Consider the following 54,776-nt stretch of genomic DNA (forward strand, 5'->3'; position numbering starts at 1 on the left):
TCGTTCTGTTAAAGAGCAGTTGCGGCTGACTGGCTTCGTTTCGCTGTGTCAGCAGCAGAGGAGGCGAACTATACCGAGCCGCCCTGCCTCCGTCAACACCTTTTCCGAAAAAACTTCACATTTCCGACCGTTTTGAAAATACCAACAGATAAGCCGCTGTTTTACAAATAACTATCCATTAAGGGTAATAAATCAGTCATACCCAGAGCGGCGTTACCCTGCCGGAACGCCCGCCTGCCCGGGCACCAACGACCCCGTCCACGCGCCAAGCGTGGCTTGGCCTAGCCTATTCTGTACTTGGAACCCTGCCCACCTTGGCCTGCTGCACGCCGTGATGAGGAAACCGCATGTTGATCAATTGCGCCGCCTATCAGGACGGAAAGAAGTTGGCGGACATTTCGCAGACGGACATCAGTGACTATGTGATCCGCCCCGACTGCTTCGTCTGGGTCGCGCTGAAGGACCCCGAGCCGAGCGAACTGGAGGAGATGCGCGAAGAATTCGGCTTGCACGAACTGGCGGTGGAAGACGCCAGGAGCGGCCACCAGTTGGCGAAGATCGAGGAATACGGCGACATGCTGTTCGTGGTGCTGCACCTGTTGGAGCTCGACGAGTCCGGCCAGGTGCGCATCGGCGAGGTGGACGTGTTCGTCGGCGCCAACTATGTACTGTCGATCCGCAGCCGCACCAATCTCGGTTTCCTGAACGTGCGCGCCCGCTGCGAACGCGAACCGCACCTGTTGAAGTTCGGTTCGGGTTTCGTGCTGTACGCGCTGATGGACGCGGTGGTCGACCGCTACTTCCCGGTGATCCGTGCACTGGAAGAGGAGCTGGAGCGGATCGAGGAGCGGATGTTCACCAAGGGCAGCTCGGCACGCGACAACATCGAGGCGTTGTACGAGTTGAAGCGCAAGCTGATGCTGGTCCAGCACAGTACCTCGCCGCTGGAGGAGGCGGTCGGCAAGCTGTTCGGCGGGCGGGTGCCGCAGGTGTGCGTCGGCATGCACGAGTACTACCGCGACATTTACGACCACCTCGAGCGGATCGTGAAACATGTGGAGGCGATCCGCGACATGCTGAACACCGCGATCCAGGTGAATCTGTCGCTGGTTTCGCTCGAAGATTCGGCGATCACCAAGAAGTTCGCCGCCTACGGCGCGCTGTTCGCGATGCCGACGCTGATCGCCGGCGTGTACGGGATGAACTTCAAGGACATGCCCGAGCTGCAGCTGGACTACGGCTACCCAGTGGCGGTGATCGTGATGGTCGCTCTGGATATCGCGCTGTGGTGGCGCTTCAAGCGCGTCGGCTGGATGTGACGCCACAAACAAAACAGGCCGGGCAATGCCCGGCCTGTTTCTCTATGTGCGCGATCAGACTCAACTACGGTAGTCGGCGTTGATCTTCACATAGTCGTAGGAGAAGTCGCAGGTCCAGACGGTGGCGCTGGCGGCGCCACGATTGAGTACCGCGCGCACGGTGATCTCGGCCTGGTTCATCACGCGCTGGCCGTCCTCTTCCTTATAGGCGGGGTTGCGGCCGCCATCGACGGCGACCAGCACGTCGTCGAGATACAGTTCGAGCCGGTCGACGTCCAGGTCGTTGACGCCGGCGTAGCCGATCGCGCACAGCAGCCGGCCGAGGTTCGGGTCGGAGGCGAAGAAGGCGGTCTTCACCAGCGGCGACTTGGCGATGGCGTAGGCGACCGCCTTGCATTCGGCGACCGAGCGGCCGCCGTCGACCTTGACGGTGATGAACTTGGTGGCGCCCTCGCCGTCGCGGATGATCGCCTGCGCGAGCTCGGTGGCGATGTCGATCAGCGCGGCCTTGAGCTGGGCATAGGCCGGCAGGTTGGCCGAATCGACCAGCGGCAGCGTGCTCTTGCCGGTGGAAATCAGGATGAAGCTGTCGTTGGTCGAGGTGTCGCCGTCGACGGTGATGCTGTTGAACGACGGATCGGCGACCTCCTTGACCAGCTGCTCGAGCAGCGGGCGGATGATCGCCGCGTCGGTGGCGACGAAGCCGAGCATGGTCGCCATGTTCGGGTGGATCATCCCCGAGCCCTTGGCGATGCCAGTCAGGGTGACCTTATGGCCGTCGATGTCGAGCACGCGGGTGGCGGCCTTCGGCAGCGTGTCGGTAGTCATGATCGCTTCGGCGGCTTCGGCCCAGTTGCTGGCACGGCGCTTGGGCAAGGCGGCGGCGATCTTGTCGACCGGCAGCGGCTCGAGGATCACGCCGGTGGAGAACGGCAGAACTTGGTTGGCCTCGCAACCGAGCTCGGCGGCGACGGCAGCACAGACGGCGCGGGCGCGTTCGCGGCCCTGTTCGCCGGTGCCTGCGTTGGCGTTGCCGGTGTTGATGACTAGCGCGCGGATCTGCGCGTTGTTGGCGAGATATTCCTTGCACAGCTGCACCGGCGCGGCGCAGAAGCGGTTCTGGGTAAACACGCCGGCGACGGTGTTGCCCTTGTCGAGGCGGATCACCAGCACGTCCTTGTGACCGGCGGTCTTGATGCCGGCTTCGGCGACGAACAGTTCGACCCCGCCGACCGGGGCCAGTTGTTCGGCGGATTTGACGCTGAGATTGACTGCCATTAGAGCTTCTCCTCGGGAGCTTGAAATTATCGCCATCGATTGTAGCGGGAATCGGCCGGCCAAGAACGGTCGATCTGCCGGTGAAAACCCCACTCTATATAGAGATGCAAAGGGCCGAGTCCGGAATCCGTTCAGCCGTCGACTGCGGCGAACAGCTCGAGCAGCGCCGCGCCGTAGCGCGCCAGCTTCAGCTCGCCGACACCGTGCACCTTGCCCAGCTCGGCGAGACTGCCCGGGCGCTTCTCGATCAGGTCGCGCAGCGTGCGGTCGGAGAACACCGCGTAGGCCGGCACGTTGTGCTCGTCGGCGCGTTCCTTGCGCCAGCGGCGCAGCGCCTGCCACAGCCGCTCCTCGCGCTCGGTGCGCAGCCAGCGGTCGGTGCTGGCGACGCGCGGTGCCTTGTCGTCCGCGAGCGGGCGCAGATAGACCTTCTGTTCGCCCTTGAGCACCGGCCGGCTGGTATCGGTCAGCACCAGCGACTGGCCGCGGGTCAGGTCGACGTCGAGCAGCTTCTGCGCGACCAGCTGGCGCACCATCGCGCGCCAGGCGCGCTCGCTGTGGTCCTTGCCGATGCCGAAGGTCGACAGCTTGGTATGACCGCACTGTTCGGCCAGGCTCGACTCCTTGCCGCGCAGCACGTCGATCACGTGGCTGGCGGCGAAACGCTGGCCGACCCGGTAGATGCACGACAGCAGCTTCTGCACCGGCAAGGTCGCGTCGAAGGTGATCGGCGGCGCCAGGCAGTTGTCACAGTGGCCGCAGGGTTTGATGGTCTCGCCGAAGTGCGACAGGATCTGCTGGCGGCGGCAGCTGGCGGTTTCGCAGAATGCCAGCATCGCGTCGAGCTTGCCGATCTCGACCTGCTTCTGCAGCTCGGCCATCTCGCCGGCGACGATCATCTGTTTCAGCAGCACCAGGTCGTTCAGGCCGTAGCACAGCCAGCTGCTGGCCGGCAGGCCGTCGCGGCCGGCGCGGCCCGATTCCTGGTAGAAGTTTTCCGGGCTCTTGGGCATGTCCAGGTGCGCGACGAAGCGCACGTCCGGCTTGTCGATTCCCATGCCGAATGCGACGGTGGCGCACATCACCACGCCGTCCTCGCGCAGGAACTGACGCTGGTTGGCGTCGCGCGCCTGGTGGCTCATGCCGGCATGGTAGGCGAGCGCGTTGATGCCGTTGTCGACCAGCCAGGCGGCGGTGTCTTCGACGCGCTTGCGCGACAGACAGTAGACGATGCCCGACGAGCCGGCGTGTTCGTTCTGGATATAGCCGAGCAGCTGCTTCTTGGCGTTGTGCTTCTCCACCACCTGATAGAACAGATTGGGGCGGTCGAAGCTGGTGATGAACTGCTGCGCGTCCTGCAATTTCAGGAAGTGCAGCATGTCCTCGCGGGTCTGCGCGTCGGCGGTGGCGGTCAGCGCAATGCGCGGCACGTTCGGCCAACGTTCGGCCAACAGGCCGAGCTGCTGGTATTCGGGGCGGAAGTCGTGGCCCCACTGGGACACGCAGTGCGCCTCGTCGATCGCGAACAGCGAGATCGGCACGTCGTCGAGAAAGTCGAGGAAGCGCGGCGTGAGCAGCCGCTCCGGCGCGACGTAGAGCAGGTCGAGCTCGCCCGTGCGGGCACGGCGGGCGATGTCGCGCGCGTCGTCCGGCGCGGTGGCGGAATTCAGGCACGCCGCGGCGACGCCCAGCTCGGTAAGCGTGGCGACCTGGTCCTGCATCAGCGCGATCAGCGGCGACACGACGATGGCGACGCCGTCGCGCAACAGCGCCGGAATCTGGAAGCACAGCGACTTGCCGCCGCCGGTCGGCATCAGCACCAGCGCGTGGCCGCCGCCGGCGACCCGGTCGACGATCTCGGCCTGACGGCCGCGAAACGCCGGGTAACCGAATACGGTATTGAGAAGAGTAAGCGCGTCCTGCATCGAAACCATTCCGCAAAGAGGCCGCCATTGTACGGCATGGGGCGGCGCTTGCCGTCCTGGCATGCGGCCGCTGGCGGCGGCGAGGCACCGAGGCTGGCCGAAACGGCCGGTGGGCGCGGCTTCAGCCGTCGGGCATGGCTGTGGTGAAACTGCCGAAGCCGGCGGCGGTTTGCGCCGCGTGCGCGCTGTGCGACACTGGGCGCGATTGATCAGGAGGTTTTCATGTTCCAGCGTTTCCTGGCCCTGGCCCTCGTCGCCGGCGTGCTCGCCGGCTGCGCCAGTGCCCCGTCCACCAAGACCCCGACCGCGACCCGCCCCGCCAAGGCGCCGGTCGACGCCAACGCCGACTGGCAGAACCTCGGCGTGTCGCCCAACGGCAACATCCTCAACGAGATCGACAAGCTGTCGATCAAGCGCGAGGGCCCGCTGGTAAGCTTCCGCGACAAGAAGACCATCTTCAACCCGAAGAAGGAAAACTTCCTGTCGACCCCGGTGCACAAGTACTCGATCAACCAGTGGCAGATCGACTGCCAGAGCCGTACCTTCCGCCTCGCCTCGATGGCGCTGTACGACGAATCGAACCGGCAGATCGCCAGCTTCACTTATAATGCCGACCAGATAAAACCGATGCCGGTGGTACAGAACTCGGCGAGCTACCAGCAGATGCAGTTCGTCTGTAACAACCAGGGCAGCTAAGCCGCGCCGGCTTGCCGGCCTCTTCGACAGCAAGGGGACCTTATGTACGCGATCCGTCGTGTGGTATTCAACCAAAAGGGCGGGGTCGGCAAGACCACCATCACCGTCAACCTCGCCGCGGTGGCCGCGCGTCAGGGCAAGCGCGTGCTGCTGCTCGACCTCGACCCGCAGGGCAACAGCAGCCACTACCTGTTAGGCAATGCCACGCCGGCCGTGCACGCCGTCGGGCTGTTCAACGAGATGCTGGCGATCAGCCTGTACGGCCAGCCGCCGCAGGCCTTCGTCACCGAGACGCCGTTTGCCGGCCTGCACCTGATCGCCTCGCACCCGGAGTTGGCCGAACTGATGGTCAAGCTCGAGTCGCGCTACAAGATGTTCAAGCTGCGCGAGGCGCTCGACACCTTGGCCGCCGACTACGACGAGATCTGGATCGACACCCCGCCGGCGCTGAACTTCTACACCCGCTCAGCGCTGATCGCCGCCAACCGCTGCCTGATCCCGTTCGACTGCGACGCGTTCTCGCGCCAGGCCTTGTACGGCCTGATCGACAGCGTCGACGAAATCCGCACCGACCACAACCCGGCACTGCAGGTGGAAGGCATCGTGGTCAACCAGTTCCAGCCGCGCGCCAGCCTGCCGGTGCGGCTGGTCGCCGAGCTGAAGGCCGACGGCCTGCCGGTGCTCGACGCGCCGCTGTCGAGCTCGGTGCGGATCCGCGAATCGCACGAGGCGGCCAGCCCCTTGCCGTGGTTCGACCCGCGCCACAAGCTGACGCTGGAGTTCGAGGCGCTGTATCGCCAGTTGGGCGCCGGCCACGCCTGACTAGGCAAGATCACGCCTAAACGACGGCGGCCTGTGGCCGCCGTTTTAGCTTACCGCCCCGATACTCACTCCCCATCTTCACCCAAACGACCGTCCGAGCCCGGCCGGCGCCGCCAGAACCGCGGCGACTGCTCGCGCCAGCCGCTGATCGCCACCGTATCACCCACCTCTAGCGTCAGCTCGCCCTGCCAGTCGCTACGCCATGCCACAGCGCCACTGTCGGCGACCCGCGCCAGCGTGTCCGGGTGCGGGTGGTGGTAACGGTTGCGGTAGCCGGCGCTGAGCAGCACGTGGCGCGGCGCCACCGTCGCCAGCCAGTCGGCACCCGACGAGTAACGACTGCCGTGGTGCGACGCGACCAGGACCGTGCTCTGCAACGCGGAGCCGTAGCGTTCGGCCAACGCCTGCTCCTGGCGCCCCGGCAGGTCGCCGGGCAGCAGCAGCGCCTGGCGCGCTGTGGCGATGCGCAGCACGCAGCTGGCGGCGTTGTCCTCAGCAATGACATCGCCTTCGCGCGGCGCCAGCACGTCGAAGCGCACACCGTCCCACGCCCAGCTCTGATTGGCCTGGCAGGCCTGCGCGGCCGGGTGCGCGTCGGGCAGGCTTTCCGGCTGGCCGGCGAGCAGGGTGTCGACCGGCATGGCGGCCAACAGGCTCGCGGCGCCGCCGTCGTGGTCGTTGTCGTGGTGCGACAGCAGCAGTACGTCGAGCCGTTTCACCCCCAAGCCAGTCAGCTGCGGCAGCACGATGCGGCCGGCATCTCCCGCTCCGGTGTCATAGAGCAGCGTATGGCTGCTGGTTTCGACCAGCATCGACAGGCCCTGGCCGACGTCGATCAGCGTCGCGCGCAGCTGGCCCGGCGCCGGTGGTGGCGGCCGATACAGCAGCAAGGGCAGCACCAGCAGCGCCCCGCCCAGCCGCCCGGGCACGCCGCGCGGCGCGATCAGCCACAAGGAGCCCACGAACGCCAGTACCGCCACCGGCCACGGCACCCCCGGCTGCGCCCAGAGCGGTGCGTACGGCAGCGACAGGTCGACCGCCCAGTAGAAACCGTCGGCGAGCCAACCGGCCAGCCGCAGCGGCCCGTCCCACGGGATGAACACCGCCACCAGCGCCAGCGGGGTGAGCAGCGACGATACATACGGGATCGCCAGCGCGTTGGCGAGCGGCGACACCAGCGGCACGCCGTTGAAGAACAGCGCCAGCGGCAGCAGCGACATCACCAGCGCCGCCCACTGGCCGCGAAACGCCTCCTGCCAGCGTCCGGCGCGACGGCGCCGGCCGACGCTGACCGCCATCAGCGCCGCGACCAGGCCGAACGACAACCACACCCCCGGCGCCAGCACCGCGAACGGGTCGGCCAGCAACACCAGCGCCAGCGCGCTCCACCAGATCCGGAACGGGCCGAGCGCGCGGCGCAGCAGCAGCATCGAGACCGCGGCGGCCAGCATATAGAAGGTGCGCTGGGTCGGCACCGACCAGCCGGCCAACAGCGCGTAGCCGAGCGCCGCCGCGAGCCCCGCCAGCGCGATCACCAGCCGCGGAGCAATCCGGCGCGGCGGCCGCAGCCGCAACACCAGCCGCAGCAGGCCGGCCACCAGGCTGGCGATGTGAAAAACATCAGTAATTGCTAGTCTGTACAAAGCAACTTGCTGATGGAGAATTTATGAAGCGCCCTTCTAGCACTCGGAAATGGCTGCCCCCACTGGGCAGCATGGATACAGAGCATCCGGTCCGTCAGGAACGCATGAGTCCGGTTAAAAATCTGGGGCACTTCCCCACCAGCAAGTCATCAGTAAGCCAGCCCTTCGAATCCCTCCTTGAACGGGACTTCATGACGCTTCAGGAGTTTGATCAACGCGTCAAAAGTTACGCAGCTCAGCCTATAACGATTCGCTGGGACACCTCAAATGGTACGGAGCGGCGCTACACACCAGACATAGTAGTTAGGTATCAACCGTGGCTTGTCATCCAAGATCCAACCTTGGTACCCACCCTCTTTGAGGTGAAGCCACGCAACCTCTTAAAGCTAGATTGGGCGGATCTCAAGCCGCGTTTCAAAGCTGCGATCGCCTGGACCCGAATGATGGGATATCGCTTCCGGATTGTGACCGAACAAGAAATCCAGACTCCATACCTCGAGAATGCTCGGTTCCTGTTGCGCTTCAGTTCTGCCATGCCATTAACAGCAGAGTCGCAGAATCACCAGAATATCCTAAAGGATGCGCTGTACCAATTACGCAAGACCACGCCTCGCGACATTTTGGCCAAGATTTCTTCCCATCCTGATGAACAAGCAGAACTTTTGCCTTGGATTTGGTTTTTGGTTAATCAATGTGCCATTGGTGTCGACCTGTCTCGTCCACTTACCATGAACTCGCCCATTTGGATCCCAGAGTCTGAAGGAGATAGGCGTTGAGTGTTGATAAAAGTAATACGGTACAGTTTCAGCCCCTAATTCATAGAGAAATCGGCCCAGGCTGCGTAGTGGAAGCTAAAGGTATCCGCCATGTTATTCGGCGCCTCATCAGCCTCGATTCGGTATTGGCGTTGAACTTGAATAGCCGACAAGAGGTCGTTCTAGCTTTGGAGGACATTGTTCCACTCTATCCCACGGATCAGGCACCGGACTTAGCAACGCTTTCGGAAGAATCATGGGATGAGGCCATTCGACGCTATGAAGCAGTCCACGAGCTCCTAACCACCAAAAATAAAACCACCGAGATCTCCCAAACGATTGCACTTAAACACGACACAACACTGTCTACCCTCTACCGATGGGCTAAACGATTCCGCGAGACCTGGACCGTTTCCGCACTAATCCGCCCCCCTCGTAGTGACTCAGGCATCCGCAAGCTTGATGAGCGCCAAGAACAGCTAATCGAGCATGTCATCGTGAAGCACTACTTGAAACGCGAGAACACGTCCATTCGCAAGTGTTACCGTGTTCTTAGGGGTATATGCCGGCGCCTAGATATCGAATGCCCACATCTCAATACGTTCCGTAATCGAGTCAATCAGTTTGCTCCCGAGGTTCGTGCTTATCGACGGCATGGTACCGAGGCCGCTCGCGCCTTTCAGCCCATCGAAGGAAACTTCCCTGAAGGGAAAACACCCTACGATGTAATCCAAATCGACCATACCTTGATTGATCTCATCTTGGTTGATGACATACATCGCATCGCAATCGGACGCCCATGGATCACACTAGCCATCGACACCTTCAGTCGCATGGTGGTTGGTTGGTATGTTTCCTTCAACACCCCAGGAACACTCGGCACAGGCATCTGCATAACCAATGCAGTTCTATCGAAAAAATCATTGCTGCATCAGTTAAATATATCTCATCCATGGCCCTGCATGGGGCGCCCCAGAGTCATCCATCTCGATAATGCTAAAGAATTCCATGGGAAGTCCCTTCTTCAGGCCTGCCAGGAACACTTGATAACGCTTCAATTTCGAAAATTGCGCAAGCCACAGTATGGCGCACACATTGAGAGACTGATGGGAACACTGGCACAAGAAATTCATGGACTGGAGGGAACAACCTTTTCAAACACGAAAGACAGGGGAGATTACGACTCCAGTGGCAAGGCAACCATGACTTTGTCCGAATTTGAGACATGGCTAGCCAACCTGATCCTTGGTGTATATCACCATGGAAAGCATGAAGGAATTGGCATGCCTCCCATCGTGAAGTTCAGAAAAGGAGTATTAGGCGATGAGACCCAACCCGGGATTGGCTACCTGCAGGTCATCTCTGATATGGAGAAATTTCGCCTCGACTTCCTCCCCCTACTGGAACGCACGGTCCAGCCTTACGGGATCCAAGCCGACAACATAAATTACTATTCGGATGTTTTACAATGCTGGATTGGCGCACGAGAGAATGGGGCAAAAAGCAGAAAGCGCAAGTTTCTTTTTCGGCGTGACCCACGTGATATCAGCACTATCTACTTCTTCGACCCCAAGCTAAAACGTTATTTTCCTATCCCCTATCGTAACCCTAGCAACCCGGCAATCACGCTTTGGGAACTGCAGGCAGTCGAAAAATACTTGGCTCGCCAGGGCAAGGCTGCGGAAGACGAAAACGTCATTTTTAGTGCCCTTGAAGAAATGCGCCGAATTGAGGATATCGCCTCAAATTTGACCCAACGTAAGAAAAAGGAGCAACAACGCCTTAAACGTTTAGGCGTCACACTGATACCAGCTGCGACAGCTCCAACGGTGCGCACGACCTCTACCAATCAGCCCGCCAGCCCCGCAGAACCACTCAATGCTCCCAGCCGTGCCTCGCTACCATCAACGGATGAGCTAGCTCCATTTGATGACGTGGAAGACTTATGAACGATAGGGCGGATATGAGCTTGGATAACGACGCACGGATTCGCGCACTCTACAATTTGAAATGGATTGGCTATACCCGTGCTATCAATATTCGGCAGCAGCTCGAATCGCTGCTAAACCACCCACAGACTCATCGAATGCCCAACTTAGCTATTATTGGTGATTCAAACAATGGCAAATCAACTCTATTAAACCACTTTTTTAAGAATCATCTACCAAGTTCTGATCCAAACTCGGAAAAGGCCTCGGTTCCCACACTATTAGTTCAAACGCCACCAGAGCCCAATGAAGGGCGCCTCTACCGAGCAATCCTCCAAGAACTAGCGGTAGATGGTCCTGCGCGTGAGCACCCCGACTCCATGCTTAGGCGGATAAAAATCCTGTTTCGCTCTTTAGAAACAAAGATGCTACTACTGGATGACTTTCACAACATCCTGGCCGGCAATATTTCTAAGCAACAGCGCGTTTTGAACGCCATTCGTTACCTAGGCAATGAGCTCAGAATTCCAATCGTAGTAGCTGGCACCATTGAAGCTCAGCGTGCGCTTAGCTCCGACCCCCAGTTAGCCAACCGCTTCGAGCCAGTCTATCTACATCGCTGGGAATTGAACGTCGAGTTTTTAAGATTATTGAAGACATTTGAGCCCTTACTCGGACTGAAAGAAGAATCACACCTTTGCGACAAAGATATACCTGACCGTCTACTCCTTGCAGGCGAAGGTCTAATTGGCGACATGCTTACGCTACTGCGACGCCTTGCAGAGCGCGCAATTCGTTCCGGCACTGAGCAAATTTTGGGAGATTGGCTCACAAGACCTGCTCTTGACGAGTTTGGTTGGGTCGCGCCATCTGACCGGAGACGCCGTGTTGGTTAATCACCTTTCTCATGACGTACTACTTGTCAGATTCAAACCATTACCTGATGAATTGTTGTCTTCATGGTTTGTTCGCCTTGCATGGGGAAATGGTCAGCACCTAACTAGGTTTAGGTTGCAGCAACTTGGGATGAAACGGAACCCGTGGCATCTTGACTTAGATCGCGGAGGTAGTGAGGAGCTCATAAGCTCTTTAGCTAAAAAAACCATAACTCCCATTGATAGGGTATTGGAGACGACCTTCCGTAGTTACGAAGGAGTGCTCTTTGAGAAGTGTCAACTGTTAGGAAGCTGGAAGTGGATTCTTCCAATCGGAAGCAGAGGGCAAACTTGGAAATTGCACGGGCAACAATATTGCGCACTCTGTTTGGCTGAAGATGCAATGCCCTATTTTCGCCGTCAATGGCGTCTATCATTTGTTGTTGCCTGCATAAAACATCGGACATATTTGAGAGATGCCTGCCCTCAATGTCATGGTCCCGTGACGTTTCATGAGGCCGACTTCACAGCGAGAATACTGCCTGAGACCCTCCCAACTGTAACTTGCCCACGCTGCGCAGGCGATTATCGGAAGAGAGATCGACATAGCCCCTTGCGTATAGCATCAGCGTCGCTACTCAGCTTTCAACAGTCCCTACAAGATGTCATGATTAATAATAAGCCGCTCCTGGGGAATACTCATCCAGCTTATCCTATCCTTTTTTTCAATGGCCTACATCCAATTCTTCGCACTCTTTCCTCCAATAGAGGGGGACATCGACTTCGTGACGCGATACTTAAATCTCTAAAAAGCACTAATTTCTCCCCAAAACATAGAAGCAGCTTAAAACCGCGATTTGAAGAGTTACGACACAATGACCGGTATCGTCTTCTAGAATTAGTTCACGAACTATTAAATAATTGGCCAGAACATTTCATCGAACATTGTCACACGGCCAACCTTCGCCTAATCGATCTTGCTGACGCTCATGAGAGCTACCCATATTGGTTTACACAAGCAGCGCACTCAATCACAACCCGTTGCAAACAAAAATAATATCAATAACATCTATTCAGGCAATAAGTTAACCATGAAAAGTGAAACTACATCTTCAGCAACAAGCAGAAGAAAAACAACTAAAAATCTACTTCGATTACTTGTTAAGAATTTAAAGAGGAAATGGACAACGAAAACTTCAGAGCTCTTAGACTGGGATCACCGGGATGCCGCTCGTAGATTCCATACAGAAACCGGATGCGCTCTAGAGTCTGCCATTCGTTACTTCCACAGAATAGAGGATCTTGAGGAATGGAAAGCCATCCTTGGCCGAGACCCAGCGACCAAGGATAGACCCTATATTGGAACATACACAATCAAGCTACCACATCCGACTATAAATGAGGGTGGCGCACTACAAACGTCACAGTCTAGCGGAGCGAGCGCCGAAGAACTTGCGCTGCGCCCTTATCTCTAATCGCATCGACAAACCAGAAAACACGCCTCTTGCCACGCGTTATTCCTACATAGGCCAATCTCATTGCCTCATCAGTCTGCGCTTGATCATAGTCATATCCTTTCTTAAAAAGGCCTGTTGCTGCATATACCCTATTTCTTAATTTATGCGTTTTATCATACCCGCAATCCTCTATCATGACAGCCACCTCGCCCTGCAGCCCCTTAGATCGATGATAAGTATAGAATACTATCCCTGGCACATCGCCAATTAACTCCTCAACCTTATCAATTACATCATTAGACCTACTCATGACTATCACTTTGTTTTTGTGTGGCTTTTCTAACCCACATGCAAATTTATACTGTTCCATGACCGTATCAGCAATTTTCTGCAATCGTTGATCCGAATAATCCTCACACTCATTTAGTATCACACCATGATCACCGTCATGGGTCTTACGCGTAATAACAGAATTTTTTTGGGTTTTGTTCTTCACTGGACCCAAAACTATCTCCCCATGAGTAACCACCTCGCCAATGGATCTAAAATTCTCCATCATTAAGCATTTTTCTGCCTTCTTAATTTCGGAATGAACAGGGAAATGGTCATCAAATTCTATAAAAAAGTCTGGAGCACTACCTCGCCATCCATAGATAGATTGCCAATCGTCACCTATCGCCATGATACTGACCAGCTTACCTTTCTCTTCTTTCTCAACGATCGAACGTTGACAGCTAATCAACCAATTGACAATTTGCGGCGATATATCTTGAAATTCATCTATAAGAAGATGTCGGAATGGTTCCAGAAGAGCAACGTCTGGCGCTTTAGCTTTTTCTCCGCATCCATTAGATAACAATAAAAAGGCACGATTGAATGTCATTATCTTCATGCCATCAAGATAGGCGTTAAAATACTTCCAATACCGAGTAATGGCATGGCAAAAGTAATACTCCAAGCATTTGCTACGAAAAGCATCTATTTTCTCAATTGCTTCTGAGACTTCCATTCCCATATTTTCGATAAATCCAGCCTGGGAAAACAGTGCTTCGAAGATTGATGAGGGGCTCACTTCACCATCTAAAAATACGTCAAAAACTGGAGCCTCCGGCAAAACTCCATTTACCATCTTATCTAGGTATTTTGACCGCCAATCAAGCCGACCAATAGCAGCCCTGCTATTGATATAAATACTCCTACCACCCATATATCTTTCTACGATGTTCTTCTTCATTTTCAAGCACTGATACACCCCAAATGCATCCCCGCCATCTTCATTAAAAACCTCTTCCTCTTTATTAAATAAACTATCCTCACCAGCAAAGCCGCCAATGAATATTGGCATCCCAGAATTTTTTACCCGGCCATTCGCAAAAAATACAACTCCATCAACTCGAAAAGCTTCTACTGGGCCCTCAATTATATCTTCTTTTGGCCAAAGCCCATTCTCCTTCAGCGCATCGTTAATTTTTTTAACTAATTGGAAATCTCTCTTCCCCGCACGGGTCATAGCAAACTGCTTATAATCTAATTCCGGGTTATTTTCCGCCAAATTACGAGCGCACTCCAGCTCTAGCATTGCCGTGACATGCTGGCGAAAAACTGGGTCTTTCCCAAAGAGATCAATATAAGCATCTTTTACGTGACTAAGCTGTTCTCCGTTCAGTTTAACTGAAGAAAATATATTCTCTACTTCTTCGTCATCATCCTCTTCATTATTTCCGCCTGCCACTAACACATTCTTCTTTTTCCGTCCTACGTTTTCAAAAAATACTGCCCCTGGAAAAACTCTTTTAGCCACACGATACAACGCTGAGTGAAATGTCCTAACTAATGCTTTGGCATCATTGTCTGACAACTTGATGCGCCAATGAGCCAATACCGAAATAAGAGAATGCCGTAACTCTTCACACGACGCAGTAGTAAACGATACGACTGTAATTTCCTCACGTGTAACGTTCAAATGAGCCAACATAAATGCAACTCGCAAAACCAACGTAGTTGATTTGCCAGACCCAGCTCCCGCAATCACGCATGTGGCTGGATTATCAGCAAAGATCATTTTCCATTGCGCATCTGTCGGTGGCTCAACGAGCTTATTCTCTACTGCTAATGCAACCTGATGGCGCATAGCAGCTTTCATTTCATCTGTAATTTCAAACCGCCCTGGCCCATATATAGACTGATCTATCCCTTTTGGAGCACCAGGTTTTCGACGATCCTCAATTACCCAAACATTTTTACCCTCTTCTAACCCTCTCTCAAATCCTGCTAGACTCCCTTTTATTTCACCTGCTGACTCACCTTTCTCATATCCATCGCTGTAACCGTCCTCCTTACCTTTCTTCTCCCCCTTCTTATTCCCGGCATCATAACCATTCTGATATCCACGACCCCAAACTTCCTCTAGATAACCCGGGATTAACTTTGCAATTAATGGTGGCACCTTTTCTACGAGTTGCTTGATTTTCTTATATGAATCAATAGTGCCCATTTCATACTCTTTACATTGAATGATTAATAGATGCCCAGCCGACTTATATCGGTTAAACAGGCTTGAAATATTGAAATCCGATGGCCTAACAAAGACTAGGCTCTATAGAAATGCCCCAAGACCACAGAGCGATTTGACTATTGAACATGAGGAGCGCTTATTGGCAGGCATTTCCCTCAAACTGACATCAAAAGCACTGATATAGATATCATGGCCCCTTCTCCATTCTCATGTAGCAATGTTCAATCATTTTTCTACAATTCCAAGCCGTTGACAATCATTCTGAGAGCATGAAAACGGCGGCTCCAAGACATATTCCACAAATGTCCTGTAGGCGTCCTCCGGGCGTCTCGTAGACCTCTCTTCAAAATTGCTTAAAAAAGAAATTAGAAAGTATTTAAGTTGATGTTGTTAATATACCGAAATTAATAAAGCTATGTTTACGTGCGTCATTGGTAGATCTGCCTGAAGTGGCAAGAAGCGTTGCCCCGTGAAAAATGGTGGAGAACAAAGCGTTACAGGTATGTGATGCCCACTAAGCAACAAGCCAAGATCAAGCAAAACCTTGAGCCAAAATCCGATGAAGCCCAGTGGAAGTAGTGGTGATGCTCTCATTGCTTTGCTCGCCAGCCACTGAGGGCAGCCCTACCACACGTGCGATGAACATCCCCGTCCCGACACTTGCTACTTAGTAAACTGGATTGCACCAGTGGCGCCAGGTCATTAAGCTTGAACCTGCACCCGGTCGGTAGGACATCACCGAGTCGCTGATACCAAAGCCGCAAACGACTGATCATTGACAGTGATCAACCAGAACGCGAAGAAAAATCGGATCGGTCCGGAGAAACGATGTATCTGAAGACATTGACGCTCAACAATTTCCGCTCGTTCGAGCAAATTGACATCCCCCTATGTAGCGATCTCACCATCTTCGTTGGAGAGAATAACGGCGGTAAGAGCAACGCGATCGACGCCATTCGGCTTTTGACAATGCCTCTGAGTGGTCGGCGCGAACTTTATTGCGAGACGACAGACATTCGATTTGGCAGCGTCAAGCGCCAGTTTGAACTTATCGCCCGCTTCGACGATCTGAGCCCCCGCAGCAAGGACGCTTAATCTCGGCAGCGACCGATCACGCGATCACGGGCTGCATCTTCGGGCTACGCTATGACGAAAGCAGCGGACGCTTTCCAGTGCGGCCGGTCTTATGGGGAGGCCAGCAGCAAGGCTCTCCTGAACCGGGCTGTCATGACATGGTTCGGCACGTCTACCTACCACCTCTCCGCGACGCTAAGCGCGCGCTAGCCTCAGGCAATCCAACCCGCATTTATGCACTCTTGAATCACTTCCTCGACGGCGAGGATCCGGAGACTCTAGCGCAGGCACTGAGACGCGATGACTCAACGGAAATCCTTGGAAAGGTTGGAGGCGCCGTTGAGGTCGGCCTCAGCGCACTCACCTCCGGCGTGCGCCGACAGGCCGCGTCACTGGGCTTTGCCAATGATGAGAAGCTGATTGATATCGCGCGTGACCTGCGATTCAAGCTCGCAGACCATGGCATAGAACCCGAGGATCTGCGCTACTCAGGGCATGGTTATGCCAACTTGCTATACATGGCGACGATCGCGGTCGAGCTGGAAAAGGTCAATGATGCCGATCTGACCATTTTTCTGGTCGAGGAGCCCGAGGCGCATCTCCATCCACAACTCCAGGCCGCCGTGCTCAACTTTCTCGAGGAACAGGCAGAGAAGTCACGGCAACCAAAGCCGGGCCATAAAGGGCCCGCAGGTCAGTTGCAGATCATCGTCGCTACCCATTCGCCCAACCTTTCGGCATGGGTAGAAAGCAAGAAACTGGTGTTCTTCCGGTCCTTCCTGCCGGAGGAGACCGCACCTGTCGAGCCCGCTGGGGCCATCAAGGTCGATGTGGCTGCAGCCGAGTCCCGACCGCGGCGTGAGACACGGTGTATTCCACTGGCTTCGCTCGCGCTCGATCCGATCGAGCGCCGAAAGATTGACCGCTATCTCGATGTCACCAAGTCCGCTTTCTTGTTCGGCGGGCGCGTGCTCTTGGCCGAGGGTATTGCGGAAGCGCTACTCCTGCCCGTCATAGCCAAGAAGCTCGTGCTCAAAGATGAGCCTGAGAAGCTGCGGCTATTCCGCTCTGCTGTCTTCGTACCGATCGATGGCGTTGACTTCGAGCCTTATGCGAAGCTACTCCTGACCCCTTTCAACGAGGTTCGCATTGCTGATCGCATGGTGGTGCTCACTGACGGCGATAGCGGCAACCTAGCCGAGGGAAAGGCCCTCCCAGGCGCGCAGCGCAAGACGAAACTGGAAACTATCGCAGCCAAAATCGGCGCAGCAGGACTACTCGAGGTGGTGATCAATCAATATTCGCTGGAGACCGAGCTTGTCCGCGCAGGTAACGAGGCCTTGCTGAAGACCGTCTATCTTCAACTTCACCCACATTCCGAAGCCAAATGGAACGCGGCCGTCGCCGAGATCGGCGACGCCCAAGCACGTGCGATACAGAAGCTGTTTGAGTCGACCCGCAAAGGTGACTTCGCCCAGCTTCTTGCTGACGCGATCAATGATGGCCAGCCATTCATCGTGCCCGCTTACCTCAAGCGCGCGATCGATGCACTAGTTGAATGAACGCCAAACTCTTCGCACCAACGAACGAGCAGGCCCGCATCATCGGCCATGTCGGTCCTGCTTTTGTCTCTGCCTGCCCCGGTGCTGGTAAGACTCGCGTGCTGGTGGAGCGGGCACGAAAACTCTTAGCCGATTGCTCGACGGGGCGCGGCATTGCCTTCCTATCTTTCACGCGAGCCGCCGTATCCGAGCTGGAAGCGCGGTTGCGCCGGGAAGGGGTGCTCGAAACGCCGGCCTTTCCCCACTTCATCGGAACATTTGATAGCTTCCTTTGGCAGTTCCTGATCGCACCATTCGGCGCGCCTGGCTGCACGACACGGCCCCGCCTGATTCAAGACAAGGGGGATCGCACTATCCAGCCTTATGCTGCGGCTCAAGCACTTCCACTTAAATGCTTCGATCGCACGACGGGTGACGCGATTCCTGCGGCACTCCAGCGACTAGGCTTTCAGGGCCGCGTTAACGCATACGAAACCATCGCACGCAACATCCGTACTCGCTTCTTGGAACAGGGCGAGCTGGACTTCGATGACGCCCGTGAGATTGCACTCGCCAGACTGTGTGACCCTGTCTCCTCGCCTGTATTGGCACGCGCGTTCGCAGCCCGCTTCCAGGAGCTGATCGTAGACGAGGCACAGGACTGCAATCCGACAGACCTTGAAATCATCAACTGGTTTCGCGCCGCCCATATTCCGGTGAAAGTAATCTGCGACCCTCACCAATCGATCTATGGCTTTCGCGGAGGCGTGACTGAACAGCTCTTCGCCTTCGGCCAGAGCTTCACACGAGATGAGCAATTGCCAATGACCGGCAATTTTCGGTCGAGCCGGCATATCACCAAGGCGATCGTGGCACTGCGTGCACCTGACCTGCGCACGATCACCGACGAGGCGCTTGGAGATTATCGTGACGAGCCAATTCCTGTTTATATCTTGGCCTACCCAGGCAACAGCGTACCCGCCAGCGTCGGGGTAAAGTTCCACGAGCTGACTGAAGCACTCAGACTTGATCCCCGCGAATGCCCGGTCGTGGCCGCGACGCGTCTCGGTAGTGCTAACGCACTAGGCCATCCCGCTGGCAACGGCATTAAGAATCTGAGCTACCGGCTGGCGGTCGCGATTAGTAACTATCATTTTTCGTTCGAGCTCGCAGGCAGGAAGGAAGCGCTCGAAGCGGTCCACAAAATCATGCTTGAGCTCGAAGGCCACATTGACGACAAGACATATCATCAGCATATCTTGGACGCAGACATCGAGCCGAACTCATGGCGGCCGCAGGCGCTCGGTTTGGTCGACGCGCTTCGCTACGACCCCATGCGTTTCGCAACGGCCGACGCTTGGCTTGACCATGCGCGCAGCCTGCTCGCCCCGTTCCTACCAGGCGACGGCCGTTCTATTAATCAGCTGCTCCGCCGCAACGCTGACCTGGCGAAGGCACTCTCCTTCGCCCCGCCAAGCGGGCATTGCGCCCGCACCATTCATAGCGTGAAGGGCAAGGAATTTCCGGCGGTATGCGTGGTGATGTCGTCACGCACGGCGAAGGGAATCCTCGACTATCTGAGCACCGGCAGCCCCGCCGACAACAGCGAGGAGGCGCGCAAGATCTATGTCGGAGCCTCGCGCGCCCAGCGGCTGCTAGTGATCGCCGCTCCCAAGTCGCAGTCAGGACGCTTGGCGAGCCTCTTACGGGCATCGGGTGCGTCTGTATCATCGGTCGCACTGTAACAGCCGTGATGAACAGCAGGGCCAATGATATTGCCATTCCGGTTCGGCCAGCCTTTGGTAACTTTCCAGCTAGCACTGGCTTTCTTTTACTCCGTCACGTACACCTGACTCGCGCGCCCACATCTAGGCATCAAGGATGCGTTCCGGCGGGGTGACAATCCGGCACCTCTTCCCCCTCAACAATCTCCTCTTGAACTCTTACCCCTTCGCCATAATCTAGAAAAATTATGGGGGGTAAAAAATGACACCACACGAATATGCAATTATCGGCCATAAGCGCTCAGCAATAGGACGCTGGCTCGGTGCTGCGGCCGTTATCCTCGCCCCCCTGGTTACGCACGGCATTTCTTTGCTAAGTCAAACTCCCTACCTGACAACATCGATCCAGGGCGCACTTGCCACCTTTACCCTGTCAACAGGGCTCGCCTACCTTGTACTTTATTGGGGCTTCAACAGCTACGGTTGGCGCCTACTGGATCGAGTGCTCCACATTCCAAACCTCAGTGGCCGCTGGAAAATCCAAGGTGCCACATTAAACGAGGATGGTTCCACGCGCTTCGATTGGCAAGGAGAGTTGATAATTTCTCAAAAATGGGACCGCATAGCTGTCGAGCTTAAAACTGCTCAATCGGGTTCCTCCAGTGAAACAGCCTCCCTTCTGCTAACACATGATGGCGGAAGTAAACTTTCCTATAGCTATCAAAATCATCCGCGAGCAGGTCAGGTAGAGCTACAAAAGCACCAAGGTTTTTGTGAGCTAATCTTTGATGCCTCACGCGAAAGTGCAGAGGGTCATTATTTCAATTCAATGGGCCGCTATACGTTTGGCCATATGGTACTGACTAAAATTGCTCAGGGGGCAAAATGAACTATTCAGAAAAAATTCAGCGCCTGCGTGATCGTCGCCAGGGCCTCTATACAAAAAGTGGTGCATTCGATTCAATAACTGCATCCACTACACTTCGTAAATCAGAGAGATTTACTTCAATCCAGCAACCGGAAGCGGTTAAATATGCACTCGGCGCGATGCAACGTGTCGATGACGAGTACACTCAGAACACCTATGCAGAAGGAAACCGAGTTCGGGACCGCCTTTCAGAAGGTTTAATCGCGGCCAATATTCCTGCCATCTTTGAGTATCAAGGCTCAGTGCCACTTGATGTGCATGTTCGTGGCAATAGTGATATTGACCTCCTTGTACTACACGATGGATTTATAACCGTTGATGCTGAGGCAAGCAGACAATACTCCTATTCTGACTACAAGGGAAAGTCTGCAACGGAAGAACTTCAAGATTTACGAAAGGAATCCATCAACATTTTGGAGCGCCGCTACTATGCCGCCAAAGTTGATTCATCCGGAAGTAAATCAATTACCCTTTCAGGTGGCTCTCTTTCACGAATGGTTGATGTTGTTCCATCACATTGGCACGATACCGTGGCCTGGAAACAAACCAATGACAAACGCTATCGTGAAATTTATGTTCTAGATAGCCATGCAGGAACGCGGTTGAACAACCGGCCGTTCATGCACATTGAAACAATTAAAGACAAGTGCATCATAACGGGAGGGGCATTACGTAAAGTTATTCGTTTACTTAAAAATTTGCGCTATGACTCGGCAAACGATATCAACCTCTCTAGTTATGATATTGCAGCAATTTCTTGGCACATGACAAGGGAAGAGCTTACTATACCCTATTTGGTCGATCTATTATTGGTAGACCGAGCACGTCTTCACCTAAAGTACATTATTGAGAACGACAAATATCGCAACTCTCTTAGAGTGCCGGATGGATCTCGTTTGATTTATGATAAGAAAGAAAAATTAACTGCGACCATCCAGCTTTTTAAAGAAGTTGATCAATTAGCGCAGGACATATATCGAGAGCTTAATCCTCTATGGAGTTGGAATCATCAACCATACTCTCAGGTCTTGGCTAAAGCGATTCTTCTTTAGATAGTCTCACTCACACCTTTAAAAGCAATTAATGCCTTTCCGGTGTTAATTGCTTTTTTTGGAACCACGTCAGTGACGTCAAATAAATTATGAAAAACATCCAAATCAACCGTTAAAACGAGAATAAATACTCAACTTGAGATCTAGTTTATTCTAGAATTGCAATCACTCAGTGCCACTGAACCTAAAACAAGCTTACAAGACAAATCAGCGAACTCAGCTGTCCCTTGTTGTTTGACCAGCCACTGCAGATGGTCGTGCACGAAAAGCCCCTTCCATGAAACGTTTTGCTGCTCCACTTGAGCCTTCAACACCACGGTGTGGTCGGCGCCTCCAATGTAGTCCGTGTGCTTCACAGAATGCGAACAGGTTAAGTTTTCCTATTACTGCGCAGTGAAGCAGCGCATTTTTAATCAATTCTGGGCTCATCTCAGTTTCATCATCGGCCCACAATATAAGAGCAGACGATTCACCACTTTTACGCTGTTGTGGATCAAGAATATACCGAACCCTACCCTCTAAATTGAGTTCGACTACAACTACCAATCGTCGCTTCTTAGTCTTTCTGTCAATCCAACACCACGGTCTTTCCCTTCCATCGACAACAACGGGAAAAACGCCAATCTGCTCCTCTTCTACCTTTACCACCTGATTAAAAACATTAATAAACCTTGAAGAAACATCCTTTCCATCTGCCGCATGAAACATTCGTATCATTCGGATAAGAGTCGGCTCGATTACCTTATCTACTCCCTTTTCCTTAAAACTCTCATCAAATAAATGGGGATCCACTTCGTCAGGATCGACATCACTTACATCATTAATAGCCGCCATCTCTTCGAGGCTAGCTATAACCGCTTCCTGAATTAAAACCCCAGAACTAACCCCATCAACAGTGGAAAGTGTGCTACCACTAGCATCGACAGCCACACATATTGGCCTTCCCGATACCATTTTTTGATCAATTTTCTTGGCTTTTATTAATTTTACTTCTGACAGACCTGGAAATCGACCATCCAAAGCCTTTTCTCCCATGACTTTAGGAGGCAACCACTTTGACATCGGTTGCTTACTAAGGGAGACAGAATCACTCCCTCCAATAGCTCCCTCGCATATGCGAGGCCTAGGAGGCCAAGTCACCTCCGGCGCATCAGGAGAAGGGGTGTTTTCTCCCTTCTCTCCACTGTTTTCTCGAGTGTAGGTTATTTCATCAAAAGCGGGCGACCAATCGCAAGATAGAATACGGGTAATAACTCGCACAGCGGATGATGTTTCGGTATATACAACAGAAAGGTTTGACTCTCCTCGAATAGGAGGCAACGCTCGCAACAAACGACCCACCCCTTGAATACTCCATCGAGTTATTTCATTTCTAATTCTAGAGGCTTGCAATAATGCATAGGGCTCAGAAGCAAACCTAGCCAAGTGACGCACGTCCGCATCCAACATCGCCTTTCTAAGATAAACAAAAGCCTGTTTACCCTTAAAAACGGTTCTATTTTTGCACCACATTAAGTGATGATAGTCCAAAAAATCTCCGCGCACTGTCGCCTCTGCCAAACGGCTAGATACCGCATAGAAAAATCTAAATATTTCATAGCAAGGCACGACATACTTAAACCCTGCTTTTTGATCTTCAAACAATACTAGAAACCCAGCCATACCTGGATAGACCCCAGGCAACAACAAGTCACCTGGCCCTTTATTTTCATGAGCGCGCAGTTCTTCAATACTTTCAACTAGCCGGCTTCCTTCATAAGGAACATATGGCCGATCGCTCTCATCATGTTGAAAGCGGTGAATAACGCTCATGAACCTCTCATCGAAATTCACTCTGATGATCGTGTGTATCTCGTTACCTAATAGGTCATTGCCATTGCGCTGTACACGCCCATCCTTCAAGACAGCATTGATATAGATATGCGGAGTTTCTGCGATAGGGAGAATGACAGAAGCAGGCTTATTTAAGACTGGCCTGTAATCCCAAGTACCTTCAAGTCCAGGACCTGGGATTTTATCGAGGAGGGTATGAATGTAATTGGTTTTTGGATGAGGGGAGTCGCTTACGAGACTACCAAACCAACGAACACGCCAGTATCCGCTGAAGTCCAGGTGATCGTGCTTGATGTTTTCCAAGTCCACATCCCCACATACATATGTCTCATCCTCATTTTTCTATACCCATATGCGAATAGCAATGTTCATCACAGGCGAACAGCGTCACGTGCAAACCGGAGATGCTCACCAGGTGCGTCAGGCCGAGCAGCCGGAACGCCTGCCAGTCGGTGGCGGCGATCCGCCCCTGCGCGCCGACGGTCAGCGCGCCGAGCAGCGCCGCCGCGCGCGGCTCGGCGACCGCCGCATCGATGCGGGCGAGCAAGGCGGCGCGCAAGCGGTCGAGTGTGGCGCGGGCGTCGTTGACTTCGCCGTCGGCCAGCCGCCCCTTGCGCACCGAGCCGGTCGCGCCGATGCCCTCCGACCAATACCACGCCTCGGCGTCGAAACCGTAGCGGTTGGCCGGGCCGGTCGGCCGCTTCGGCGCCAGGGTCAAGCGCCAGCGACTGCCGGGCGGCCAGTCTTCGTTGCGGTAGTCGGTCAGCAACAGTTGGCTCGGCAGCGTCGCGCCCGGGGTCAGCACCCGCTCGACCTCGACGCGCAGCCGGGTGCCGAATTCGCCCGGGTCGGGCAGGTCGCGCACCACCGCGACCAGGCTCATCGGCTTGCCCTCCCAGGCGGGCGACAATTGTTCGGCCAAGCTGTGTTCGGCGCGCCAGCTGCTCCAGGCCACGCCGATCAGCAACAGCAACGCGACGCCGAACACCCGCCGCCAACCCGGCAGCAGCCGGCCGGCCAGCCACAGGCCGGCGGCGCCGGCGAGCACGGGTCGCCAGTCGGGCAGCTCGGCGAGGAAAAACGGCAGCGCGAGTCCGGCGACCAGCGCCGGCAGGGCAAAGGGAATACGCATCGCTCCGTTTTATGCCAAATGCAGGCAAGGCGTCGAGCGCGCCGGCGGTTGTCGCGTCGGCCGTCCTGCCGTATCGTCGCGGCAACGCAACCGGAACCGCCTGATGACCACAGCTATCTACTGCGCCGAACCGGCGCGCCGCCACACCGCCCAACAGTTGGCCGAACGCTTCGCGCTGCCGCTGGTAACCCGTCGCCCGACCGAGGGCTACTGGCTGGAACTGGGTCCGGAGCGGCTGGAGCTGGTCACCACCGGCCAGCACGGCGCGGTATTCGCCGAGTTCGTCGCCGGCGCCGCCCGCCATCGTCGCGAGCAGGGCGGCGGACGCGGCCAGCCGGTGGCGAAGGCGATCGGCCTGAAGGGCAGCGAGGCGCTGCCGCGGGTGGTCGACGCCACCGCCGGCCTCGGGCGCGACGCCTTCGTGCTGGCCACGCTCGGCTGCAGCGTGACCCTGGTCGAACGCTCGCCGGTGGCGGCGGCGCTGGTCGCCGACGCGCTCGACCGCGCCAGCGGCCACCCGGACACGATGGCCATCGCCGCGCGGATGACCCTGGTGCATGCCGACGCGATCAATTGGTTATCGAACCTGACCGAAGCCGAGCGCCCGGACGTGGTGTTCGTCGACCCGATGTTCCCGGACACCGGCAAGAGCGCCGCGGCGAAGAAGGACATGACCGCGTTCCAGTCGGTGATCGGCGACGACCTCGACAGCAGCGCGCTGCTCGTGGCGGCGATCACCACGGCCAAGACCCGCGTGGTGGTGAAACGGCCGCGCCTCGGCGCGCCGATCGAAGGCGTAAAACCGAGCGGCGAGCAGATCGGCAAGAGCACCCGTTTCGACATCTACAGCGTCAAGGCGCTGCGCGGCAATCAGGGGTAATAAACCGTTACATTTCTTGACGGCATTTTTACCCGCACGCCGTTATCATCCGGGCCGACGGCGAGGCGTCATCCTGCCGTCAAGCCAACGCGTTATCGTGGCACAAGCATGCCGCCCACTGACAACCCGCCCCGGGCACAAGCCGGGCACCCGCGTCGGACAACAAGATGAAAATCGCCCTGCCCCCGTTCATTCACGACTCGGCACGACGCCTGACCCCCAACCGCTGGGACGCGATCGCCTTCCCGCTGATCCTGTGCCTGATCGCGATCGGCAGCACCGAGTACCACCAGACCATGGCGCCGCTGTCCGCGCTGAAGGCCGAGCCGATCTCGCTCGACCCGGCGCGGCTGCCCGAGTACGCGATGCGCACCACGCTGCGCATGCTGGCGGCGATGATCGCCTCGCTCGCGTTCACGCTGGTCTACGCCACCCTGGCCGCCAAGAGCCGCCGCGCCGAGAAGGTGCTGGTGCCGATGCTCGACATCCTGCAATCGGTGCCGGTGCTCGGTTACATCTCGTTCACGGTGACGTTTTTCCTGGCGCTGTTCCCCGGCCAGGTGCTCGGCGCCGAATGCGCGGCGATCTTCGCGATCTTCACCAGCCAGGCGTGGAACATGGCGTTCAGCTTCTACCAGTCGCTGAAGACCACCCCGCACGACCTGAACGAGGTGTCGCGCAGCTTCCACCTGACCCCCTGGCAGAAATTCTGGAAGCTCGAGGTGCCGTTCGCGCTGCCCGGGCTGATCTGGAACATGATGATGAGCATGTCCGGTGGCTGGTTCTTCGTGGTCGCGACCGAGGCGATCACCGTCGGCAACAACACCATCACGCTGCCCGGCATGGGCGCCTACCTCGCGCAGGCGATCGCCGAACAGAACCTCGCCGCGATCGCCTGGCTGATCGTCGGCATGACGCTGGTGATCCTCGCCTACGACCAGTTGCTGTTCCGCCCCTTGGTCGCCTGGGCCGACAAGTTCCGGCTCGAGGACACTGCCTCGCAGTCGGAGCCGCAATCCTGGCTCTTGGACCTGATCCGCCGCACCCGGCTGCTGCAGCAGCTGCTGGCACCACTGAGCGCACTCGTGCTGGCGGTGACCCGCCACCCGCTGCGTCTGCAGCAGCGCACGCTGGCGCTGCCGTTCGCACCCAAGGTCAACACCGGCCGGGTCGACTGGCTATGGAACGCACTGGTCGTGGCCGGCACCGGCTACCTGCTGTGGCGGGTGGGCAGCTTTGCCAGCACCACGGTGACGCTCGCCGAAGTCGGCCACGTACTCGGCCTGGGGCTGATCACCATGTTGCGCGTGCTGCTGACGGTGCTGCTCGCCTCGGTGATCTGGGTACCGCTCGGGGTGCTGATCGGGCTGCGCCCGAAGTTGGCCGAAAAGATCCAGCCGCTGGCGCAGTTTCTCGCCGCCTTCCCGGCCAACCTGCTGTTCCCGATCTTCGTGCTCGGCATCGTCCGCTTCGACGCCAACCCGGACCTGTGGCTGAGTCCGCTGATCGTGCTCGGCACGCAGTGGTACATCCTGTTCAACGTGATCGCCGGCACCACCGCCTTCCCGAACGACTTTCGCGAGGTGGCGGCCAACTTCCACATCCGCGGCTGGCAGTGGTGGAAGAAGGTGATGCTGCCGGGCATCTTCCCCTACTACATCACCGGCGCGATCACCGCGTCGGGCGGCGCCTGGAACGCCAGCATCGTCTCCGAGGCGGTATCCTGGGGTAAGACCCACGTCAGCGCGCACGGTCTGGGCGCCTATATCGCCCAGACCACCGCCGCCGCCGACTTTCCGCACATCATCCTCGGTATCACCGTGATGTCGCTGTTCGTGGTGCTGTTCAACCGGCTGTTATGGCGCCCGATGTACGCCTACGCCGAAAACCGCCTGCGCCTGCACTGAGATAAAGGAATCTGGCCATCATGATCAACCATCGCGAAATCCTGTCTGTCCGGGACGTACGCTGCGGCTTCAACAAGGCGCAGGAAGAACTCTTGGTGCTCGACGGCGTCAACCTGGCCCTGCACCAGGGCGAGATCGTCGGCCTGTTGGGCCGCTCCGGCTCGGGCAAATCGACGCTCTTGCGCATCATCGCCGGGCTGATCCGCCCGACCGGTGGCAAGGTCGACTACTGCAGCGCGCCGGTCGACGGCCCGGCCAAGGGCGTCGCGATGGTGTTCCAGACCTTCGCGCTGTTCCCGTGGCTGACCGTGCTGGAAAACGTCGAGGCCGGCCTGGAGGCACTCGGCGTCAACGCCGAAGAGCGCCGTCGCCGTGCGCTCGCCGCGATCGACCTGATCGGTCTGGACGGCTTCGAAAACGCCTACCCGCGCGAGCTGTCCGGCGGGATGCGCCAGCGGGTCGGCTTCGCCCGCGCGCTGGTGGTCGACCCGACGCTGCTGTTGATGGACGAGCCGTTCTCGGCGCTCGACGTGTTGACCGCCGAGACGCTGCGCACCGACCTGCTGGACCTGTGGAACGACGGCAAGCTGCCGATCGAGTCGGTGTTGATCGTCACCCACAATATCGAGGAGGCGGTGTTCATGTGCGACCGCATCCTGGTGCTGTCGTCCAACCCGGGCCGGGTGATCGCCGAGATCAAGGTGCCGTTCGCCCACCCGCGCAACCGCCTCGACCCGGCGTTCCGCCAGTTGGTCGACGACATCTACGCGCGGATGACCACCCGCCCGGTGCCGACCGCGGTGACCAAGCCGTCGCTGGAGGAAGGCAGCCACCTCCCGCCGGTGTCGACCAACCTGATGGCGGGTCTGGCCGAAACGCTGTTGGCCGAACCGTACAAGGGCAAGGCCGACCTGCCGGAAATCGCCCGCACCCTGCACCTGGAGGTCGACGACCTGTTCCCGGTGGCGGAGATCCTCCACCACCTGCAGTTTGCCGACATGAGCGAGGGCGACATCACCCTGACCCCGGCCGGCCGCGCCTTTGCCGAGTACGACACCCAGGAGCGCAAGCAGCTGTTCGCCGAGCACCTGCTCAGGCAGGTGCCGCTAGCGCGGCTGATCCACGACACGCTGCTGCAGAACGAGGGCCAGAGCGTGCCGCGCGACGTGTTCGAGGACCGCTTGGAAAAGTACCTGAGCGAAATCGACGAGGAAGAAACCCTCGACACGGTGATCAGCTGGGGCCGCTACGCCGAGATCTTCTCGTACAATGACCAGAGCGAGATGTTCAGCCTGGAAGACATCGGCTCCTGAGCTGCACCACACCAGCCAACGCCGCCGCACCCGCCCGGGCCGGCGGCGTTTCACCTCTGCAAGCACAGTCCCCCAAGAGACGCCCAAAAATCCAGCGTAGCGATCCCGGCTAGGCGCCCGGCCGCAGACAGTACAAGTAGTACGGCAAGGCCGGGCAACAACGCCGGGAGGGTTTTGGGGCGTCGCTAGCCGCGCGCCAGCAGCCGCGCGCCGACGTACAGCAGCGGCACGCCGAGCAGCATCGCCGGTGCCGGCCAGTCGCCGAACAGCAGCGCCCCGCCGGCCAGGCCGCTGAGCATGATCACGTAGCCGAGCTGGCTGAGAAACACCGGGCTGGACAGTTTCTGCAGCTGGAAGTACAGCAGGCTGGCCAGCACCGACAGCCCCACCTGCACGGCCAGCCAGCCCATCCCGGCCTGCGGCACCGCGAGTCCCCCGTTCACCAGCAGCCACGGCAGCAGCGTCAGCGCGCCGGCCAGCAGCTGGCTGCCCGCCAGCATCGCGTTGTCGATGCCCTGCGGCAGGTAGCGCTTTCTGAGCAGATTGCACAGCGCCAGCAGCAGCGGCGAACCCAGCGCCACCAGCAGCCAGCCGAACTCGGCCGGCGCGGCCAGCCGCAGCCGTGGTGCCAACACCAGCGCCGCCCCGGCCATGCCGAACGCGACCGCCAGCGCCCGGCGCGCGCTCAGTTTCTCCCAGCCGATCGCCAGCGCCATCAGCCAGGTGAACAGCGTCGGCAGGGTGTAGAGCAGCGACGCGTAGCCGGTGCCCAAGTGTGGGATCGCCAGATAGGTCAGGCAGTTGGGCAGCAGGCTGATGCCGCCCATCAGCACGCTGTAGCGCGTCAGCTCGATGCCCCGGCCCGGCGGCAGCCGGCCGAGCGTGAAGAGCAGCGAGCCCGCGACCAGCGAGGACCAGAACGCGTAACCGAGCGGCGCGATGCCGGCGGAGGTGCCGAGCTTGGCGACCGGCAGGCCGATGCCTAGCAGGCTGCCGGTGCCGAGCAACAGCGCCAGCGGGCTCTGGCCGGCACGGGCCAGCCAGGGGGTGCGGGACAGGACGAGGGATGACATGGCGCGACTCCTATTCAGATGACGCGACCAGTATCGGATGCCGCAGCATCCGGAATAAGCCGGGCGGCGGAAGAACGCCCCTTCCGCCACGGCAACAATCACGGCAGGGTCAGGCCGGCCAGGAAGTCGATGAAGACGGCGGCCTTCGGCGCCACCGCGCGGTTGGACGGCAGCAGAGCGAACAGCTTCAGGCCCTTCGGCGCCCAGTCGGGCAGCACCTCGAGCAGGCGGCCGTCGGCGAGCAGGTCCTGCACCACCAGCGTCGGCGTCAAGGTCAGGCCGATGCCGTCGAGCAGGCTGGAGCGCAGCAGCATGCTGCTGTTCACCGACAGCCGGCCGCGCACCGGCACGCTGATCGACTCGGCGCCGCGCCGGAACGACCACTCGGCGTAGCTGCCGCTCAAGGTGTGGATCAGCGCGTGGTGCTGGCCGAGGTCGCTCGGGTGCTCGAGCGGCCCGGCGCCGGCGAGATAGCTGGGGCTCGCCACCAGCGCCCGGCCGAGCGGCCCGATGGTGCGCGCCACCAGACGCGAATCGGGCAGGCCGCTGCTGATCCTGAGCGCCAGGTCGAAGCCGTCCTCGACCAGGTCGACATGGTGGTCGCTGAGCACTAGGTCGAGCGCCACCTCCGGGTAGGCGCGCAGGAACGCCGGCAGGTGCTGCTGCAGGAACAGCTGGCCGAACGCGATCGGCACCGCCACGCGCAGCCGGCCGCGCGGCGTGTCGCCGAGCGCCTGCAGCGCCTGTTCGGCCAACTCCAGCTCGTCGAGCGCCTTGACGCAGTGGCGGTAGTAGAGCCGGCCGGCCTCGGTCAGGCTGAGTCGGCGGGTGGAGCGCTGCAAGAGCCGCACGCCGAGCGCGCCTTCCAGCGCGCTGATCTGCTTGCTGGCCGCGCCGGAGCTGAGCTCCAGCCGCTCGGCGGCGCGGCTGAAGCTGCCCTGCTCGGCGATCAGCCGGAACAGGCGCAGGGTGGCGAGGCTGTCGAGCGGGCGGCGCTGGGTCATGGGCAGGCTCCGGTTAGCAAGGCGTCATTATGACAGACCCCACGAATCGGCCCGGCCAAAGCGACTGCCCATGCCCGCCTTTCCCAGCCCCGGCACGGCCAACCCGACCACATCCGCGACACGATGATCCCGGCCTTCCTGCATTGCAAGCGGCCGTTGACGGTGGCCGGTGGATCGCCGCGATGATGCTGTCAGCGCGCCACTCGCGTAAAATTAACGGAATCCCGTACTCTCGGCCGCCGTCGTGGCCGCTCGCCCAAGGAGGCAAGATGGAATCCCGCCTGGTCGAACTCGAAACCAAAGTCGCGCTGCAGGACGACCTGCTCGACGCGCTGAACCTGACCGTCGCCCGCCAGCAGCAGCAGATCGACCTGCTGCAGCAGCAGCTGCGCGTGCTCTACCAGCAGTTCCGCAACAGCCAGCCGGACGACCCGAGCAGCGGCGGCTCGCTGCGCGATGAAATCCCGCCGCATTACTGATCGGCGCCCTGCTCGTGTCTACGGAAGCCACCCATGACCCTGACCGCCCCGCTCGCCTTCGCCCATGAACTCGCGCCGCTGTTGGCGGACAAGACCTGGGCGATCGGCGGCAGCACGCTGCTGCACCGCCTGGGCCTCGAGGCCGCGCCGCGCGACCTCGATCTCGTCACCACCGCGGCCGACTTTGCCGCCGTGCGCCAGGCCTTGGCCGAACACGGCCGCGACGTCACGCCCGAACCGCCCCCGGACTACGCCACCCGCTATTTCGCCCGCTTCGAGACCGACAGCGGCCTGACCGTCGACCTGATCGCCGAACTGGCGATTCGCCTGGAACGCGGCGTGTTCCTCTGGCCGTTCGACGCCGACGCGATCGAGTTGGCCGATGAGCTGCCGTGGTGCAGCGCCGAGGACTGGGCGCTGCTGTATCGGCTGATCGGGCGCGACGAGCGCGCCGCGGCGCTGGATGCCTGGTTGGCCGAACACGGCGTCGCCCGCCCCGACCGGCTGGCCGACTGCCTGACCGCCGGCTACCCGGAAGACCGGCTGCAACCGCTGCCTGAATGGTGGCCGTGGGACGAATAACCCCCCCTGCCACATGACGAAGGGCCTCCGAGGAGGCCCTTCGTTTATTCCTGCCGCGGCGCGTTAGCCTAGCCGGCCGCGCCAAGCGCCCGATCAGGCCGCCTGCGGCTGCGGCGTCGCGGCGGCCGGCTTGCGCGTCATCTTGCCCGACATCAGGCTGGCGCCGACGATCAGCGCACCGCCGAGCCATTCGTTGGCCTTCATCACCTCGCCGGCCAGCAGGTACGCCGACACCGCGGCGAACACCAGCTCCATCAGCATCAAGGTCATCGCCTGCGTCACCGGCAGGATCGTCAGGCCGTACTGCGAGATCACGCTGGTGGCGAGCAGCGATGCGGCCATCGCCACGATCAGCACCCAGGCTATCGCCGGCATCGTGGCGACTTCGCCGAGCTGGCCGCGGCTGACCAGCGCGACGAAGCCCATGCCGGCGACGCCGAACCAGATGCACGCGCTCTTCGCCGCCACCGGCAACGCGCGGGCCTTGCGCGACAGCACGTTGCCGAACGCGAACGTCAGCCCCCCGGACAGCGCCAGCCACTCGTAGCCGTGCGACAGCGGCGCGTCGTGGCCGATCGCTCCCGGCTTGTAGAGGATCACCACGCAGCCGAGCAAGGACAGCGCCACCACGCCCCAGCCGGTGCGGGTCAGCCGCTCCTTCAACATCACCCAGGAGAAGAACACCGTCCACAACGGCGACAGGTAGAACAGCAGCAGCACCCGCATCACCTCGCCCTCGGTGACCGACCAGGTATAGCTGAAGTTGCACCAGCCGAACGCCAGCGTCAGCGGGATCAGCACCGGCATGAAACGGAACTCGCGGCGGAATACCTTGAAGAACAGCGTCAGCCCGGCCGCGGCGGCGAACAGGTACACCAGCATCGAGGTGGCGAAGTTGCTGACGCCCATCTCGTGCATCGCGCGGAACGGGTACCAGATGAAGCCCCACACCATCGCGCTGGTCAGCACGCACAGCATCGCAAAGAGTTTATGTTTTACAGGAGACATCTCAGTTTCTTACTATTGAAGTTTTGCGACCGCGACCCGCCCCCGCGACTCACTCGGAGCCCCGTGCTGTGAACCCGCATCTGACCCAACTGCAGCCCTACCCGTTCGAGCGGCTGCGCGCCCTGTTGGCCGGCGTCACGCCGCCGGCGGACTTGAAACCGATCGCGCTGCAGATCGGCGAACCGAAACACGCCACCCCGACGGTGGTGACCGAGGCGCTGACCGGCTCGCTGGCCGGCTTGGCCGCGTATCCTAGCACGCTCGGCAGCGCCGAACTGCGCGCCGCCTGTGCGCACTGGCTCGAGCGCCGCTACGGCGTATCGGCCGACCCGGACACGGAAATCCTGCCGGTGAACGGCTCGCGCGAGGCGCTGTTCGCGTTCACCCAGGCGCTGATCGACCCGAGCCGTGGCGGCGAAGCGCCGCTGGTGATCTCGCCGAACCCGTTCTATCAGATCTACGAGGGCGCGGCCTTGCTCGCCGGCGCCGAGCCGTACTACGTCAACTGCCTGGCCGAGAACCGCTTCCAGCCCGACTGGGCGGCGGTGCCGGACAGCGTCTGGCGGCGCACCCAGCTGGTGTTCGTCTGCAGCCCGGGCAACCCGACCGGCGCGGTGATGTCGCTAGCCGACTGGCGCGCGCTGTTCGCGCTGTCGGACCAGTACGGCTTCACCATCGCCTCGGACGAGTGCTATTCGGAGATCCACTTCGGCCAGGCGCCGCTGGGGGGGCTCGAGGCGGCGGCCAAGCTCGGCCGCGGCTTCGAGCGCCTGGTGATGTTCACCAGCCTGTCGAAGCGCTCCAACGTGCCCGGCCTGCGTTCCGGCTTCGTCGCCGGCGACGCCGCGCTGTTGAAACAGTTTCTGCTATACCGCACCTACCACGGCTGCGCGATGAACCCGGTGGTGCAGGCAGCCAGCGCCGCCGCCTGGCGCGACGAGGCGCACGTCGAGGACAACCGCCGCCAGTACGCCGAGAAGTTCGCCGCGGTGATGCCGATCCTGGCGCCGGTGCTCGACTTCGCCGCGCCGGACGCGTCGTTCTACCTGTGGGCCCGCGTGCCCGGCGGCGACGACCAGGCGTTCGCGCGCCGCGCCTTCGCCGAGGCGAATGTGACGGTGTTGCCCGGCAGCTTCCTCGCCCGCGACGCGCACGGCGTCAACCCGGGCGCGGGCTATGTGCGCCTGGCGCTGGTCGCGCCGCTCGCCGACTGCGTCGAAGCGGCCAAACGGCTCGCCGCACTGCGGTAGAATAGCGTCCGACAATCCATCAAGACCCGATCAATCTAATCTCATACAAGGACACCACCATGCATCAGTACCAGAGCCTGATCGAGACCGCGTTCGAACAACGCGCCGACATCACCCCGGCCACCGTTTCGGCCGAGATCAAGACCGCCGTCGACAGCGTGATCGCCGAACTCGACGCCGGCCGCCTGCGCGTCGCCGAGAAGATCGCCGGCGAATGGGTCACCCACCAGTGGCTGAAGAAGGCCGTGCTGCTGTCGTTCCGCATCCGCGACAACGCGGTCGCCAACGACGGCGTGTCGCGCTACTTCGACAAGGTCGACACCAAGTTCGCCGACTGGAGCCAGGAACAGTTCCAGGCCGCCGGCTTCCGCGTGGTGCCGGGCGCGGTGGCGCGCAAGGGTTCGTTCGTTGCCAAGAACACCGTGCTGATGCCGTCGTACGTCAACATCGGCGCGTATGTCGATGAAGGCACCATGGTCGACACCTGGGCGACCGTCGGCAGCTGCGCGCAGATCGGCAAGAATGTGCACCTGTCCGGCGGCGTCGGCATCGGCGGCGTGCTCGAGCCGCTACAGGCCAACCCGACCATCATCGAAGACAACTGCTTCATCGGCGCCCGTTCGGAAGTCGTCGAAGGCGTGATCGTCGAAGAAGGCTCGGTGATCTCGATGGGCGTCTACATCGGCCAGTCGACCAAGATCTACGACCGCGAAACCGGCGAAGTCAGCTACGGCCGCATCCCGGCCGGTTCGGTAGTGGTATCGGGCAACCTGCCGTCGGCCGACGGCAAGTACAGCCTGTACTGCGCGGTGATCGTCAAGAAAGTCGACGCCAAGACCCGCGCCAAGACCAGCATCAACGAGCTGCTGCGCGGCATCTGACCCCGTCCGCCTCGTTCGACCCAGCACGCCCGCCACCGCGCGGGCGTTTTTTATGGCAAGGTTGGCCGAAGCCTAGACCGGAGCGTTGCCATGCACGATGACTACACGCTGATCCCCGCCCCGCCCGGCGTCGACGACTACCGCCGCTTGCGCGTCGCCGCCGGCCTGTCGCCCAAGAGTGCCGAGGCGGCCGTACGCGGCCTGCCGGCCACACTGTTCGGCGTGCGCATCGAACGGCAGGGCCGGGTGGTCGGCATGGGCCGGGTGATCGGCGACGGCGGCTGCTTCTACCAGCTGGTCGACATCGCGGGCGACCCGGCACACCAGGGCCGGGGCCTCGGCAAGCGCATCGTCGCCGCGCTGGTCGACTGGCTGCACGCCAATGCCCCCGAGAGCGCCTATGTCAGCCTGATCGCCGACGGCCCGGCGCACGCGCTCTACGCGCAATACGGCTTCGTGCCGACCGCGCCGGCGTCGATCGGCATGGCGCTGAAACGCTGAGCGGAGCCCACCCAAACTAGACCGAACGGTCGATCTTAAACGCCAACTTTGTTACCCTACGTTACAATAACGCTACAATGCCAAGCCATCGTCATTTGGCGTGCCTGCCCCGGAAACGATAAACTATAGCCAGCGGGCAGCCGATAGCAGGCTCCCGCCACCTTTTTCCACTGCGATAGGCCAAAGTGTCCCACGACCCGTACATCGAACTCAGGAACGTCAGCTTCGGCTACGGCGAGCGGCTGATCCTGAGCAACATCAACCTGAGCGTGCCGCGCGGCGCGCTGGTCGCCATCATGGGCGGCAGCGGCAGCGGCAAGACCACGCTCTTGCGACTGATTTCCGGCCAGGTGCGCCCGAAATCGGGCGAGGTGTGGGTGGACGGCAAGAACGTCGTCACGATGACCACCCGCGAGCTGTACGCGCACCGCCGCAAGATGGGCATGCTGTTCCAGTTCGGCGCGCTGTTCACCGACCTCTCGGTGGCCGACAACGTCGCGTTTCCGCTACGCGAGCACACCAAGCTGCCCGAGGCGATGATCCGCGACCTGGTGACGCTGAAACTGTCGGCGGTCGGCCTCAGGGGCACCCAGACGCTGATGCCGGCCGAGCTGTCCGGCGGCATGGCGCGCCGCGTCGCGCTGGCGCGGGCGATCGCGCTCGACCCGGAGCTGATGCTGTACGACGAACCGTTCACCGGCCTCGACCCGATCTCGCTCGGCGTAATCGCGCACCTGATCAAGCGCCTGAATCAGGCGCTCGACACCACTGCGGTGATGGTGACGCACGACGTGCACAAGTCGCTCGATCTCGTCGACTACGTCTACTTCGTCGCGCACGGCGAGATCGCCGCCGAAGGCACCCCCGAGGCGGTGCGCAACAGCGATTCGCCGTGGCTGCACCAGTTCGTCCACGGCAACCCGGAAGGCCCGGTGCACTTTGCCTACCCGGCCGGCTCCAGCCTGGCCGACGACCTCGGCGCGGGAGCCCGATGAATGCTTGAGACCCTTGCTTCCCCGTTTCGCAAACTCGGCCAGCTGACGATCGACGCGATCTGGCGGCTCGGCTTCGCCAGCCGCTTCCTGGTGGCGATCGTGATGAACTCCGGCCAGAGCCTGCTGCGCCTGCAGATGACCATCCGCGAGGTGTACTTCGCCGGCGTGCTGTCGCTGATCATCATCAGCGTGTCCGGCCTGTTCGTCGGCATGGTGCTCGGCCTGCAGGGCTACACCACGTTGTCGCGCTTCGGCTCGGCCGACGCCTTGGGTGCCTTGGTCGCGCTGTCGCTGCTGCGCGAGCTCGGCCCGGTGCTGGCGGCGCTGCTGTTCGCCAGCCGCTCGGGCTCGGCGATGACCGCCGAGATCGGCCTGATGAAGGCGACCGAGCAGCTCGACGCGATGAGCGTGATGGCGGTCAACCCGATCGCCCGGGTGGTCGCGCCGCGCTTCTGGGCCGGGGTCGTGTCGATGCCGGTGCTCGCCGCGCTGTTCAACGTGATGGGCATCTTCGGCGGCTACCTGGTCGGCGTGGTGATGATCGGCCTCGATTCCGGCACCTTCTGGTCACAGATGCAGGCCAACGTCGACCTGCACTCCGACGTGATCAACGGCCTGATCAAGAGCCTGGTGTTCGGCGTCGCCGTGACGCTGATCGCCGTGTTCGAGGGCTACGACGCCACCCCGACCGCGGCCGGCGTCTCGTCGGCCACCACCCGCACCGTGGTAACGTCGGCGCTGGTGATTCTGGCGCTCGACTTCGTGCTCACCGCCTTCATGTTCTAGGAACCGTCTGAATGAAACGCTCCACCATCGACCTGTGGGTCGGCCTCTTCGTCGCCATCGGCATCGCCGCCGTGGTCTTCCTGTCGCTGAAGGTCGCCAACCTGACGCCGCAAAGCAGCGAGCAGACCTACTCGGTTTCGGCCAACTTCGACAATATCGGCGGCCTGAAGGTGAAAGCGCCGGTCAAGTCTGCCGGCGTGCTGGTCGGCCGGGTCAGCGCGATCCAGCTCGACCCCAAGACCTACCAGGCCAAGGTAGTCCTCGCCATCAACAAGCAGTACCAGTTCAGCCGCGACGTCAGCGCCGAGATCCTCACCGCCGGCCTGCTCGGCGAGCAGTACATCGGCCTGACCGAAGGCGGCGACCCGGACCCGCTGCAGCCGGGCGACAAGATCACGCTGACCTCATCGGCGCTGGTGCTGGAACAGCTGATCGGCAAGTTCATGACCGGCGTTGCCGAGAAGGGCGACAACGGATCGGCGGGCAAGACGCCGGCCCAGCCCTGAGCCACCGATCATTCAACGAGTAAAACCGCGCGATTGCCCTGTAAACCCTATTGGACTGACTGAACGATGATGATGAAACGACTCCTCTCCTCCCTCTGTGCGCTGATGCTGCTCGTCAGCAGCAGCGCCTTTGCCGCCAGCGATTCGCCGGTGGAAACCATCCGCGACGGCGCCCGCCAGGTGCTCGACCTGCTCCAGCAGGACAACGGCAAGAACACCCGCCAGATCCGCCAGCAGGTCGAAGCGCTGGCCATACCACAGTTCGACTTTCAGCGCATGACCGCGCTGGCGGTCGGCCGCGGCTGGCGCAGCGCCACCCCGGAGCAGCAACAGGTGCTGGCGCAGGAATTCCAGACCCTGCTGGTACGCATCTACACTACGACGATGACCCGCTACAAGGGCACCCAGGTCGACGTGAAGCCGAACCCGATCCTCGCCAACAACGGCCGCGAGGCGACGGTGAAGTCGGAAGTGACCTTGCCAAACCGCAGCGACAAGAAGCCGGTGAGCATCGACTACACCCTGTACAAGACCACACAGGGTTGGAAGATCTATAACGTCAGCGTCGAGGGCGCGAGCCTGGTGACGGTATACCGCAACCAGTTCAACGACGAGATCAACAAGAACGGCGTCGACGGCCTGATCAAGCTGTTGAAGGACAAGAACGCCGCGGTCACGGCCAAAGGCAACGCCTGATGCTGCAGGTCACCGCCGCCGGACAGGCCGCGCTCGACGGCGCGCTGACGATGGATAGCGCCGGCGCGCTGGCCGCACCGCTGGCCGAGCTGGCCAGCCAAGCCCCGCTGACGCTCGACCTGTCGCGCGTCGCCGATGCCGATTCGGCGGCGCTGGCGCTACTGCTGCAGGCGCGCCGCGCCGCCGAGGCGGCCGGCCACCAACTGACCGTCACCGGTTGGCCGAACGGCCTGCTCGGCCTGCTCGAACTGTACGCGCTCGACGAGCTGTTCCCCCCACCCGCCGGAGCCCGCGCATGAACAGCCCGATCCGCACGCTGACCGCCGCGACCGCCCTGCTGCTCGCCGGCTGTGCCACCGGCCACCCGAGCAATCCGCAGGACCCGTACGAGTCGTACAACCGCGCGATGTACTCGTTCAACGACCACCTCGACCGCGCCGTGCTCAAGCCGGCAGCGCAAGGCTACCGCTTCATCACCCCGCAGCCGGTCCGTACCGGGATCAGCAACTTCTTCGATAACTTCCGCGACGTCTACAGCGCCGCTAACAACCTGCTGCGCGGCCACGTCGAAGACACGCTGAACGACATCATGCGCGTGGCGCTGAACAGCACCTTCGGCCTCGGCGGCCTGCTCGATATCGCCGATCCGGCCGGCCTGAAGAACAACAAGACCTCGCTCGGCGACACCTTCGCCAGCTGGGGCTGGAAGAACAGCAACTATTTCGTGATGCCGTTCTTCGGCCCATCGACGGTGCGCGACGGCACCGGCACGGTCGGCATGCTGGCGGTGCGCGGCCCGGAACACCTGGTCTATCAGAACGTCGAGGGCGGCCCGTACATCTTCTGGGGCGTCTACGGCGTCAGCGCCCGCGAGAAACTGCTCGACCTCGACGAGACGCTCAACGTGGCCGCCGTCGACCGCTACAGCTACATCCGCGACGGCTTCATGCAGTTGCGTGCCAAGCAGATCGGCGTGGCGCCGCCGAAGGTCGGCGACGACGTCAACGACATGAACATCGACGAACTGGTCGCGCCAACCGGCGGCAACGGTGCTTCGGCGCCGGCCGGCGAAGTCGCCAAACCGGCGGCCGCTTCCGCGCCGGTAGGCAGTGTCGCTCCGGCCAAGCCAGCCGCATCGGCCCCGGCCTCCCAGGCGGTGCCGGCTCGCTGAGCCGCGTCCTCGCCGCTGCCGACCAGCCGCCCTCCGGGGCGGCTTTTTGCTGGGCACTTGCCCCCCCTTCCGCCCCGTCCGGCCTATCACCCTACGACAATGAAAAAAGCCGCCTCCCGAAGTTATTCCCCCCAACTAGGGATACATAGTTAGGCTCAAAAATTAGCAATTTCCCCGAACACCCCTCACGCAGGGGGGTTTTTTTTAACACATACGAATAGAATCTATACCCTTTTTCTTCATCGTATGTATTCGATGAAGAAAACTATGAATGGGCAAGAGCGGGCGGAAGATAACTTCAGAGCGTTCTGGCTGAACAGTTAAGGAGCCAAGCTCATGTTTGTCACCGTCAAAGCACGGGTGTATACCGATGCGACCGGGGTCTACACCGAGATACCCGCGCTGCTCACTCCTTCCGGAATCCTAGAGCCACTCTTAGACTATTTTCTGGCACGCACTCACGACCGCAGTCTGACCTGGATGGGCAAGGTCGCCCGCTCGGTGCGGATGTTCCTTGAATACCTGCAGAGCAATCCGGCTGAGTCTGTGACGTATTGCCTGTTCCAGAACTTCGCACAGCGGCTCTATACCGGAACCTTCGATCGCGAAACTGGGCTTGATCCTAGTGGTCTGTGCTGGCCGATCCGTTCCGCACAAGACGCTCAACACATCGTTACCCATCTCACCGACTTCTTCGACTGGCTCAGCGAACTGCGCCCAGCCGCAGCGAAACTCAATCCCCGTTATGCTGGCGGAGCCTATGACCGCATGACCGATGAGGCCGCCTATCAGTATCGGAGAAACCGAGCATTCCTAGGTTACGCCTGGGCGGCCAACGCCACTCCGACAGCACAGGGGCATCGCTTGAGGGCGCTACGCCTGCCGAGGGTCGAAAAGGGAGAGCCGCCAGCCTTTCCAGAGGAACGGTTCATGGAGCTTTTGTTCAAGGGCTTCAAGGTCGACGGTCGTTACGACTATCGCAATATGCTCATTACTCTGCTGCTTCATGGAGCAGGCTTCCGGGAATCAGAGCCTTTCCACCTGTATATCTGCGACGTGTTCCCCGATCCCGGCAGTGACAACAAGGCGATGGTGCTGATTCATCATCCGACCTATGGGGCAGCCCCTGAGGATTGGCGCGATGCATTGGGCAGGCCGAAGAAGGGTAACCGGGCCAATTACCTTGCCGAACAATACGGCCTGGTGCCTCGCACGGAATTGATGGATAGCAAGGGGGCTGGTTGGAAAGGCGGGATGCATGACGCCGCCTACTACAAGCGGGCTTATTGGTTCCAGCCTGAATATGGCGAACTCTTTCTGCAACTGTGGTACCGCTACCTCGAACAAGTGGCCTACATCGACCGCACGCATCCGTTCGCCTTCATCAATCTGCGGCGAGAACCGATTGGTGCACAGTACAGCCTGGCGCAATACAACAAGGCCCATGCGGCAGCGTGCAGGCGTATCGGACTGACGGTGGGCAAGGCGTTCGGGACCACGCCGCATGGTCACCGCCACGCCTACGGAAGGCGACTGAAATATGCCGGCATCGACAAGATACTAATCCGCCGCTTCATGCACCACGCCTCCCTGGAGAGCCAGGAGGTCTACACCCAAGCAAGCATGCAAGAAGCGCTGGTCGAGCTTCAAGCCGGCGCAGAGCGCCTGCGTCAGGTGGCCGGTAACGCAGCTATACGAGAGTTCCTTACGCAGGGAGTTCTTGAATTGAATGAGTAAGGAAAAATAAGTGTGATAAAAAAATCATTGAAAGCTTTACCTGAACGCTCTGAGCGGCAGGCAGGTAAAATCATGGGAGTGACACGGAATACTGACATTATGCTCGGTTGGGTCGCTCGTGAATATCCGCAGCTTGAAGCTTGGCGTGTCTTTGCCGTGGAGTGGTTAAAAGGCGAAACCAAGGGGATTGGTGACAAACTCCAAGCGCTGGCATTATTTTTTGAAAAATATATTATTAAACAGTCGATTACCAATGATCCAGCAGTATTTCTTGCACGTGGCACCACCCTACCAGACTTCTACCGTACAGCCTGTCCGGATTCGGGAGGAGGCATAAGGTGGAATAACCACATCCATATTTTCCTGAACTTCATATTGCTTCGTCATTTCAGCATTTTTTCCGATTTCGGCGATGCTGTAGTCTCTCCGGCTTACCACAACCCAGTTGCCCGCCGTTCAAAAAGCAGCCTACCGAAGCTTGATGAGAGTGTCCACTCGCCACTTCCGTATGGTTACGTCGACGAGTTGCGCCTGCTACTGGTATCAGGTCCGCATTTCAGCGATTGGCGGTGGGCTCAGAGTGTCCTGGGAACGGAAATTGGACGATCCGGGCATACTGCTCCAGATTGGTTTCCTGTTACAGAGGCTCAGATTGACCGAGACGACCCAGACTGTGTGTGGCGTGAGCGTCCGACAACAAATGGAGTTCGACTGGAGATGTGGAGCCCGGTGCGTTGGGTGGCATTACTGATGAAGCTCATTATTCCGCTGCGCACTTTTCAAGTACGCATGCTCGACTCAGGTGAGGCGGATATACCCTACCTACCATCAAGCGCGACGATCTCTTTCATTGTTCTCAGAAAGTAAAGGCGCCAGTGTCTCCATTGGCGCCCTGAAGCTATGTATTGCGATGTATCTCTACATATTTTGGGGAAGTGCTCAAACCCCCTATCTATCTTGATGTTGGAATCACGCCATCAAAAACCATGTTCGATTTAGGTATAAGAAGTGTCGAAAGCGGCTTTTGCCACAACGTTGGCCGAACCGTCAGCCTTGTGCCTTGGCCGCCGGCGCCAGGGTCGGAGCGGTGGACGGAACACCGCTCGGCTGCTTGTCGGCCTCGGCCTGTGACCAACCGCCGCCGAGCGCCTTGTACAGCGACACCGCCGCGTTCAGACGAGCCTGGCGTGCATTGATCACGCTGAGCTCCGACGCATAGACGTTGCGCTCGGCGTCCAGCACCTCGAGGTAGCTCGAGTAGCCGTTGTCATAGCGCAGCTGCGCCAGCCGCTGTGTCTCGCGCAACGCGCGCAGCTGATCGGCCTGACCGGCCTCGCTCTTGGTCGTGCCGTCGAGCGCTGACAGCGCGTCCAACGTGTCGCGGAACGCGTTCTGTACCGCCAGCTGGTACGACGCCAGCGCCTGTTTCTGGCGGGCATTGGCGGCGTCGACGCCGTAGCCGGTCGCACCGAAGTTGAAGATCGGACCGGCCAGATCGCCGGCGAAGCTCCAGGTCCTGGCCGGACCGCGGAACAGGCCCGACAGCGACAGGCTCTGCGAGCCGATCATCCCGGTCAGGCTGATGCTCGGGAAATACGCCGCGCGGGCCACACCAATCTCGGCGTTCGCGGCCACCAGCTGCTGCTCGGCGGCCGCCACATCCGGGCGGCGGGTCAGCAGTTCGGACGGCAAGCCGCCCGGCACCACCGGTGGGATCGCTAGTGCCTTGAGCGTCTGGCCGCGCGGCATCGGGCTGAGCAGCTCGCGCGGCGAACGGCCGGTCAACACCGACAGCGCGTGCTCGGTCTGCTCGACCGACTGGCGAATCTGCGGCACGGCGGCGCGTGACGACGCCTCTTCCGACTCGGCCTGGTGCAGGTCGAGCGCCGAGATCAGGCCGCCCTGGAAGCGTTTCTGCTGCAGGCGCAGCGATTCCTGGCGCGAGCTCAGCGTCTGCTCGGTGACCTTCAGCTGCGCATCGAGCGCACGCAGCTGAAAGTAGGTATTGGCCACCTGCGACGCCAGCGACAGTTCGACCGCGTCGCGGTTGTAGCGGCTGGCCAGGAAGGCGGCGCGGGCCGCCTCGTTGCTGCGGCGCAGCTTGCCCCACAGGTCGAGCTCCCACGACAGCACACCGTTGACCGTACGCACGTCGGCCACCAGCGGCGTGCCCGGCGCGGTGGTTTCGGCCGAGGTCCGGCGGCGGATGTAGTTGGCGTTGTAGTCGAGGCTAGGCAGCAGCGCGGCGCGGGCGATGCCGGCCTGGGCCGCGGCTTCGTCGACGCGCGCGGCCGCCGCGGCGAGGTCCTGGTTGTAGCTCAGCGCCGCCGCGACCAGCTCTTCGAGCACCGGGTCGTTGAAGCGTTTCCACCAGCCGGCCTCGACCGCGGCCGCGCTGCCGGGCTGGCCGTTCTGCGCCGCCCAGTTGTCCGGCATGTCGAACTTCGGCCGGCTGTAATCGGGGCCGACCGCGCAGCCCGCCAGGGCCAGCGCGACCAGCGCGGGGAGCAATTGCTTAGTCATGCGTGGCCTCTCCTTCTTTCGCCAGCGCCGGGATCTCAGGCTTGGCCGGCTTGCCGCGTTGCGACCATTGCATGATCAACAGGAAGAACGCGGGGATGAAGAACACCGCGATGAAGGTCGCCGCCAGCATCCCGCCGATCACGCCGGTACCGACCGAGTGGCGGCTGGCCGCGCCGGCGCCGCTGGAAATCGCCAGCGGGACGCAACCGAGCACGAAGGCGAGCGAGGTCATCACGATCGGCCGGAAGCGCAGCTTGGCCGCTTCCAGCGCCGCGTCGAACAGCGACATCCCTTCTTCCATCTTCAGCACGGCGAATTCCACGATCAGGATCGCGTTCTTCGACGCGAGACCGATCAGCGTCACCAGCGCCACCTGGAAGTACACGTCGTTGGCGAGGCCGCGCAGCCAGTTGGCGGTCAGCGCGCCGAACACCGCGAACGGCACGGCCATCAGCACCGCGATCGGCAGCGTCCAGCGTTCGTACTGCGCCGCCAGGATCAGGAACACCATGATCATGCCGAAGCCGAACACCGTCGCGGACGAGCCACTGGTCGACTTTTCCTGGAACGCCGAACCGCTCCACGCCAGCGAGTAGTCGCTGCTGAGCGTGTCCTGCGCCACTTCTTCCATCGCCTTGATCGCCTCGCCCGAGCTGTGGCCCGGCGAGGGGTTACCGACCACCTTGGCCGCCGGGAAGATGTTGAAGCGCTCCAGGATTTCCGGGCCGGTGCTCTGCTCCACCGTCACCAGCGCCGACAGCGGAATCATGCTGCCCGACGCCGAGCGGGTGTAGACGTTGCGGATGTCCTCGACCTTGGCACGGAAGTCGGCCTCAGACTGCAGCTGCACCTTGAAGGTACGGCCGAACTTGTTGAAGTCGTTCACGTACAGCGAACCGAAGGTGCTCTGCATCGTACTGAACACGTCGGTGATCGCCACACCGAGCGCCTTGGCCTTGTCGCGGTCGAGCTTGATGTACACCTGCGGCACGTTGGCCGAGAAGGTGGTCTGCACACCCGCCAGCTCCGGACGCTTGGCGGCCGCGGCGACCAGTTTCTTGGTCATCGCCTCCATGTCCTTGGTGGTGCCGGTGCCGCGGCTTTGCACATAGGCTTCGAAACCGCCGGTGTTCGACATCCCCGAGATCGGCGGCGGGTTGAACGCCAGCACCAGGCCGTCGCGGATCGCCATGCCCTGCTTGAACACCTGGCCGACCAGCGACAAGGCCTGCTCGTTCGGCGCCTTGCGCTCGTCCCACGGCTTCAGCGTGATGAAACTCACGCCCCCGTTGGTCTTGTTAGACCCCGACAGGATGTCGAAGCCCGAGAACGACAGCACGTGCGCCACCGCCGAGTTCGGCCGGGTGATCTGGTCGAGCTGCTGCATCGCCGCGCCGGTGCGGCTCATCGACGCACCGTCCGGCAAGAACATCGCCGCGATGATGTAGCCCTGGTCCTCATCCGGCGCCAGCGAGCCCGGCACCGCGCGGAACAGGCCGATGGCCAGCACGATCACGCCGGCAAACAGCAAGAGCGCCAGCAAGATGCGCTTGAGCAGGAAACGCACGCCGTTGGTGTAGCCCCGGGTCATCCGGTCGAAGAAGGCGTTGAACTTGTCGAACAGCGGGTGCTCGTGTTGATGCTCGGCCTTCAGGATCAGCGCGCACAAGGCCGGGGTCAGCGTCAGCGCGACCAGGCCCGAGATCGTCACCGACATCGCGATGGTGATCGCGAACTGCTTGTACATCTGTCCGGCGATACCGCCGAGGAACGCCACCGGGATAAACACCGAGCACAGCACCAGCACGATCGCCACCACCGGCCCGGACACTTCTTCCATCGCCTTGAACGACGCCTGCACCGGCGACAGCTTCTCGGTGCTCATCAGGCGCTCGACGTTCTCCAGTACCACGATCGCGTCGTCGACCACGATACCGATCGCCAGCACCATGCCGAACAGCGTCAGCGTGTTGATCGAGAAGCCCAGCGCGTACATCCCGGCGAAGGTGCCGATGATCGACACCGGCACCGCCAAACAAGGAATCAGCGTCGCGCGCCAGTTCTGCAGGAAGATGAACACCACCAGGAACACCAGCACCATCGCCTCGCCCAGCGTCTTCACCACCTCGTGGATCGACACCTTCACGAACTCGGTCGTGTCGTACGGGATCGAGTACTTCAGGTCGCTTGGGAAGTTCTGCGACAAGCGCGTCATCGTCGCCTGCACCGCGTCGGCGGTGGCGAGCTGGTTGGCGCCCGGCGACAGGAAGATACCGATCGGGATGGTCGGCTGGCCGTCGTAGGTGCCGCGGAAGTCGTAGTTCAACGCCCCCAGCTCCACCCGCGCCACGTCCTTCAGCCGCAGCTTCGAGCCGTCCGGGTTGGAACGCAGGATGATGTTCTCGAACTCGGCCGGGTCGGTCAGGCGGCCCTTGGTCGTCACCGTGTAGGTGAAGTCGACCGGCTTGTCGGTCGGCTCGGCACCGACCCGACCGGCGGCGAACTGCGCGTTCTGCTCGTTGATCGCGTTGGCGACGTCGGTGGTGGTCAACTTCATCTGCGCCAGCTTGTCCGGGCGCAACCAGATCCGCATCGAGTAGTCCTGCGCGGCGAAGTTGATCACGTCGCCGACACCCGGGATCCGCTTGAGCTCGTCGATCACGTTGAGCAACGCGTAGTTACTCATGTACAGCGTGTCGTAACTCTTGTTCGGCGAGTAGAGCGCGATCACCTGCAGGAAGGCGGAGGACTTCTTCCGCACCGTCACGCCCTGACGACGCACCGCCTCCGGCAGCGCCGCCAGCGCCGACTGCACCTTGTTGTTGACGTTGATCGTCGCCTGGTCGGGGTTGGTGCCGATCTTGAAGGTCACCGTGATCGTCAGCGCCCCCGAGCTGGAGCTGGACGACTGGACGTAGAGCATGTCGTCCACGCCGTTGATCGCCTGCTCGAGCGGCGCCGCCACGGTGGCGGCGATCACTTCGGCCGACGCGCCCGGATAGCTCGTTGCCACCGCCACCGTCGGCGGTACGATCTGCGGAAACTGCTCGACCGGCAGCGCCTTGATCGCCGCCAGGCCCGCCAGCACGATGATGATCGAGATCACCGAGGCGAAGATCGGCCTGCGAATGAAGAAAGCAGAAAACATCGTGTCTGTCTCCCGCTATCAGTGCGCGGCCGGTGCCGGGGCGGCGGCATTCGCCGTCTCCAGCTTGGCCGCTTCCGGTTTCACCACCGCACCCGGGCGCAGCTTGATCAGGTTATCGATCACCACCCGGTCACCCGCCTTCAGGCCCTTGTCGACGATCACATTGTGGCCGACCTCGTCGGCGGTCTCGATCGGCGTCGGCGTCGCCTTGTTGTCCTGGCCGACCACCCAGACCATCTTGCCCTGTTGCGAGCTGAACACCGCCTTCTGCGGCACCTGCAGCGCATTGGTGCGGACCACGCCGTCGATCACCACACGCACGAACTGGCCCGGCAGGATCTGCCCCTTGGTGTTCGGGAACAGCGCCCGCGAGCTCACCGTGCCGGTCGCGGTGTCGATCAGGTTGTCGGTGAAGTTGAGCGAACCGGTCTGGCTGTATTCACTGCCGTCTGACAGCTTCAGACGCACGCTCAGCTTATTCGGCGATACCAGCTTCAGCTGGCCGCTCTGCTGGAGCTTGCGCACCCGCAGCATGTCGTTGTCGGACACGCTGAAGTTGACGTAGATCGGGTCGAGCTGCGAGATGGTGGTCAACAGGCTGCCTTCGTTGGTCACGGAGATCAGGCTGCCCTCGGACACCGCTTCCTTGCTGGTCATGCCGGTGATCGGCGCGGTGACGCGGGTGTAGCCGAGGTTGATCTTGGCGTTCTGCAGCGTGGCGCGCGCCGCGGCGACCGAGGCCAGCGCCGACTGGTACGACGCCACCGCGTCGTCGCGGTCTTTCTGGCTGACCGCGTTTTCCTTGAACAGCGGCAGCACGCGGTCGTAGTTCTGCTTGGCGTTGACCAGCTTCGCCTCCTCGACGCCGAGCGACGCCTTGGCATTGTCGTAGGCGGCCTGGTACGGTGCCGGGTCGATCTGGAACAGCAGGTCGTTTTCCTTGACGCGCTGGCCCTCGGTATACACCCGCTTGAGCAGGATGCCGCCGACCCGGGCACGCACCTGGATCTGGCGATAGCCGTTGGCCTGGCCGACGAATTCGTAGTTGACCGGCACATTCTGCGACTGGACGGTGACCACGCTGACCGGCACCGGTGGCTGCTGCACCTTGGGGGCCGACTTGCCGCAAGCGGCTAGCGCGGCGGTCACCGCCAGCGCCAGGCCCAGTCGGCCGAAACGGCGGTTAAAATGGGGTACGGAGTTCACCACTTGTGCTCCTTCTTAAATCTTCGTGATTGTTGCAATGACGTATGAATTTAATTGCCATGATACGCCGAACAGGATGACGAACGAATGGTCGGCGTATGCAAATTCGAGTTTGGCATTTTACATACATTCACGAACGTATGTAAAATGCGCGGCGAGCCATTTTAAAAAATAATTGTAGATTGTCGATCTTGCCAAACAGCTATCACTATTTGGTTTAACAATCAGCGTTCCCGCTTTAAGATGCCTCCCCTACCACGAGACCGCCCCACCATGGCCCGCCGTACCCGCGAAGAAGCCGAACAGACCCGGCTGCAGCTACTTGAAACCGCCCAGACGCTGTTCTGGGAAAAGGGGGTCAGCCGCACCTCGTTGGCCGACATCGCGCACGCCGCCGGCGTCACCCGCGGCGCGATCTACTGGCACTTCGCCAACAAGGCCGACCTGTTCAACGCGATGTGCGGCCTGGTCGAACCGGAAATCGACGAAATGCAGCGCCGCCTGTGCGAACAGGCGCGCACCGCACCGGCGCGCACGCTGTGGCGCCACTGCTGCGAGCTGCTGTACGCCGTTTGCACCGTCCCACGCATCAAGCGCATCGTTGGCATCCTGCAGCTGCGCTGCGAGTACGTCGGCGAGATGGAACTGGTCAACCTCGCCAACGCCGAATGCCTGAAGGAAAACCAGCAACGGTTCCAGCGCCTGCTCGAACACGCCGCCACGCTCGGCGAACTGCAGCCGGGCATCGACCCATATATGGCCGCGCTCAGCCTGCAAGGCCAGCTGCGCGGCCTGATCGAGGTGTGGCTGATGCGCCCCGAGGCGCTCGACCTGGCCCGCGACGCCGAGCAGCTTTTAACCCCTTATTTTTCAGGGGTTTTCCGGCCCGGCAGCTGGCGCGACGCTGCTGACGAAAACGGCAACTAGCGCTATACTTCCGACCTTTTCCGCCTTCCTCCCCCTCATTGCATGACCAGTGCCATCTCGATCGACGGCGTCGGCAAGCGCTTCGGCCAACTGCAGGCGCTCGACTCCGTCAGCTTCACCGTCGAACAGGGGGAATTCTTCGCCCTGCTCGGCCCGAACGGTGCCGGCAAGACCACGCTGATCTCGGCGATGGCCGGGCTGTCGCGCCAGGACCAGGGCCAGATCCGCATCATGGGCCACGACACGGTCGGCGCCGCGCGTGACGCGCGCTTGAACCTCGGCGTGGTGCCGCAGGAACTGGTGTTCGACCCGTTCTTCACCGTGCGCGAGACCCTGGTGTTCCAGTCCGGCTACTTCGGCCTGCGCCGCAACGACGCCTGGATCGACGAGCTGCTGTTCAAGCTCGGCCTGACCGACAAGGCCAACGTCAATATGCGCGCGCTGTCCGGCGGGATGAAGCGCCGGGTCATGGTCGCCCAGGCGCTGGTGCACCGCCCGCCAGTGATCGTGCTCGACGAGCCGACCGCCGGCGTCGACGTCGAGCTGCGCCAGAGCCTGTGGCGCTTCGTCCAGGAGCTGAACCACGCCGGCCACACCATCGTGCTGACCACCCACTACCTGGAAGAGGCCGAGGCGCTGTGTAGCCGCATCGCGATGCTCAAGCGCGGCCGGCTGGTGGCGCTGGAGAACAAGGACACGCTCTTGGCCCGTTCGGCCAACCGCGAGGTGGAGCTACAGCTGTCGGCCGAACTGCCGGCGGCACTGCGATCGCTCCACGTCCGCGACGACGACGGCCGCATCGTACTGCGCCTGCCGGCGCTGACCGAGCTGGAAGGTGTGCTGACGACGCTGCGCGAGGCCGGCGTCGAGGTTCGCGAGCTGTCGATGCTGGAGACCGACCTGGAACACGTGTTCGTGTCGATGATGCACGGAGGGCAGGCGTGATGAACGGCTTCTACACCCTGTTCAAGAAGGAAGTGCTGCGCTTCTGGAAGGTCGCGTTCCAGACCGTATCGGCACCGGTGCTGACCGCGCTGATGTACCAGCTGATCTTCTCGCACGTGTTGCGCAGCCACGTCGATGCCTACCCGGGCGTCAGCTACACCGCCTTCCTGATCCCGGGGCTGGCGATGATGTCGATGGCGCAGAACGCCTTCGCCAACGGCTCGTCCAGCCTGATCCAGTCGAAGATCACCGGAAATATCGTGTTCATCCTGCTGCCGCCCTTGGGCGCGCTGGAGTTCTTCGCGGCGTATCTGCTGGCGGCGATCGTGCGCGGCCTCTTGGTCGGCCTCGGCGTGCTGGTGGTGACCGCCTGGTTCGGCCTGCCGCTGCCGGCCGAGCCGCTGTGGGCGCTGACGTTCGCGCTGCTCGGCTGCGGCGTGCTCGGCACGCTCGGCCTCATCGCCGGCATCTGGGCGGAAAAATTCGACCAGCTGGCGGCGTTCCAGAACTTCTTGATCATGCCGCTGACCTTCCTGTCCGGCGTGTTCTATTCGATCAACAGCCTGCCGCCGATCTGGTACGCGGCCAGCCACGCCAACCCGGTGTTCTATATGATCGACGGCTTCCGCTACGGCTTCTTCGGCCAGGCCGACATCAGCCCCTGGCTGTCGCTCGGCGTGGTCGGCGCCAGCTTCGTCGCGCTGTCCGCCCTGGCCTTGTGGATGATCAAGACCGGTTACAAGCTGCGTCATTAAAAACACCTGACAGGCTCTAGGCTTTCTCAATTTTTGGATTCGACAGACATGGTTACCCCCGAACTCGTCCAGCAATACATCGCCGCCGGCCTCGACTGCACCCACATCGCGGTCGAAGGCGACGGTCATCACTTCTACGCCCAGATCGTCTCGCCGGCCTTCGCCGGCAAGCGTCTGATCGAGCGTCACCGCATCGTGATGGAAGTGGTCAAATCGCGCCTGCAAAGCAACGAGATCCACGCGCTCTCGATCGTCAAGGCGCTGACGCCGGACGAATGGGAAAAACAACAGGGCTAAGCCGACATGGAAAAACTGCACATCCGCGGCAACGGGCCGCTCAACGGCGAGATCCGCGTGTCCGGCGCCAAGAACGCCGCGCTGCCCATCCTCTGCGCCAGCCTGTTGACCGCCGACACGCTGAAGCTGTCGAACGTCCCGATGCTGCGCGACGTCGCCACCACCCAGAAGCTGCTTCAGGGCATGGGCGCGCGAGTGATGACCGACAACGTCCACGAGGTCGAGATCACCGCCGCCGGCATCAACAACCTGGTCGCCCCCTACGATCTGGTGAAGACGATGCGCGCCTCGATCCTGGTGCTCGGCCCGACGCTGGCGCGCTTCGGCGAGGCCACCGTCAGCCTGCCCGGCGGCTGCGCGATCGGCAGCCGCCCGATCGAGCAGCACATCAAGGGCCTGGTCGCGATGGGCGCCGAGGTGTCGATCGAGCACGGCTATGTGAAGGCGCAGGCCAAGCGCCTGCGCGGCGCCAAGGTGGTGATGGACATGGTCACCGTCACCGGCACCGAGAACCTGTTGATGGCCGCGGTGCTGGCCGACGGCACCACCGTGCTGGAAAACGCCGCGCGCGAGCCCGAGGTGACCGACCTCGCGCTGTGCCTGAACGCGATGGGCGCCAAGATCTCCGGCATCGGCAGCGACCGGCTGGTGATCGAGGGCGTCGAACGCCTGCACGGCGCCGAGCACGCAGTGATGCCGGACCGCATCGAGGCCGGCACCTTCCTGGTCGCCGCCGCCGCGACGCAGGGCCACGTGGTGCTGCGTAACGCCGCGCCGAAGTCGATGGAAGCGGTGCTCGACAAGCTGGTCGAGACCGGCGCGGTGGTCGAGGCCGGCGACGACTGGATCTCGCTCGACATGAAACGTCGGCCGAAGGCGGTCAACGTGCGCACCCTGCCTTACCCGGCGTTCCCGACCGATATGCAGGCGCAGTTTATGACGCTGAACGCGATCGCCGACGGCGTGGCGATGGTCACCGAGACCATCTTCGAGAACCGCTTCATGCACGTACCGGAACTGAACCGGATGGGTGCCAATATCGAGACCGAGGGCAATACCGCGGTGATCAAGGGCGTCGAACGGCTGTCCGGCGCCACCGTGATGGCCACCGACCTGCGCGCGTCGGCGTCCCTGGTGATCGCCGGCCTGGTGGCGGACGGCGAGACCATCGTCGACCGCATCTACCACCTCGACCGCGGCTACGAACACATCGAGAAGAAGCTCGGCGCGGTCGGCGCCCACATCGAGCGCCACAGCTAAGACTGTTTGTTTTTTTCGACACAACGGCCAACCGTTAACGCGGTTGGCCGTTTTTTTAACAAAAATCAGACCTTTGCTTGCTAATCCCATCACATGACATTCTAATTGACCACTGCAAGAGGAGAGTGCCGCGTTGCGGCGTCAAATAAATCAAACAAGAGAACTCGTCAGATGGTGCACAGCATACGCGGCAAGATCCTGCTCGGCAGTGGTCTGCTGATCCTGATCGGCTTTGCCGGCCTGATCGGCCTGAATACCTACCTCGGCTACCAGCAGGCCGAAGACGCCGCCCTCGTGTCGGCCCAGCAGCAGGCCCGGCTCGCCGCCGACCAGGTACAGCGCCGCCTCGAGCAGGCCTACTTCTCGACGCAGACGTTGGCCGAAAGCGCGGTGGCGCTGCGCCAGCAGCAAGCCACCAACGGCCGGGTGCTACTGTCGGCCATCGTCAAGCGCCAGACGCCCACCAACCCGAACGCGGTCGGCTACTTCGTGCTGTGGGACCACAATGCCTTCGACAGTCACGACGCCGAACTGGCCGGCCAGCCGAACAACGACAAGGAAGGGCGTGCCGGCGTCTACTGGTACCGCAAGAACGGCAAGATCGACGTGGTGTGGGGTACCGAAGGCGCCGATACCAGCGAGTACTACGTCAAGCCCAAGGCCACCAGCCGCCCCATCCTCACCGAACCCTATATCGATGCCGACATCAAGGTGCTGATGGGCACGGTGTCGTTCCCGCTGATCGTCGACGGCAAGGCGATCGGCGTCGCCGGCTGCGACCTGGCGCTGGCCGACCTGCAGAGCATGGCCAGCGCGATCCAGCCCTACGACAGCGGTTACCTGTCGCTCTACTCCAACCGCGGCCTGCAGTTGGCCGGCCGCGATGCCCGGACCAACGGCAAACCGGCCCAAAACCTCCCGGGAGACGCCAAGGCGGCCATCGCCGCCGGCCAGAGCTACAGCTACGACAGCGCCGACGGCTTCCGCCACTTCATTCTGCCGATCCGTATCGGCGACACCGCCAGCCCCTGGGCCGCCCAGCTGTCGATTCCGCTCGACGCGGCATTCGCCTCGGCCCGTGCCGCCAGCCTGAAGGCGACGCTGGTCAGCGTCGGCCTGCTAGTACTGATCGTGCTGCTGCTCGGCGTCTTGCTGAACCTGCTGCTCAAGCCGTTGGGCAGCCTTCAAGGCGCGATGACCGGTCTGTCGCAGGGCAACGGCGACCTCACCCAGTCGCTGGCGATCGCCAGCCGAGACGAGATCGGCACCGCCGCCGGCGCGTTCAACCGCTTCATCGGCTCGCTGCGCAGCATGATGCTCGACGTACGCGGCCACGGACAGGGCGTACAGGGCGCCAGCCGCCAGCTAATGCAGCAGGTCGAGCAGATCCGCCAGAGCTCGAACCACCAAGCCGAGGCGGCCAACGCCACCGCCGCCAGCATCGAGCAGCTATCGGTCAGTGTCAGCCAGATCGCCGACGCCGCGCGCAACGCCGAGACGCTGGCGCGCGATGCCGGCAGTCTATCCGAACACGTTGCCGGCGACGTCGAAGCCAGCGCGCAGGAAATCGCCCGCATCGCCGACACGGTGCGCACGCTGGCGACGGTACTGAGCGGCCTGGAAGACCGCTCGCAGCAGATCAGCAGCATCGTCAACGTGATCAAGGACATCGCCGACCAGACCAATCTGTTGGCGCTAAACGCCGCGATCGAGGCGGCGCGCGCCGGCGAACAGGGCCGCGGCTTCGCGGTAGTGGCCGACGAGGTGCGCAAGTTGGCCGAACGCACCGCCCGTGCCACCGTCGAGATCGGCGGCATGATCGCCGCCATCCAGCAGGAGTCGCGCCAGGCCAGCGGCAATATGGAGACGGCGTTGCAGCAGGTCGACCACGGCGTCAGCCTGGCGAGCCAAGCTGTCGGCTCGATCAACCTGATCCGCAACGACACCCGCCAGGTGGTCGCCAGCGTCGGCGACATCGCCGCCGCCACCGCCGAACAGTCGAGCGCCAGCCAGGAAATCGCCCATCACATCGAACAGATCCACAGCATGGTCCAGCAGACCGACCACGCAGTGCAGAGCGCGCACGACGATACCGAGGGACTGCGCCGACTCGCCGACGAGATGGAGACGCTGATCGGGCGGTTCCGGCTCTGAGCCGGGAAGTCTTCAGAGCAACAAAAAGCCTGTCGTCAGACAGGCTTTTTGTTTGGGCGGGCGCAGCCAAACCGGCAAGCACAGCAGCGGTGGAGATCATTGGTCCGTGAACTGCCGAAGTGCATTAAATAGCAAGACGACGACAAGGACGCAATGGAACGGTGAACTAATGGGGCGCGGCAGGTAATGGTAAGCAGGAGTTGTGCGCGGGGCGGTGTTGGCGCGCCAAAGCACAAAGCCCCAGCTCGGCTGAGCTGGGGCTTTGGGTGCTCGGGAACCGGGGTTCCGAAGCGAA

46 protein-coding genes are annotated in these 54,776 nt (G+C 60.8%); 34 read left to right on the plus strand and 12 right to left on the minus strand.

Going from position 1 to position 54,776, the window contains the following annotated elements; genetic code table 11:
• Positions 1 to 347 precede the first annotated feature (347 nt).
• The gene (gene corA, locus ACZ2IA_RS17615; RefSeq protein WP_470293897.1) at positions 348 to 1,319 is read left to right on the plus strand and encodes a magnesium/cobalt transporter CorA; all 972 of its coding nucleotides are present in this window, start codon (positions 348 to 350) and stop codon (positions 1,317 to 1,319) included.
• Positions 1,320 to 1,379: 60 nt separating this feature from the next.
• On the opposite strand, the gene argJ is transcribed toward corA, so the two are convergent.
• On the minus strand, positions 1,380 to 2,597 hold the full coding sequence (argJ, locus tag ACZ2IA_RS17620; protein ID WP_470293898.1) for a bifunctional glutamate N-acetyltransferase/amino-acid acetyltransferase ArgJ: 1,218 nt from the start codon (positions 2,595 to 2,597) through the stop codon (positions 1,380 to 1,382).
• 131 nt (positions 2,598 to 2,728) lie between these two features.
• Positions 2,729 to 4,522, minus strand: coding sequence for a DNA helicase RecQ (gene recQ, locus ACZ2IA_RS17625; RefSeq protein WP_470293899.1), 1,794 nt, complete (start codon positions 4,520 to 4,522; stop codon positions 2,729 to 2,731).
• Positions 4,523 to 4,744: 222 nt separating this feature from the next.
• On the opposite strand from recQ, the gene ACZ2IA_RS17630 reads away from it, so the two are divergent.
• Both ACZ2IA_RS17630 and ACZ2IA_RS17635 read left to right on the plus strand, forming a co-directional pair.
• Entirely contained in the window at positions 4,745 to 5,218 is a 474-nt protein-coding gene (locus ACZ2IA_RS17630) for a surface-adhesin E family protein (RefSeq protein ID WP_470293900.1), read from the plus strand.
• 42 nt (positions 5,219 to 5,260) lie between these two features.
• Positions 5,261 to 6,040 (plus strand): ParA family protein, encoded by a 780-nt coding sequence (locus tag ACZ2IA_RS17635; RefSeq protein ID WP_470293901.1) that lies wholly within the window; start codon positions 5,261 to 5,263, stop codon positions 6,038 to 6,040.
• 65 nt (positions 6,041 to 6,105) lie between these two features.
• Here the strand turns inward: ACZ2IA_RS17635 and ACZ2IA_RS17640 are convergent, their stop codons facing one another.
• On the minus strand, positions 6,106 to 7,683 hold the full coding sequence (locus ACZ2IA_RS17640; protein ID WP_470293902.1) for a DNA internalization-related competence protein ComEC/Rec2: 1,578 nt from the start codon (positions 7,681 to 7,683) through the stop codon (positions 6,106 to 6,108).
• 23 nt (positions 7,684 to 7,706) lie between these two features.
• On the opposite strand from ACZ2IA_RS17640, the gene ACZ2IA_RS17645 reads away from it, so the two are divergent.
• From ACZ2IA_RS17645 to ACZ2IA_RS17660, 4 genes are read left to right on the plus strand one after another with little or no spacing between them, the layout of a single operon-like run.
• The gene (locus ACZ2IA_RS17645) at positions 7,707 to 8,459 is read left to right on the plus strand and encodes a TnsA endonuclease N-terminal domain-containing protein (protein ID WP_470293903.1); all 753 of its coding nucleotides are present in this window, start codon (positions 7,707 to 7,709) and stop codon (positions 8,457 to 8,459) included.
• A complete protein-coding gene (locus ACZ2IA_RS17650; RefSeq protein ID WP_470293904.1) occupies positions 8,456 to 10,387 on the plus strand; it encodes a TnsB C-terminal domain-containing protein in 1,932 nt (643 codons plus the stop codon). Before ACZ2IA_RS17645 ends, ACZ2IA_RS17650 begins: the two co-directional genes overlap by 4 nt.
• A gap of 20 nt (positions 10,388 to 10,407) precedes the next feature.
• On the plus strand, positions 10,408 to 11,262 hold the full coding sequence (locus tag ACZ2IA_RS17655; protein ID WP_470293905.1) for a TniB family NTP-binding protein: 855 nt from the start codon (positions 10,408 to 10,410) through the stop codon (positions 11,260 to 11,262).
• Complete coding sequence (locus tag ACZ2IA_RS17660; RefSeq protein WP_470293906.1) at positions 11,252 to 12,298, plus strand: TniQ family protein; 1,047 nt, start codon at positions 11,252 to 11,254, stop codon at positions 12,296 to 12,298. The genes ACZ2IA_RS17655 and ACZ2IA_RS17660 overlap by 11 nt, the downstream gene beginning before the upstream one ends.
• Positions 12,299 to 12,669: 371 nt before the next feature.
• Here the strand turns inward: ACZ2IA_RS17660 and ACZ2IA_RS17665 are convergent, their stop codons facing one another.
• Positions 12,670 to 15,192: a UvrD-helicase domain-containing protein gene (locus tag ACZ2IA_RS17665; RefSeq protein WP_470293907.1), complete on the minus strand. Its 2,523-nt coding sequence runs from the start codon at positions 15,190 to 15,192 to the stop codon at positions 12,670 to 12,672.
• An 849-nt stretch (positions 15,193 to 16,041) separates the two neighbouring features.
• Here ACZ2IA_RS17665 and ACZ2IA_RS17670 point away from each other — a divergent pair.
• The 5 genes from ACZ2IA_RS17670 (at position 16,042) to ACZ2IA_RS17690 (ending at position 21,532) form a co-directional block, all read left to right on the plus strand.
• Complete coding sequence (locus ACZ2IA_RS17670; RefSeq protein WP_470293908.1) at positions 16,042 to 16,308, plus strand: AAA family ATPase; 267 nt, start codon at positions 16,042 to 16,044, stop codon at positions 16,306 to 16,308.
• A 221-nt stretch (positions 16,309 to 16,529) separates the two neighbouring features.
• A complete protein-coding gene (locus ACZ2IA_RS17675) occupies positions 16,530 to 17,849 on the plus strand; it encodes an ATP-dependent nuclease (protein ID WP_470293909.1) in 1,320 nt (439 codons plus the stop codon).
• The gene (locus tag ACZ2IA_RS17680; protein WP_470293910.1) at positions 17,846 to 19,573 is read left to right on the plus strand and encodes a UvrD-helicase domain-containing protein; all 1,728 of its coding nucleotides are present in this window, start codon (positions 17,846 to 17,848) and stop codon (positions 19,571 to 19,573) included. Before ACZ2IA_RS17675 ends, ACZ2IA_RS17680 begins: the two co-directional genes overlap by 4 nt.
• Positions 19,574 to 19,814: 241 nt before the next feature.
• Entirely contained in the window at positions 19,815 to 20,441 is a 627-nt protein-coding gene (locus tag ACZ2IA_RS17685) for a Cap15 family cyclic dinucleotide receptor domain-containing protein (protein ID WP_470293911.1), read from the plus strand.
• The gene (locus ACZ2IA_RS17690) at positions 20,438 to 21,532 is read left to right on the plus strand and encodes a nucleotidyltransferase family protein (RefSeq protein WP_470293912.1); all 1,095 of its coding nucleotides are present in this window, start codon (positions 20,438 to 20,440) and stop codon (positions 21,530 to 21,532) included. Before ACZ2IA_RS17685 ends, ACZ2IA_RS17690 begins: the two co-directional genes overlap by 4 nt.
• 216 nt (positions 21,533 to 21,748) lie before the next feature.
• Here the strand turns inward: ACZ2IA_RS17690 and ACZ2IA_RS17695 are convergent, their stop codons facing one another.
• Both ACZ2IA_RS17695 and ACZ2IA_RS17700 read right to left on the minus strand, forming a co-directional pair.
• Positions 21,749 to 23,668, minus strand: coding sequence for a hypothetical protein (locus ACZ2IA_RS17695; RefSeq protein ID WP_470293913.1), 1,920 nt, complete (start codon positions 23,666 to 23,668; stop codon positions 21,749 to 21,751).
• A 31-nt stretch (positions 23,669 to 23,699) separates the two neighbouring features.
• Positions 23,700 to 24,497, minus strand: a complete 798-nt coding sequence (locus ACZ2IA_RS17700; RefSeq protein WP_470293914.1) for a ComEC/Rec2 family competence protein — start codon at positions 24,495 to 24,497, stop codon at positions 23,700 to 23,702.
• A 103-nt stretch (positions 24,498 to 24,600) separates the two neighbouring features.
• On the opposite strand from ACZ2IA_RS17700, the gene ACZ2IA_RS17705 reads away from it, so the two are divergent.
• From ACZ2IA_RS17705 to ACZ2IA_RS17715, 3 genes are all read left to right on the plus strand, one after another.
• Positions 24,601 to 25,377, plus strand: coding sequence for a class I SAM-dependent methyltransferase (locus tag ACZ2IA_RS17705; protein ID WP_470293915.1), 777 nt, complete (start codon positions 24,601 to 24,603; stop codon positions 25,375 to 25,377).
• Positions 25,378 to 25,544: 167 nt separating this feature from the next.
• The gene (locus ACZ2IA_RS17710; RefSeq protein ID WP_470293916.1) at positions 25,545 to 27,284 is read left to right on the plus strand and encodes an ABC transporter permease; all 1,740 of its coding nucleotides are present in this window, start codon (positions 25,545 to 25,547) and stop codon (positions 27,282 to 27,284) included.
• Between the two features lie 20 nt (positions 27,285 to 27,304).
• Positions 27,305 to 28,597, plus strand: a complete 1,293-nt coding sequence (locus tag ACZ2IA_RS17715) for an ABC transporter ATP-binding protein (protein ID WP_470293917.1) — start codon at positions 27,305 to 27,307, stop codon at positions 28,595 to 28,597.
• A 185-nt stretch (positions 28,598 to 28,782) separates the two neighbouring features.
• Here ACZ2IA_RS17715 and ACZ2IA_RS17720 read toward each other — a convergent pair whose 3' ends face one another.
• Both ACZ2IA_RS17720 and ACZ2IA_RS17725 read right to left on the minus strand, forming a co-directional pair.
• Complete coding sequence (locus ACZ2IA_RS17720) at positions 28,783 to 29,670, minus strand: DMT family transporter (RefSeq protein WP_470293918.1); 888 nt, start codon at positions 29,668 to 29,670, stop codon at positions 28,783 to 28,785.
• 98 nt (positions 29,671 to 29,768) lie between these two features.
• Entirely contained in the window at positions 29,769 to 30,674 is a 906-nt protein-coding gene (locus ACZ2IA_RS17725) for a LysR family transcriptional regulator (RefSeq protein WP_470293919.1), read from the minus strand.
• A gap of 269 nt (positions 30,675 to 30,943) precedes the next feature.
• Between ACZ2IA_RS17725 and ACZ2IA_RS17730 the strand changes: the two genes are divergently transcribed.
• Positions 30,944 to 31,153: a SlyX family protein gene (locus tag ACZ2IA_RS17730; RefSeq protein ID WP_470293920.1), complete on the plus strand. Its 210-nt coding sequence runs from the start codon at positions 30,944 to 30,946 to the stop codon at positions 31,151 to 31,153.
• 33 nt (positions 31,154 to 31,186) lie between these two features.
• Positions 31,187 to 31,735: a hypothetical protein gene (locus ACZ2IA_RS17735; protein ID WP_470293921.1), complete on the plus strand. Its 549-nt coding sequence runs from the start codon at positions 31,187 to 31,189 to the stop codon at positions 31,733 to 31,735.
• 93 nt (positions 31,736 to 31,828) lie between these two features.
• On the opposite strand, the gene ACZ2IA_RS17740 is transcribed toward ACZ2IA_RS17735, so the two are convergent.
• The gene (locus tag ACZ2IA_RS17740) at positions 31,829 to 32,743 is read right to left on the minus strand and encodes a DMT family transporter (RefSeq protein ID WP_470293922.1); all 915 of its coding nucleotides are present in this window, start codon (positions 32,741 to 32,743) and stop codon (positions 31,829 to 31,831) included.
• Positions 32,744 to 32,811: 68 nt separating this feature from the next.
• Between ACZ2IA_RS17740 and dapC the strand changes: the two genes are divergently transcribed.
• From dapC to ACZ2IA_RS17795, 11 genes are all read left to right on the plus strand, one after another.
• Positions 32,812 to 33,993 carry a succinyldiaminopimelate transaminase gene (gene dapC, locus ACZ2IA_RS17745; RefSeq protein WP_470293923.1) on the plus strand — a complete coding sequence of 394 codons (1,182 nt, stop codon included), beginning with the start codon at positions 32,812 to 32,814 and terminating at the stop codon, positions 33,991 to 33,993.
• Between the two features lie 59 nt (positions 33,994 to 34,052).
• Positions 34,053 to 34,874, plus strand: coding sequence for a 2,3,4,5-tetrahydropyridine-2,6-dicarboxylate N-succinyltransferase (dapD, locus tag ACZ2IA_RS17750; RefSeq protein WP_470293924.1), 822 nt, complete (start codon positions 34,053 to 34,055; stop codon positions 34,872 to 34,874).
• Positions 34,875 to 34,964: 90 nt separating this feature from the next.
• The gene (locus ACZ2IA_RS17755; protein ID WP_470293925.1) at positions 34,965 to 35,375 is read left to right on the plus strand and encodes a GNAT family N-acetyltransferase; all 411 of its coding nucleotides are present in this window, start codon (positions 34,965 to 34,967) and stop codon (positions 35,373 to 35,375) included.
• A gap of 185 nt (positions 35,376 to 35,560) precedes the next feature.
• Complete coding sequence (locus ACZ2IA_RS17760) at positions 35,561 to 36,370, plus strand: ABC transporter ATP-binding protein (protein WP_470293926.1); 810 nt, start codon at positions 35,561 to 35,563, stop codon at positions 36,368 to 36,370.
• The gene (gene mlaE, locus ACZ2IA_RS17765; protein ID WP_470293927.1) at positions 36,371 to 37,156 is read left to right on the plus strand and encodes a lipid asymmetry maintenance ABC transporter permease subunit MlaE; all 786 of its coding nucleotides are present in this window, start codon (positions 36,371 to 36,373) and stop codon (positions 37,154 to 37,156) included.
• A gap of 11 nt (positions 37,157 to 37,167) precedes the next feature.
• Complete coding sequence (mlaD, locus tag ACZ2IA_RS17770; RefSeq protein ID WP_470293928.1) at positions 37,168 to 37,662, plus strand: outer membrane lipid asymmetry maintenance protein MlaD; 495 nt, start codon at positions 37,168 to 37,170, stop codon at positions 37,660 to 37,662.
• A gap of 72 nt (positions 37,663 to 37,734) precedes the next feature.
• Complete coding sequence (locus tag ACZ2IA_RS17775) at positions 37,735 to 38,358, plus strand: MlaC/ttg2D family ABC transporter substrate-binding protein (protein ID WP_470293929.1); 624 nt, start codon at positions 37,735 to 37,737, stop codon at positions 38,356 to 38,358.
• Positions 38,358 to 38,657 carry an STAS domain-containing protein gene (locus tag ACZ2IA_RS17780; RefSeq protein ID WP_470293930.1) on the plus strand — a complete coding sequence of 100 codons (300 nt, stop codon included), beginning with the start codon at positions 38,358 to 38,360 and terminating at the stop codon, positions 38,655 to 38,657. Before ACZ2IA_RS17775 ends, ACZ2IA_RS17780 begins: the two co-directional genes overlap by 1 nt.
• Positions 38,654 to 39,529, plus strand: coding sequence for an MlaA family lipoprotein (locus ACZ2IA_RS17785; RefSeq protein ID WP_470293931.1), 876 nt, complete (start codon positions 38,654 to 38,656; stop codon positions 39,527 to 39,529). The genes ACZ2IA_RS17780 and ACZ2IA_RS17785 overlap by 4 nt, the downstream gene beginning before the upstream one ends.
• Positions 39,530 to 39,865: 336 nt before the next feature.
• Complete coding sequence (gene gmtY / locus ACZ2IA_RS17790; protein WP_470293932.1) at positions 39,866 to 41,266, plus strand: gamma-mobile-trio recombinase GmtY; 1,401 nt, start codon at positions 39,866 to 39,868, stop codon at positions 41,264 to 41,266.
• A 12-nt stretch (positions 41,267 to 41,278) separates the two neighbouring features.
• A complete protein-coding gene (locus ACZ2IA_RS17795; protein ID WP_470293933.1) occupies positions 41,279 to 42,133 on the plus strand; it encodes a VPA1269 family protein in 855 nt (284 codons plus the stop codon).
• A 180-nt stretch (positions 42,134 to 42,313) separates the two neighbouring features.
• Here ACZ2IA_RS17795 and ACZ2IA_RS17800 read toward each other — a convergent pair whose 3' ends face one another.
• From ACZ2IA_RS17800 to ACZ2IA_RS17810, 3 genes are read right to left on the minus strand one after another with little or no spacing between them, the layout of a single operon-like run.
• Entirely contained in the window at positions 42,314 to 43,789 is a 1,476-nt protein-coding gene (locus tag ACZ2IA_RS17800) for an efflux transporter outer membrane subunit (RefSeq protein WP_470293934.1), read from the minus strand.
• Entirely contained in the window at positions 43,782 to 46,937 is a 3,156-nt protein-coding gene (locus tag ACZ2IA_RS17805) for an efflux RND transporter permease subunit (RefSeq protein WP_470293935.1), read from the minus strand. Before ACZ2IA_RS17805 ends, ACZ2IA_RS17800 begins: the two co-directional genes overlap by 8 nt.
• 18 nt (positions 46,938 to 46,955) lie before the next feature.
• Positions 46,956 to 48,143: an efflux RND transporter periplasmic adaptor subunit gene (locus ACZ2IA_RS17810; RefSeq protein ID WP_470293936.1), complete on the minus strand. Its 1,188-nt coding sequence runs from the start codon at positions 48,141 to 48,143 to the stop codon at positions 46,956 to 46,958.
• A 273-nt stretch (positions 48,144 to 48,416) separates the two neighbouring features.
• Here ACZ2IA_RS17810 and ACZ2IA_RS17815 point away from each other — a divergent pair, with 273 nt between their 5' ends.
• From ACZ2IA_RS17815 to ACZ2IA_RS17840, 6 genes are all read left to right on the plus strand, one after another.
• Positions 48,417 to 49,070 carry a TetR family transcriptional regulator gene (locus tag ACZ2IA_RS17815; protein WP_470293937.1) on the plus strand — a complete coding sequence of 218 codons (654 nt, stop codon included), beginning with the start codon at positions 48,417 to 48,419 and terminating at the stop codon, positions 49,068 to 49,070.
• 42 nt (positions 49,071 to 49,112) lie between these two features.
• Positions 49,113 to 50,015, plus strand: a complete 903-nt coding sequence (locus tag ACZ2IA_RS17820; RefSeq protein ID WP_470293938.1) for an ABC transporter ATP-binding protein — start codon at positions 49,113 to 49,115, stop codon at positions 50,013 to 50,015.
• Positions 50,015 to 50,770 (plus strand): ABC transporter permease, encoded by a 756-nt coding sequence (locus ACZ2IA_RS17825; RefSeq protein WP_470293939.1) that lies wholly within the window; start codon positions 50,015 to 50,017, stop codon positions 50,768 to 50,770. Before ACZ2IA_RS17820 ends, ACZ2IA_RS17825 begins: the two co-directional genes overlap by 1 nt.
• Positions 50,771 to 50,818: 48 nt before the next feature.
• Entirely contained in the window at positions 50,819 to 51,067 is a 249-nt protein-coding gene (locus ACZ2IA_RS17830) for a BolA family protein (protein ID WP_470293940.1), read from the plus strand.
• Between the two features lie 6 nt (positions 51,068 to 51,073).
• The gene (murA, locus tag ACZ2IA_RS17835; RefSeq protein WP_470293941.1) at positions 51,074 to 52,327 is read left to right on the plus strand and encodes a UDP-N-acetylglucosamine 1-carboxyvinyltransferase; all 1,254 of its coding nucleotides are present in this window, start codon (positions 51,074 to 51,076) and stop codon (positions 52,325 to 52,327) included.
• Positions 52,328 to 52,498: 171 nt separating this feature from the next.
• On the plus strand, positions 52,499 to 54,481 hold the full coding sequence (locus tag ACZ2IA_RS17840; RefSeq protein ID WP_470293942.1) for a methyl-accepting chemotaxis protein: 1,983 nt from the start codon (positions 52,499 to 52,501) through the stop codon (positions 54,479 to 54,481).
• The last annotated feature ends 295 nt before the right edge of the window (positions 54,482 to 54,776 follow it).

The organism is Crenobacter sp. CS_VA4 (genome assembly GCF_055597485.1).

Excerpts from the sequence above, each read along its gene's own strand:
- ACZ2IA_RS17700 (WP_470293914.1), bottom strand. The coding sequence starts at position 24,497 with ATGCGTATTCCCTTTGCCCTGCCGGCGCTGGTCGCCGGACTCGCGCTG.
- ACZ2IA_RS17680 (WP_470293910.1), top strand. The coding sequence starts at position 17,846 with ATGAACGCCAAACTCTTCGCACCAACGAACGAGCAGGCCCGCATCATC.
- ACZ2IA_RS17635 (WP_470293901.1), top strand. The coding sequence starts at position 5,261 with ATGTACGCGATCCGTCGTGTGGTATTCAACCAAAAGGGCGGGGTCGGC.
- ACZ2IA_RS17705 (WP_470293915.1), top strand. The coding sequence starts at position 24,601 with ATGACCACAGCTATCTACTGCGCCGAACCGGCGCGCCGCCACACCGCC.
- ACZ2IA_RS17630 (WP_470293900.1), top strand. The coding sequence starts at position 4,745 with ATGTTCCAGCGTTTCCTGGCCCTGGCCCTCGTCGCCGGCGTGCTCGCC.
- ACZ2IA_RS17785 (WP_470293931.1), top strand. The coding sequence starts at position 38,654 with ATGAACAGCCCGATCCGCACGCTGACCGCCGCGACCGCCCTGCTGCTC.
- gmtY (WP_470293932.1), top strand. The coding sequence starts at position 39,866 with ATGTTTGTCACCGTCAAAGCACGGGTGTATACCGATGCGACCGGGGTC.
- mlaE (WP_470293927.1), top strand. The coding sequence starts at position 36,371 with ATGCTTGAGACCCTTGCTTCCCCGTTTCGCAAACTCGGCCAGCTGACG.
- corA (WP_470293897.1), top strand. The coding sequence starts at position 348 with ATGTTGATCAATTGCGCCGCCTATCAGGACGGAAAGAAGTTGGCGGAC.
- ACZ2IA_RS17780 (WP_470293930.1), top strand. The coding sequence starts at position 38,358 with ATGCTGCAGGTCACCGCCGCCGGACAGGCCGCGCTCGACGGCGCGCTG.
- ACZ2IA_RS17720 (WP_470293918.1), bottom strand. The coding sequence starts at position 29,670 with ATGTCATCCCTCGTCCTGTCCCGCACCCCCTGGCTGGCCCGTGCCGGC.
- ACZ2IA_RS17825 (WP_470293939.1), top strand. The coding sequence starts at position 50,015 with ATGAACGGCTTCTACACCCTGTTCAAGAAGGAAGTGCTGCGCTTCTGG.
- ACZ2IA_RS17755 (WP_470293925.1), top strand. The coding sequence starts at position 34,965 with ATGCACGATGACTACACGCTGATCCCCGCCCCGCCCGGCGTCGACGAC.
- ACZ2IA_RS17815 (WP_470293937.1), top strand. The coding sequence starts at position 48,417 with ATGGCCCGCCGTACCCGCGAAGAAGCCGAACAGACCCGGCTGCAGCTA.
- ACZ2IA_RS17710 (WP_470293916.1), top strand. The coding sequence starts at position 25,545 with ATGAAAATCGCCCTGCCCCCGTTCATTCACGACTCGGCACGACGCCTG.
- ACZ2IA_RS17670 (WP_470293908.1), top strand. The coding sequence starts at position 16,042 with ATGTATCTGAAGACATTGACGCTCAACAATTTCCGCTCGTTCGAGCAA.
- ACZ2IA_RS17715 (WP_470293917.1), top strand. The coding sequence starts at position 27,305 with ATGATCAACCATCGCGAAATCCTGTCTGTCCGGGACGTACGCTGCGGC.
- ACZ2IA_RS17820 (WP_470293938.1), top strand. The coding sequence starts at position 49,113 with ATGACCAGTGCCATCTCGATCGACGGCGTCGGCAAGCGCTTCGGCCAA.
- ACZ2IA_RS17800 (WP_470293934.1), bottom strand. The coding sequence starts at position 43,789 with ATGACTAAGCAATTGCTCCCCGCGCTGGTCGCGCTGGCCCTGGCGGGC.
- ACZ2IA_RS17690 (WP_470293912.1), top strand. The coding sequence starts at position 20,438 with ATGAACTATTCAGAAAAAATTCAGCGCCTGCGTGATCGTCGCCAGGGC.
- ACZ2IA_RS17685 (WP_470293911.1), top strand. The coding sequence starts at position 19,815 with ATGACACCACACGAATATGCAATTATCGGCCATAAGCGCTCAGCAATA.
- ACZ2IA_RS17740 (WP_470293922.1), bottom strand. The coding sequence starts at position 32,743 with ATGTCTCCTGTAAAACATAAACTCTTTGCGATGCTGTGCGTGCTGACC.
- murA (WP_470293941.1), top strand. The coding sequence starts at position 51,074 with ATGGAAAAACTGCACATCCGCGGCAACGGGCCGCTCAACGGCGAGATC.
- ACZ2IA_RS17775 (WP_470293929.1), top strand. The coding sequence starts at position 37,735 with ATGAAACGACTCCTCTCCTCCCTCTGTGCGCTGATGCTGCTCGTCAGC.
- argJ (WP_470293898.1), bottom strand. The coding sequence starts at position 2,597 with ATGGCAGTCAATCTCAGCGTCAAATCCGCCGAACAACTGGCCCCGGTC.
- ACZ2IA_RS17735 (WP_470293921.1), top strand. The coding sequence starts at position 31,187 with ATGACCCTGACCGCCCCGCTCGCCTTCGCCCATGAACTCGCGCCGCTG.
- ACZ2IA_RS17840 (WP_470293942.1), top strand. The coding sequence starts at position 52,499 with ATGGTGCACAGCATACGCGGCAAGATCCTGCTCGGCAGTGGTCTGCTG.
- recQ (WP_470293899.1), bottom strand. The coding sequence starts at position 4,522 with ATGCAGGACGCGCTTACTCTTCTCAATACCGTATTCGGTTACCCGGCG.
- ACZ2IA_RS17665 (WP_470293907.1), bottom strand. The coding sequence starts at position 15,192 with ATGGGCACTATTGATTCATATAAGAAAATCAAGCAACTCGTAGAAAAG.
- ACZ2IA_RS17730 (WP_470293920.1), top strand. The coding sequence starts at position 30,944 with ATGGAATCCCGCCTGGTCGAACTCGAAACCAAAGTCGCGCTGCAGGAC.
- ACZ2IA_RS17805 (WP_470293935.1), bottom strand. The coding sequence starts at position 46,937 with ATGTTTTCTGCTTTCTTCATTCGCAGGCCGATCTTCGCCTCGGTGATC.
- mlaD (WP_470293928.1), top strand. The coding sequence starts at position 37,168 with ATGAAACGCTCCACCATCGACCTGTGGGTCGGCCTCTTCGTCGCCATC.
- dapD (WP_470293924.1), top strand. The coding sequence starts at position 34,053 with ATGCATCAGTACCAGAGCCTGATCGAGACCGCGTTCGAACAACGCGCC.
- ACZ2IA_RS17830 (WP_470293940.1), top strand. The coding sequence starts at position 50,819 with ATGGTTACCCCCGAACTCGTCCAGCAATACATCGCCGCCGGCCTCGAC.
- ACZ2IA_RS17725 (WP_470293919.1), bottom strand. The coding sequence starts at position 30,674 with ATGACCCAGCGCCGCCCGCTCGACAGCCTCGCCACCCTGCGCCTGTTC.
- ACZ2IA_RS17645 (WP_470293903.1), top strand. The coding sequence starts at position 7,707 with ATGAAGCGCCCTTCTAGCACTCGGAAATGGCTGCCCCCACTGGGCAGC.